This is a genomic window from Acinetobacter sp. ACNIH1, assembly GCF_002934695.1.
GTDB lineage: Bacteria > Pseudomonadota > Gammaproteobacteria > Pseudomonadales > Moraxellaceae > Acinetobacter > Acinetobacter variabilis.
This window is the reverse complement of record NZ_CP026420.1, coordinates 2,248,481-2,306,151: the sequence shown is the minus strand read 5'-3', so window position 1 is coordinate 2,306,151 and position 57,671 is coordinate 2,248,481. Positions and strand designations below refer to the sequence as shown.

The 57,671-nt window shown below is 44.5% G+C and carries 55 protein-coding genes (2 of these 55 running past the window's edge); 36 read left to right on the top strand and 19 right to left on the bottom strand.

What is annotated here, in order from left to right:
* The 5 genes from pcaF to C3F22_RS11240 all read left to right on the top strand — a co-directional run.
* Positions 1-1,098, top strand: the 3' portion of a protein-coding gene (gene pcaF / locus C3F22_RS11260) for a 3-oxoadipyl-CoA thiolase (RefSeq protein ID WP_005234228.1). It extends 105 nt beyond the left edge of the window; 1,098 of the gene's 1,203 nt are visible here — the last part of the coding sequence; the start codon falls outside the window, past its left edge; the stop codon is at positions 1,096-1,098.
* A gap of 60 nt (positions 1,099-1,158) precedes the next feature.
* Positions 1,159-2,451, top strand: a complete 1,293-nt coding sequence (gene paaK, locus C3F22_RS11255; protein ID WP_005234230.1) for a phenylacetate--CoA ligase PaaK — start codon at positions 1,159-1,161, stop codon at positions 2,449-2,451.
* A 60-nt stretch (positions 2,452-2,511) separates the two neighbouring features.
* Positions 2,512-3,453 (top strand): phenylacetic acid degradation operon negative regulatory protein PaaX, encoded by a 942-nt coding sequence (gene paaX, locus C3F22_RS11250; RefSeq protein WP_104426570.1) that lies wholly within the window; start codon positions 2,512-2,514, stop codon positions 3,451-3,453.
* Positions 3,454-3,494: 41 nt separating this feature from the next.
* Positions 3,495-4,094, top strand: a complete 600-nt coding sequence (locus C3F22_RS11245) for a gamma carbonic anhydrase family protein (protein WP_104426569.1) — start codon at positions 3,495-3,497, stop codon at positions 4,092-4,094.
* A 140-nt stretch (positions 4,095-4,234) separates the two neighbouring features.
* Positions 4,235-5,014 (top strand): class I SAM-dependent methyltransferase, encoded by a 780-nt coding sequence (locus C3F22_RS11240; protein WP_104426568.1) that lies wholly within the window; start codon positions 4,235-4,237, stop codon positions 5,012-5,014.
* A 52-nt stretch (positions 5,015-5,066) separates the two neighbouring features.
* Here the strand turns inward: C3F22_RS11240 and C3F22_RS11235 are convergent, their stop codons facing one another.
* Positions 5,067-5,876 carry a cytochrome C assembly family protein gene (locus C3F22_RS11235; RefSeq protein WP_004783358.1) on the bottom strand — a complete coding sequence of 270 codons (810 nt, stop codon included), beginning with the start codon at positions 5,874-5,876 and terminating at the stop codon, positions 5,067-5,069.
* Between the two features lie 138 nt (positions 5,877-6,014).
* Between C3F22_RS11235 and ffh the strand changes: the two genes are divergently transcribed.
* The 3 genes from ffh (at position 6,015) to C3F22_RS11220 (ending at position 8,895) form a co-directional block, all read left to right on the top strand.
* The gene (gene ffh / locus C3F22_RS11230; protein ID WP_104426567.1) at positions 6,015-7,421 is read left to right on the top strand and encodes a signal recognition particle protein; all 1,407 of its coding nucleotides are present in this window, start codon (positions 6,015-6,017) and stop codon (positions 7,419-7,421) included.
* A 159-nt stretch (positions 7,422-7,580) separates the two neighbouring features.
* The gene (locus C3F22_RS11225) at positions 7,581-8,156 is read left to right on the top strand and encodes an RBBP9/YdeN family alpha/beta hydrolase (protein WP_104426566.1); all 576 of its coding nucleotides are present in this window, start codon (positions 7,581-7,583) and stop codon (positions 8,154-8,156) included.
* A gap of 133 nt (positions 8,157-8,289) precedes the next feature.
* Positions 8,290-8,895, top strand: a complete 606-nt coding sequence (locus C3F22_RS11220) for an RBBP9/YdeN family alpha/beta hydrolase (protein WP_104426565.1) — start codon at positions 8,290-8,292, stop codon at positions 8,893-8,895.
* Here C3F22_RS11220 and C3F22_RS11215 read toward each other — a convergent pair.
* Positions 8,849-9,589 (bottom strand): type III pantothenate kinase, encoded by a 741-nt coding sequence (locus C3F22_RS11215; RefSeq protein WP_104426564.1) that lies wholly within the window; start codon positions 9,587-9,589, stop codon positions 8,849-8,851. The two genes, C3F22_RS11220 and C3F22_RS11215, sit on opposite strands and share 47 nt — an antisense overlap.
* A gap of 14 nt (positions 9,590-9,603) precedes the next feature.
* Positions 9,604-10,359 carry a biotin--[acetyl-CoA-carboxylase] ligase gene (locus C3F22_RS11210; protein ID WP_104426563.1) on the bottom strand — a complete coding sequence of 252 codons (756 nt, stop codon included), beginning with the start codon at positions 10,357-10,359 and terminating at the stop codon, positions 9,604-9,606.
* Between the two features lie 27 nt (positions 10,360-10,386).
* Between C3F22_RS11210 and C3F22_RS11205 the strand changes: the two genes are divergently transcribed.
* The 6 genes from C3F22_RS11205 to rlmF all read left to right on the top strand — a co-directional run bounded on the left by C3F22_RS11205 (position 10,387) and on the right by rlmF (position 19,888).
* Positions 10,387-11,190 carry a sulfite exporter TauE/SafE family protein gene (locus C3F22_RS11205; RefSeq protein WP_104426562.1) on the top strand — a complete coding sequence of 268 codons (804 nt, stop codon included), beginning with the start codon at positions 10,387-10,389 and terminating at the stop codon, positions 11,188-11,190.
* 194 nt (positions 11,191-11,384) lie between these two features.
* Entirely contained in the window at positions 11,385-12,080 is a 696-nt protein-coding gene (locus tag C3F22_RS11195) for a GntR family transcriptional regulator (protein WP_005234246.1), read from the top strand.
* A gap of 11 nt (positions 12,081-12,091) precedes the next feature.
* Positions 12,092-15,544, top strand: a complete 3,453-nt coding sequence (gene smc, locus C3F22_RS11190) for a chromosome segregation protein SMC (protein WP_104426561.1) — start codon at positions 12,092-12,094, stop codon at positions 15,542-15,544.
* 1 nt (position 15,545) lies between these two features.
* Complete coding sequence (locus C3F22_RS11185) at positions 15,546-16,553, top strand: cell division protein ZipA C-terminal FtsZ-binding domain-containing protein (RefSeq protein WP_104426560.1); 1,008 nt, start codon at positions 15,546-15,548, stop codon at positions 16,551-16,553.
* A gap of 96 nt (positions 16,554-16,649) precedes the next feature.
* On the top strand, positions 16,650-18,689 hold the full coding sequence (gene ligA, locus C3F22_RS11180) for an NAD-dependent DNA ligase LigA (RefSeq protein ID WP_104426559.1): 2,040 nt from the start codon (positions 16,650-16,652) through the stop codon (positions 18,687-18,689).
* Positions 18,690-18,913: 224 nt separating this feature from the next.
* On the top strand, positions 18,914-19,888 hold the full coding sequence (gene rlmF, locus C3F22_RS11175) for a 23S rRNA (adenine(1618)-N(6))-methyltransferase RlmF (RefSeq protein ID WP_104426558.1): 975 nt from the start codon (positions 18,914-18,916) through the stop codon (positions 19,886-19,888).
* Between the two features lie 121 nt (positions 19,889-20,009).
* Here rlmF and C3F22_RS11170 read toward each other — a convergent pair whose 3' ends face one another.
* A complete protein-coding gene (locus C3F22_RS11170) occupies positions 20,010-21,077 on the bottom strand; it encodes an SDR family oxidoreductase (protein WP_005234253.1) in 1,068 nt (355 codons plus the stop codon).
* A 338-nt stretch (positions 21,078-21,415) separates the two neighbouring features.
* Between C3F22_RS11170 and ftn the strand changes: the two genes are divergently transcribed.
* Positions 21,416-21,880, top strand: coding sequence for a heteropolymeric bacterioferritin subunit Ftn (gene ftn, locus C3F22_RS11165; RefSeq protein WP_004783337.1), 465 nt, complete (start codon positions 21,416-21,418; stop codon positions 21,878-21,880).
* A gap of 54 nt (positions 21,881-21,934) precedes the next feature.
* On the opposite strand, the gene C3F22_RS11160 is transcribed toward ftn, so the two are convergent.
* The 5 genes from C3F22_RS11160 to C3F22_RS11140 all read right to left on the bottom strand — a co-directional run bounded on the left by C3F22_RS11160 (position 21,935) and on the right by C3F22_RS11140 (position 27,240).
* Positions 21,935-22,354 carry an ExbD/TolR family protein gene (locus tag C3F22_RS11160; RefSeq protein ID WP_004783336.1) on the bottom strand — a complete coding sequence of 140 codons (420 nt, stop codon included), beginning with the start codon at positions 22,352-22,354 and terminating at the stop codon, positions 21,935-21,937.
* A gap of 20 nt (positions 22,355-22,374) precedes the next feature.
* Positions 22,375-22,800 carry an ExbD/TolR family protein gene (locus C3F22_RS11155; RefSeq protein ID WP_005234255.1) on the bottom strand — a complete coding sequence of 142 codons (426 nt, stop codon included), beginning with the start codon at positions 22,798-22,800 and terminating at the stop codon, positions 22,375-22,377.
* A gap of 15 nt (positions 22,801-22,815) precedes the next feature.
* The gene (locus tag C3F22_RS11150) at positions 22,816-23,700 is read right to left on the bottom strand and encodes a MotA/TolQ/ExbB proton channel family protein (RefSeq protein ID WP_005234256.1); all 885 of its coding nucleotides are present in this window, start codon (positions 23,698-23,700) and stop codon (positions 22,816-22,818) included.
* Positions 23,701-23,740: 40 nt separating this feature from the next.
* Positions 23,741-24,445, bottom strand: a complete 705-nt coding sequence (locus tag C3F22_RS11145) for an energy transducer TonB (RefSeq protein WP_005234257.1) — start codon at positions 24,443-24,445, stop codon at positions 23,741-23,743.
* A gap of 137 nt (positions 24,446-24,582) precedes the next feature.
* The gene (locus C3F22_RS11140) at positions 24,583-27,240 is read right to left on the bottom strand and encodes a TonB-dependent receptor (RefSeq protein WP_005234258.1); all 2,658 of its coding nucleotides are present in this window, start codon (positions 27,238-27,240) and stop codon (positions 24,583-24,585) included.
* Between the two features lie 725 nt (positions 27,241-27,965).
* On the opposite strand from C3F22_RS11140, the gene C3F22_RS11135 reads away from it, so the two are divergent.
* The 6 genes from C3F22_RS11135 to C3F22_RS11110 are packed head-to-tail and all read left to right on the top strand — an operon-like array spanning position 27,966 to position 37,421.
* Complete coding sequence (locus C3F22_RS11135; RefSeq protein ID WP_005234259.1) at positions 27,966-29,723, top strand: ABC transporter substrate-binding protein; 1,758 nt, start codon at positions 27,966-27,968, stop codon at positions 29,721-29,723.
* 22 nt (positions 29,724-29,745) lie between these two features.
* Positions 29,746-31,548 carry an ABC transporter substrate-binding protein gene (locus tag C3F22_RS11130; protein ID WP_005234260.1) on the top strand — a complete coding sequence of 601 codons (1,803 nt, stop codon included), beginning with the start codon at positions 29,746-29,748 and terminating at the stop codon, positions 31,546-31,548.
* Between the two features lie 19 nt (positions 31,549-31,567).
* On the top strand, positions 31,568-33,571 hold the full coding sequence (locus C3F22_RS11125; RefSeq protein WP_005234261.1) for a M3 family metallopeptidase: 2,004 nt from the start codon (positions 31,568-31,570) through the stop codon (positions 33,569-33,571).
* A gap of 17 nt (positions 33,572-33,588) precedes the next feature.
* Positions 33,589-34,527 (top strand): ABC transporter permease, encoded by a 939-nt coding sequence (locus tag C3F22_RS11120; protein WP_004783323.1) that lies wholly within the window; start codon positions 33,589-33,591, stop codon positions 34,525-34,527.
* Between the two features lie 7 nt (positions 34,528-34,534).
* Positions 34,535-35,683, top strand: a complete 1,149-nt coding sequence (locus C3F22_RS11115) for an ABC transporter permease (RefSeq protein WP_005234262.1) — start codon at positions 34,535-34,537, stop codon at positions 35,681-35,683.
* 10 nt (positions 35,684-35,693) lie between these two features.
* Positions 35,694-37,421, top strand: coding sequence for an ABC transporter ATP-binding protein (locus C3F22_RS11110; RefSeq protein ID WP_005234263.1), 1,728 nt, complete (start codon positions 35,694-35,696; stop codon positions 37,419-37,421).
* 43 nt (positions 37,422-37,464) lie between these two features.
* Here the strand turns inward: C3F22_RS11110 and C3F22_RS11105 are convergent, their stop codons facing one another.
* The 4 genes from C3F22_RS11105 to C3F22_RS11090 are packed head-to-tail and all read right to left on the bottom strand — an operon-like array spanning position 37,465 to position 40,507.
* Positions 37,465-37,986: a hypothetical protein gene (locus C3F22_RS11105; RefSeq protein ID WP_158651679.1), complete on the bottom strand. Its 522-nt coding sequence runs from the start codon at positions 37,984-37,986 to the stop codon at positions 37,465-37,467.
* A gap of 56 nt (positions 37,987-38,042) precedes the next feature.
* Positions 38,043-39,083, bottom strand: a complete 1,041-nt coding sequence (gene rluB / locus C3F22_RS11100; protein WP_005234268.1) for a 23S rRNA pseudouridine(2605) synthase RluB — start codon at positions 39,081-39,083, stop codon at positions 38,043-38,045.
* A 42-nt stretch (positions 39,084-39,125) separates the two neighbouring features.
* On the bottom strand, positions 39,126-39,716 hold the full coding sequence (gene scpB, locus C3F22_RS11095) for an SMC-Scp complex subunit ScpB (protein WP_005234269.1): 591 nt from the start codon (positions 39,714-39,716) through the stop codon (positions 39,126-39,128).
* The gene (locus C3F22_RS11090) at positions 39,713-40,507 is read right to left on the bottom strand and encodes a segregation and condensation protein A (RefSeq protein WP_034580827.1); all 795 of its coding nucleotides are present in this window, start codon (positions 40,505-40,507) and stop codon (positions 39,713-39,715) included. The genes scpB and C3F22_RS11090 overlap by 4 nt, the downstream gene beginning before the upstream one ends.
* 449 nt (positions 40,508-40,956) lie before the next feature.
* Here C3F22_RS11090 and C3F22_RS11085 point away from each other — a divergent pair, with 449 nt between their 5' ends.
* Entirely contained in the window at positions 40,957-41,520 is a 564-nt protein-coding gene (locus C3F22_RS11085; RefSeq protein WP_005234271.1) for a hypothetical protein, read from the top strand.
* Between the two features lie 26 nt (positions 41,521-41,546).
* Here the strand turns inward: C3F22_RS11085 and C3F22_RS11080 are convergent, their stop codons facing one another.
* From C3F22_RS11080 to C3F22_RS11070, 3 genes are all read right to left on the bottom strand, one after another.
* On the bottom strand, positions 41,547-41,819 hold the full coding sequence (locus tag C3F22_RS11080) for a hypothetical protein (protein WP_005234272.1): 273 nt from the start codon (positions 41,817-41,819) through the stop codon (positions 41,547-41,549).
* A gap of 36 nt (positions 41,820-41,855) precedes the next feature.
* On the bottom strand, positions 41,856-42,473 hold the full coding sequence (locus tag C3F22_RS11075; RefSeq protein WP_005234273.1) for an L-threonylcarbamoyladenylate synthase: 618 nt from the start codon (positions 42,471-42,473) through the stop codon (positions 41,856-41,858).
* 84 nt (positions 42,474-42,557) lie between these two features.
* On the bottom strand, positions 42,558-43,220 hold the full coding sequence (locus C3F22_RS11070) for an elongation factor P hydroxylase (RefSeq protein WP_005234275.1): 663 nt from the start codon (positions 43,218-43,220) through the stop codon (positions 42,558-42,560).
* A gap of 99 nt (positions 43,221-43,319) precedes the next feature.
* Between C3F22_RS11070 and C3F22_RS11065 the strand changes: the two genes are divergently transcribed.
* The 6 genes from C3F22_RS11065 to lysM all read left to right on the top strand — a co-directional run bounded on the left by C3F22_RS11065 (position 43,320) and on the right by lysM (position 47,116).
* Positions 43,320-43,877, top strand: a complete 558-nt coding sequence (locus C3F22_RS11065; RefSeq protein WP_004783305.1) for a YceD family protein — start codon at positions 43,320-43,322, stop codon at positions 43,875-43,877.
* A gap of 77 nt (positions 43,878-43,954) precedes the next feature.
* On the top strand, positions 43,955-44,137 hold the full coding sequence (gene rpmF / locus C3F22_RS11060; RefSeq protein WP_004783304.1) for a 50S ribosomal protein L32: 183 nt from the start codon (positions 43,955-43,957) through the stop codon (positions 44,135-44,137).
* Between the two features lie 246 nt (positions 44,138-44,383).
* The gene (gene fabD / locus C3F22_RS11055; protein WP_005234277.1) at positions 44,384-45,370 is read left to right on the top strand and encodes an ACP S-malonyltransferase; all 987 of its coding nucleotides are present in this window, start codon (positions 44,384-44,386) and stop codon (positions 45,368-45,370) included.
* Positions 45,367-46,101 (top strand): 3-oxoacyl-ACP reductase FabG, encoded by a 735-nt coding sequence (fabG, locus tag C3F22_RS11050; protein WP_004783301.1) that lies wholly within the window; start codon positions 45,367-45,369, stop codon positions 46,099-46,101. Before fabD ends, fabG begins: the two co-directional genes overlap by 4 nt.
* 86 nt (positions 46,102-46,187) lie before the next feature.
* Positions 46,188-46,424, top strand: coding sequence for an acyl carrier protein (acpP, locus tag C3F22_RS11045; RefSeq protein WP_004783299.1), 237 nt, complete (start codon positions 46,188-46,190; stop codon positions 46,422-46,424).
* A 182-nt stretch (positions 46,425-46,606) separates the two neighbouring features.
* Positions 46,607-47,116: a peptidoglycan-binding protein LysM gene (lysM, locus tag C3F22_RS11040; RefSeq protein WP_005234280.1), complete on the top strand. Its 510-nt coding sequence runs from the start codon at positions 46,607-46,609 to the stop codon at positions 47,114-47,116.
* A 124-nt stretch (positions 47,117-47,240) separates the two neighbouring features.
* On the opposite strand, the gene C3F22_RS11035 is transcribed toward lysM, so the two are convergent.
* Positions 47,241-47,708 carry an Lrp/AsnC ligand binding domain-containing protein gene (locus C3F22_RS11035; RefSeq protein WP_004783295.1) on the bottom strand — a complete coding sequence of 156 codons (468 nt, stop codon included), beginning with the start codon at positions 47,706-47,708 and terminating at the stop codon, positions 47,241-47,243.
* Between the two features lie 140 nt (positions 47,709-47,848).
* Between C3F22_RS11035 and C3F22_RS11030 the strand changes: the two genes are divergently transcribed.
* From C3F22_RS11030 to C3F22_RS11015, 4 genes are all read left to right on the top strand, one after another.
* Positions 47,849-49,108 (top strand): D-amino acid dehydrogenase, encoded by a 1,260-nt coding sequence (locus C3F22_RS11030; protein WP_005234282.1) that lies wholly within the window; start codon positions 47,849-47,851, stop codon positions 49,106-49,108.
* Between the two features lie 35 nt (positions 49,109-49,143).
* The gene (alr, locus tag C3F22_RS11025; RefSeq protein WP_005234284.1) at positions 49,144-50,274 is read left to right on the top strand and encodes an alanine racemase; all 1,131 of its coding nucleotides are present in this window, start codon (positions 49,144-49,146) and stop codon (positions 50,272-50,274) included.
* Between the two features lie 20 nt (positions 50,275-50,294).
* Positions 50,295-50,657: a RidA family protein gene (locus tag C3F22_RS11020; RefSeq protein ID WP_005234286.1), complete on the top strand. Its 363-nt coding sequence runs from the start codon at positions 50,295-50,297 to the stop codon at positions 50,655-50,657.
* A 152-nt stretch (positions 50,658-50,809) separates the two neighbouring features.
* The gene (locus C3F22_RS11015) at positions 50,810-52,249 is read left to right on the top strand and encodes an amino acid permease (RefSeq protein WP_104427018.1); all 1,440 of its coding nucleotides are present in this window, start codon (positions 50,810-50,812) and stop codon (positions 52,247-52,249) included.
* A 55-nt stretch (positions 52,250-52,304) separates the two neighbouring features.
* On the opposite strand, the gene C3F22_RS11010 is transcribed toward C3F22_RS11015, so the two are convergent.
* Both C3F22_RS11010 and C3F22_RS11005 read right to left on the bottom strand, forming a co-directional pair.
* Complete coding sequence (locus C3F22_RS11010; RefSeq protein ID WP_005234291.1) at positions 52,305-52,757, bottom strand: CopD family protein; 453 nt, start codon at positions 52,755-52,757, stop codon at positions 52,305-52,307.
* Positions 52,758-52,780: 23 nt separating this feature from the next.
* Positions 52,781-54,010, bottom strand: a complete 1,230-nt coding sequence (locus C3F22_RS11005; RefSeq protein WP_005234293.1) for a beta-ketoacyl synthase N-terminal-like domain-containing protein — start codon at positions 54,008-54,010, stop codon at positions 52,781-52,783.
* Positions 54,011-54,285: 275 nt separating this feature from the next.
* Here C3F22_RS11005 and C3F22_RS11000 point away from each other — a divergent pair, with 275 nt between their 5' ends.
* The 4 genes from C3F22_RS11000 to fusA all read left to right on the top strand — a co-directional run.
* Positions 54,286-55,788: an EcsC family protein gene (locus C3F22_RS11000; protein ID WP_005234295.1), complete on the top strand. Its 1,503-nt coding sequence runs from the start codon at positions 54,286-54,288 to the stop codon at positions 55,786-55,788.
* 155 nt (positions 55,789-55,943) lie between these two features.
* On the top strand, positions 55,944-56,318 hold the full coding sequence (gene rpsL / locus C3F22_RS10995) for a 30S ribosomal protein S12 (protein ID WP_004783283.1): 375 nt from the start codon (positions 55,944-55,946) through the stop codon (positions 56,316-56,318).
* Positions 56,319-56,498: 180 nt separating this feature from the next.
* Positions 56,499-56,969: a 30S ribosomal protein S7 gene (gene rpsG / locus C3F22_RS10990; RefSeq protein WP_004783282.1), complete on the top strand. Its 471-nt coding sequence runs from the start codon at positions 56,499-56,501 to the stop codon at positions 56,967-56,969.
* Positions 56,970-57,100: 131 nt separating this feature from the next.
* Positions 57,101-57,671, top strand: partial view of an elongation factor G gene (fusA, locus tag C3F22_RS10985; protein WP_005234297.1) — the 5' portion only. Its footprint extends 1,565 nt past the window's final position; the window shows 571 of its 2,136 coding nt (coding positions 1-571); its start codon is at positions 57,101-57,103; its stop codon lies off the right edge, out of view.

Here is a 57,671-nt window from a genome sequence, read left to right as displayed (position 1 = left end):
TATTTAAAACAGCAGCATCCTAATCTGCCGTGGGCAGAAGTTGATGAGGTAATTTTAGGCTGTGCCAATCAGGCCGGTGAAGATAATCGTAATGTCGCGCGTATGGCAGCACTTTTAGCGGGCCTGCCGGAAAGTGTGCCTGCCATTACTGTAAATCGTCTCTGTGCTTCCGGTCTGGATGCTGTCGGTCTGGCAGCACGTGCAATTAAATCGGGTGAAGCGCAATTTGTAGTGGCCGGTGGGGTAGAATCCATGAGCCGTGCGCCATTTGTACAATCCAAGCCAACCACAGCATTTAGCCGTACTCCGGAAATTTATGACACCACTATTGGCTGGCGTTTTATCAATCCAAAATTCAAGGCAGGTTTCGGCGTAGATAGCATGCCGGAAACGGCAGAAAACGTAGCTGAAAAATATCAGATTAATCGTGAAGATCAGGATCTGTTTGCTTATCGCAGCCAGCAAAAAACTGCACAGGCACAGCAGAATGGTATTTTTCAGGCAGAAATTCTGCCAGTAGAAATCAAAGGTGCTACTCAGGTGATTGTTGAAGATGAGCATCCACGTGCCGATACTACTTTAGAAAAATTGGCTTCTTTAAAAGCACCATTTCGCAAGGAAGGTGGTTCGGTAACTGCGGGTAATGCGTCTGGTGTCAATGACGGTGCAGCCTGTGTGCTACTGGGTAATAAATATTTCGCAGAACAATATGGGCTGAAACCGCTAGCACGGGTGGTAGGAATCGCCAGTGCAGGAGTAGAACCACGTTATATGGGTATCGGTCCAGTGCCCGCAGTGCAGAAAGTATTAAAACAGACAAACTTAAGTCTAGAACAGATGGATGTGATCGAACTAAATGAAGCCTTTGCCGCACAGGCGCTTGCAGTGCTACGTGAGCTAGGACTTCAGGATGACGATCCACGAGTCAATCCAAACGGTGGTGCTATTGCTCTTGGCCATCCGCTGGGTATGAGCGGCACCCGTCTGGTGATTACTGCCATGCATGAACTGAAACGCCGTAAAGGCAAATATGCACTCTGCACCATGTGTGTCGGTGTCGGTCAAGGTGTTGCACTGGTTTTAGAAAATATGGATTAAACACATCATTCAATCAATGAATTAAACCGTGGTCAGGAAGACTGCGTCAGGAGTAAGAATATGAATAACAATGCAATGGAAAAAATTGAAAAAGTATCGGTTGATGAGTTACGCAGTGTTCAGCTAAAGCGTATGAAAAAGATGTTGCAACATGCTTATCAGAATAGCCCGGTTTATAAAAAGAAATTCGATGATGCTGGCGTGCATCCAGACGATTTTAACTCTCTGGAAGACCTGGCCAAATTCCCGTTCACCACCAAGCAGGATCTTCGCGAAAACTATCCATTTGGCATGTTTGCTGTGCCTCAGGAGCAGATTGTCCGTGTACATGCTTCTTCAGGGACCACAGGTCAGCCGACTGTAGTCGGTTATACCCAGAATGACATTAACACTTGGTCAGATGTGGTGGCACGCTCGTTACGCGCAGCCGGACTCAGCAGTAAAGATACGATTCAGGTATCTTATGGATACGGCCTGTTTACTGGCGGGTTGGGTGCACATTATGGGGTAGAACGTCTGGGTGCCACCGTAATCCCGATGTCAGGTGGTCAGACCGACAAGCAGGCCCAGCTGATTCATGATTTCAAGCCAACGGCTTTAATGGTCACGCCATCTTACTGTCTGAATATTATTGAGTGTCTGGAGAAAAAATTCGGGACTGCCAAGGATTGTTCGATCAAGACCGGGATCTTTGGTGCAGAGCCATGGACCAATGAAATGCGCCGTGAAATCGAAGAACGTCTGGGTATTGATGCACTGGATATTTATGGCCTGTCTGAAGTGATGGGGCCGGGTGTAGCGATGGAATGTCTGGAATCTAAAGATGGTCCTACCATTTGGGAAGATCACTTCTATCCTGAAATTATCCATCCGGAAACTGGTGAAGTATTACCTGATGGTGAGCTGGGTGAACTGGTATTTACCACCATTACTAAAGAGGGTATGCCGGTGATTCGTTACCGTACCCGTGATCTGACACGCTTATTGCCTGGTACAGCACGTACCATGCGTCGTATGGACAAGATTGTAGGTCGCAGTGATGACATGATGATTATTCGTGGTGTGAATGTGTTCCCATCACAAATTGAAGAGCAAATCCTGCATATTCCGCAGCTTATTCCAAATTATCAGATTCAGATTTGTAAACAGGGTCATCTGGATACATTGCATATTCGTACCGAAATGCGTAAAGATAATGCTATAAATATGACACACCAATTGGCAAATCAGCTGAAAGTACAAATCAAGACCATGGTCGGGATTAGTGTCAGTGTGGAAGTTTTACCGGAAGGTAGCTTGCCACGTTCTGAAGGTAAGGCTCAGCGGGTGTTTGATATCCGAAAGTCCGCTTAAATACGTCTGGATGACAGGCTCAGGTCTGTCATCCGGCTTTGACAAGGTAAATTGAACGTAATGAATCCGAAATTAAAACAAGTAATTGATGATTTCATTCAGAATGAGACCCTCAGTGGAACCTCATTGGTAATGACGATTTTTGGTGACAGCATTTATCACCGTGGGGGAGTCATTAGTCTTGCCAGCCTGATTCAGCTGATGGATGTATTTGGCTTCAATGAGCGTTCTGTGCGTACCGCCGTATTCCGTCTGGTACAAAATGGCTGGCTGAGTTCAGAAAAGATTGGCCGCACCAGTTATTACCGGATTACCGAAAGCAGCCGTCAGCGTTTTATTACCGCAGACCAGAAAATTTATAGTTTCCAGCATAATGAATGGGATCAGAAATGGGATCTAGTTCTGCTCAGTTCAGTTGAACTAGAAAATAAACAAACGCTAAAAAAAGAACTGGAATGGTTAGGCTTTGCCAATATCGCGACCAATGTCATGGCCTATCCGGGGTGTGATCAGCAGAAACTGCAAAACCTGTTACTGAATAACAAGATGACCGATCAGGTCGTAGTGTTTCATGCTGAAACTTTACAGCTTTGGCAGGAATCTTATCCAACCATTAAACGCATGGTTGAGACTAACTGGCCAATCCCGGAACTGCATCAGCGTTATGAAAAATTTATTAGCGATTTCCGCGAGTTTTTCTATCTGGTGGAAAATGAAGAGGAACTGGATCCAGTACAAGCCTTTCAGATTCGTATCCTGCTGATCCATCAATATCGCCGTATTTTACTGAAAGACCCGAATCTGCCATTTGAACTGTTGCCAACAGACTGGTTGTCACTGATTGCGCGCAACCTGAGTACCAATCTATATCAGGCAGTATTTGCAGCAGGAGATGAGTTTTTCCTGGAGACTGCCCGGACAGCGGAAGGCCTTATGCCACCTGCACATCCACAATTTTATAAACGTTTTGGTGGCTTAAAGCTGCCGGAATTGACTTTTTAATATTTAAAAAATCATGAATGTAATAGTTCAAGGAGGAGTCTATGCCATGTTATGCGATTGATGGGGTTATTCCTGTCGTCAGCCCTAAAGCTTATCTTCATCCTACGGCTGTGCTGATCGGTGATGTGATCATTGAAGCCGGAGTTTATATTGGTCCGTTCGCTTCGTTGCGTGCCGATTTTGGCCGGATTTATATCCAGAAAAATGCCAATGTACAGGATTCCTGTACCATTCATGGATTTCCGGACAGTGTGACCTTGGTTGAAGAATATGGCCATGTTGGTCATGGTGCCATTCTGCATGGCTGCGTGGTACGAAAAAATGCCTTGATCGGTATGAACAGTGTAATTCTGGATGAGGCCGAAATCGGGGAGAATGTCATTGTTGGGGCCAACAGTACAGTTAAGGCTAAATTCAAAGTGCCAGCAAATAATCTGGTACTTGGCAGTCCGGCAAAAGTCATCCGTCCTTTAGAAGAAAAAGAAATTGCCTGGAAAAGCCATGGCACCGAGCAATATATCCAGCTCACTACACGTTGCTTGAATACCATGCAGGAAGTAGAAGCTTTAACCGAAAATTCCGCAGAGCGACGTAGTTATCAGAACTTTAAAGCGGATTATCAAATCAAGCAAAATAGTTAAACTAGCTGATTTTTAAAAAATTTAGATAATTAAAATACGCTAATTTTTTAGTTTTAAAATTATTGGAAATGAAACCAAATTACTATTGTCGCCTTTCCGGATCGAGTTAAGCTGTGAGAAAACAGGTCAGGAAAGTGCAGATGGAAAGTCGGGAATTTAAAGACAATTTCTCCCAGCAGTCCCAAGATTATGCCTTGTTTCGCCCGCATTATCCGGATGTTTTGGGAAAGATATTGGCAGAGTTGGCACCGAGTACGAAAGTAGCTTTAGATGTTGGCTGTGGCTCAGGACAGTTTTCAGAGGTTTTGGCACATTATTTTGATCAGGTGATTGCCATTGATGCGAGTAGCGAACAAATCGCACAGGCCCAACCTCATCCGAAAATTCAATATCATCAGGCCTTAGCCGAAGAAATCCCATGTGTTGACCAGAGTGTGGATCTGATTTCAGTTGCACAGGCTGCACATTGGCTGGATCTGGACAAGTTCTATGCGGAAGTTCGCCGTATTGCAAAACCCAATGCTATTCTGGCTCTTATTAGTTATGGGGTATTCAGTGTCGATGAAGAACATCTGAATCATTATTTCAGACATTTTTATGAAGTGACCATTGCGCCCTATTGGGCACCTGAACGCCGCCATGTCGATGAAGGATACAAAAATCTGCCATTCCCATTTCATGAAATTGCTGTACAGCCGCCGGTATTAAAAGTCGAGTGGAACTTTTACCAACTGATAGGCTATATGAGCACTTGGTCAGCCGTAAAAGCAGCCACTCAGGCACTCGGACATAATCCGCTGAATATACTGGCAGATGCCTTATTGCCAGAATGGGAAGATCCGGAATTGCCCCGGGTAGTGAGCTGGCCGCTATCGCTACGAGTGGGAAGGATAAATCCAGATCAAGAAAAGGATAATTAAATAAAAAGCCCAGTCTTAGCTGGGCTTTTTATAATATTAAAGATCAATCAGCTTATTTGTTTAACAGCATTTCCAGCACAAATTTGGAACCGATAAAACCGAGCGCCAGCAGACCAAACCCAAGCAGGGTAAAACGAACTGCTTTCTGGCCACGCCAGCCAAATTTCCAGTGTCCAATCAGTAATGCACCATAAACCAGCCAGGACACAATACTAAAGGCAGTCTTATGGGCCAGATGCTGGGCAAAGAAATTATCGATGGTAAAGAAGCCGAAACCCAATGCCAGTGTCAGTAAAATGAAACCGGTCATCAGCATATCGAACAATAAAGATTCCATATCTTGATAGGATGGCAACAGATTCACCCAAACCCGACGCTTCTGTTTTTTCTTCAGTTCACGGTCCTGAAACCGCAAAATCACGGCCTGAATCGTTGCCATCAATAACACAGCGTAAGCAGATAGGGACAAGATAATATGAATATCCAGACCCAGGGAATTCTGTGCAATGACTTTCGCTGGCTGGGTAAAGCTGAAACCGAGAATCAGGCCGGTCGCAGCGACGGGAATACCAATCAGGTTTAGCGCAATAATCGGCCGATAGGTACTATAAATGATGCTTAGCAGCAACATTAGCCCTGAAGTAAAGGAAAGTAAGGCAAATACATCATAATTCATCCCCATCGGGGTATACATGTCACCTGATAAAACCAAAGCATGGAGTACCAGTCCAACTAAAGCTGTTAAGCCGACAAACCATTGATTTGGAGTACGTTTAGTCATTAAATGAATGAACAGATACCAAAAAGAGGAGGTATAAGCGATTAATGCTAAGATCGTGTAAACCAAGGGTAGGCTAAGCATGTCAAACCTTTTTAAGGGTGATGAATATTCATTTATATAAATTCAGTGCGAACTACAGTATCCTATAGCATTCTATGCATAAATTTTCTATTTTAAGAAACAATTTTTTGCTACTGGCTATTTTAAGCGGATTTTGCAATGTTTGATACCTTAACAGAACGACTCACACAGAGTTTAAGAAATGTTACTGGCTCAGGGCAGCTAACCGAAGACAATATTAAAGATACGTTACGTGAAGTACGTATGGCACTTCTTGAAGCCGACGTTGCGTTACCTGTAACTCGTGAATTTATCGCGAAAGTTAAGGAAGAAGCATTAGGCCAGGAAGTGATGACTCAGTTATCTCCTGGGCAGGCTTTTGTCAAAATCGTTCATGACGAATTGACCAAAATGATGGGCGAGGCCAATGAGAGCCTCGACCTTGCAGCAAAACCACCGGTGGTGGTACTGCTTGCCGGTTTGCAGGGTGCGGGTAAAACCACGACTGCAGCCAAACTTGCACGCTTTCTGCAAGAACGTCAAAAGAAAAAAGTGGCTATGGTGTCTGCCGACGTTTATCGTCCGGCTGCGATCAAGCAGTTACAGACAGTGGCTGGCGAAGTTGGCGCGATTTTCCTTGAATCGAGTGCTACTGAAAAACCAATCAGTATCGTTAATCGTGCAATTGAACAGGCAAAAATCCAGTTTGCTGATGTGTTGATTGTCGATACCGCAGGTCGTCTGCATATCGATGACGACATGATGGAAGAGATTAAAGAGCTGCATGCAGCGATTAATCCGACTGAAACCCTGTTCGTGGTCGATGCCATGACTGGTCAGGATGCGGCGAATACAGCCAAAGCATTTAACGATGCGCTTCCTTTGACGGGTGTGATCCTGACTAAAACCGATGGGGATGCGCGCGGTGGTGCAGCACTGTCTGTTCGTGCGATTACTGGCAAGCCAATCAAGTTCCTCGGTATGGGCGAAAAACTGGATGCGCTGGAACCTTTCCATCCGGAACGTGTGGCACAGCGTATTCTGGGCATGGGTGACGTCCTTTCTTTGGTCGAAGAAGTTGAACGCAAAATCGACAAAGAAAAAGCCGAGAAAATGGCGAAGAAATTGCAGAAAGGCGGTAGCTTCAACTTTGAAGATATGCTGATGCAATTCGAGCAGATGAACAAGATGGGCGGCATGATGGGCTTCCTGGACAAACTTCCAGGTATGAGCAATTCTGGTATTCAAGATGCGATTGCGCAGGCGAATCCTGAAAAGCAAGTGAAGAAAATGGAAGCGATTATCCAGTCGATGACCATTAAGGAACGCCGTAACCCTGACCTGATGAATCCAAGCCGTAAAAAGCGTATTGCGGCAGGTTGCGGTATGGAAGTCTCAGAAGTCAACAAGCTGATCAAACAGCATGCGCAAATGGCGAAGATGATGAAGAAATTTGCCAATCCGTCTGGTATGGCAAAAATGATGAAATCACTGAGCGGTCTGCAAAAACAGTTTGGTGGCGGCGGTGGTATGGGTCCACTGTTCGGCGGCAACGACAAAAAATAACTGTTTTAAGTAAGAAAGGCGCGTATAGCGCCTTTTTTATTGTCTGTATTTTCTTTTATATCCAGTTTAAACAAAACAACATTTGCTTACCCAAATTTCCAGAAAAATCAGGCAGACTCGAAAAAATTTGAAATAAAATAATACAGAAGGATGTATCTAATGACTCAAGTGATTGTGGTGCATGGCTATACCGCAAGTCCTGAAGAAAACTGGTTTCCATGGATTCAGGAAAAAGCCCAGCAGGAACATGTCAGCTTGAAAGTACTCAGACTTGATCCATCGACTACGCCAAAACTGGAGGTTTGGGAACAGCAAATGCGTGAACAGATTGATGGGATTGACGAAAACAGCATTTTTATTGCGCATAGTCTGGGTTGTCTGGCTGCATTACATTATTTAAGTCGCGAATTAAAAAATCAGAGAATCAAACAACTGGTTTTAGTGGCCGGTTTTAATGGCAGACTGGGACGTCTGGAAGAAGTTAATTCGTTCATTGACGCGGCTGAAGTGGATTTTGATTTACTGAAACGTCAGATTGATGAACGTGTGGTGATTTATTCGGAAGGTGACGATCGGGTTCAGCCTGACTTTAGCCTGGCGCAGGCGGAAAGTCTAGATGCTATCGTGGTCTGTGCCGAGCATCAAGGACATTTTATTAATTCGCAGGGCTGTACTGAACTGCCGGAAGTCTGGAGAGTGATTCAGCCTTATCTGATCCAATCTTCCACTGAATAGAGAGGATGATGAACAGATTGGTTCAATAATGACAGGATGAAATTAAATAAGGAATATTGAATTTCATCCGCTAATAATTAAAAACTTAACTTTTGTCGGAGCATTTTGCTCTCCATATAATAAGTACAATGCTATGAAAAATATAACGAAGAAAGTCTATATCGTGCCTGATTATCAGGCGACCTCAAATGACCACTGGTATCCGTGGTTAAGCCGGCAGATCAAAGACGCAGGGTTCGAGGCCAAACGGATCATGCTGGCCAACCCTTTTCAACCTGATCTGGAAGAATGGCAGCACAACCTGAAACTGCAGATTCCGCATCTGGATGAGCATAGTTTCATTGTTGCGCATGGCTTGGGTGGCTTAAGTGCTCTAAAGTTTCTTGAAGAACACTATAGCCGTACACAATTGAAAATCGACGGGCTCATGCTGGTCGCAGCTTTTGATACACCACTGGTGGCTTGGTCGGAACTGAATAAAATGGTGCAGGCAGTAAAGTTAGATCTGAACAATCTATCACATGGTGCCAAACGCTTTGTAATGCTGCTTTCCAGCAATGACCCTTATGTACCTGCACCGATTTCACTGCGTTTGGGCCATAGCCTGAATGCACAGATTTTTGAAATCAAAAATGCAGGGCATTTTAACAAGCCGGATGGCTATGCAGATTTTTCAAAGTTACTCGAGCTCCTCAAACTGTGTCTGGCAAATGATCTGCAAAATGCTGCAGGCCTTTAAGTAATAAGTCTGGTTCAATCACGGGCTGAAACCGTTCGAGATGCTGGGCAAAGAGTGCAGCATCTCCACCAGTCAGGATCAGCTGTGCCGGAAAATCTTGCAGTACTTTTTCAATGATGCTGAGCAGACCGAATAAAATGCCATGATGCACGGCGTCAATGGTATTGCGCCCAGGACTGAGTTCCTCGAAAGCTGCATCTGGGATTTTAATGCCTTTGGTATTCTGGATCAGGGAATCGCGTTGTAAATACAGATTCGGCAGGATATAACCGCCGAGATGTTTTTGACCTTGGGCTAGATCAATGGTCAGGGCAGTCCCGCAGCTGATGACACAATAATTTTGGTCGGCTGACTTGGCAACGGCCAGCACCTGCAACCAGCGGTCAATCCCAAGCTGTGAAGGATCATCATAGCCACAGATCAAACCGGCATAGCGTGCCTGTACCGTGGCAAAAACTACAGGAATGTTCAGGCAGGTCAAAATCGATTGAATACGGACATTATTCGCTTTGTCCAGTACTGAAGAAATTCCGACCTGATGCAAGCCTAAACTCTTAAAGTGCTGAATCAAGCCAAGAAGTAAGTCGGCAGGGGATTGCAAATGCATTTCCGCGGCATGTTCAATGATCTGGTTCTGCTCCGTAATCCAGTATTTGAGCCGTGTATTGCCGATATCCAACCATAGTTTTTTCATTGAATGATGCCTGTTCAGCCGCCGTTTTTGAGACGGAGTTGCCCCTGATAAAATGTTTGTGTCCCTGCATCCGTTTCGATAATAACGGCACCATCATCCTGAATGCCGAGGAAAGTTCCGGAATATTGGCCTTGAATATCGGTAAATTCAACTGTTTGCTGGAAAAATGCGGTATATTGGTTAAACCGTGCCGGCAGATTCTGACTGCCATAATTAAACCATTCACCCGCTTGCTGAATAGCCAGATACAACTCGGCAATCAGATCCACGCGTGAAGCATGCTGTAGTCCCAATTCAGTCAGAGAAGTCACCTGCTGGTCTGGAACGCTTTCCGTGAGTGGACTGATATTGATCCCGACGCCGACCACCACCTGTTGGGTCGAAATCGGTTCAATCAGAATGCCGCCCCATTTCCCTTGCAGGCTGTACAGGTCATTGGGCCATTTTACCTGCAAGTCCAGTCCTTTTAGACTTGGCATTTGCAGGATATTTAATGCAATTTCCAGCGCCAGACGACCATCGATTGCTTTTTGTGTATGCAGCAATGTGCTTAAATAGATGTTCCCCTCAGGAGAAATCCACTGACGTTGACGCTGTCCACGTCCTTGGGTTTGCACGCGGCTACACACCAGTACCTGTTGTACCCCTTTGGTTGCTAGTTCCCGGACATCGTCATTGGTCGATGTGGTAATGGGCTTGATCAGCAGCACTTCAGGGAGTTGGCCTGCTTGACTTAAACGTTGCTGCAGTTCGCGAGTTTCTACATCCATTTGAATCTAAACGTGGTAAATGTCGTTATGGAGTTAATCATATATTTATTGATTGGTGCAATTGCAGGATTTGCCGCAGGCCTGTTTGGCGTTGGTGGTGGCCTGATTATCGTGCCAATCCTGTACATTGTTTTTACCCAGCTCCAGTACGATCCAAGCGTGATTATGCATATGGCAGTCGGAACTTCTCTGGCCACGATTATTGTGACCTCAATTAGTTCGGTGATGGCACATCATCAGAGAGGGGCTGTGTTATGGGAGGTAGTGCGTAATTTGGCACCCGGCCTGGTCATTGGCTCATTCTTAGGAGCTGGAATTGCAGATTATTTATCGGGCCAAGGTCTGCAATTGCTGATTGGCTTCTTTGCAGTCTGGATTGCATTCAGAATGTTTAGAGGCGCACATTATCAGGTTGATCCGAATCAGAAATTGCCTTCAGCCGCATTACAGCTGGCAGCGGGTGGCGGCATTGGCGTGGCATCGGCCATATTCGGGATCGGTGGCGGCAGTTTGACTGTGCCTTTCCTGAATCGTTGTGGTGTCGTCATCCAGAAAGCGGTAGCCACTTCTGCTGCCTGCGGTTTGCCGATCGCGGTGGCCGGTGCCTTAGGTTTCATCTGGTTTGGTCAGAAAGCTGAAGTCGAAGTGCCAAATACGATTGGTTATATTCATATTTATGCATTTATTGGTATTAGTGTGATGAGTTTTATTACTGCAAAATTTGGTGCAAAAGTGGCGCATTTATTATCACCAGTTCTATTAAAAAAATGTTTTGCGGCCTTACTGACTACAGTTGGTCTGTATTTTATCTATCAAGGCTTTACTGCCTGAACTACTCATTTTTTATCAGCTAAATTTTTTGAGGAGAATAGGTCACTATTCTCCTTTTTCTTTGACTGGGTTGGCTGTATAGACACAAGATTGTCTGACAATGTCAAAGTATTTTCTGCAAAAAAGCCGTTTAATAACTGAAAAGTCATCCAGAATGACTGCACTTGCATCAATAAAAATAAGACAGGAACAGTATGCAACAACAAGAAGCACACAGTTTGTCTGAACAGATTGCCAAGCATATCAGTGAACAGATTATCCGGGGTGAACTGGTTGAAGGCGAACGCATCCAGGAACTCAGAATTGCATCGGAGCTTGACGTCAGTCGGGGATCAGTCCGAGAAGCCTTGCTCTTGCTTGAACGTACCCAGTTGATTGAAATCTTCCCGCGTCGCGGCGCTATTGTCTCGGAAATGTCGGCCATGCAGGTTCGTGCCCTGTTTGACCTGACCTCTTTATTGCTGGGGCAGATGGTACATCGTATGGCAGAGACCTGGCGCAGTCATGAGGCAGAGCGCATTCAGCTATTATTAGAACAATTGGAAGCCGAAACCCGCCAAGGCCATACCGAAAAGTTTTATGATTTGATCTTTCAGGGAATGGCCCAGCAACAGGAGATGGTCGGTAATCTTTACCTGATGCGCTACTATCAGGAACTGCTGCCATCTTTACGCCGTAGCTATTTTCTGACCCTGAATATTTCAAGACGTGAGCTACAGGAATCTTTTGAATTATTTAAACTGGTGACGGAAGCGATTTTAATTCGTAAATCCCATCAGGCGACGTTATTTATGGAAGATTTTTGTCGACACTTGCGCAACCTTGTGTTGGAATCTCTGACACGGATGAAACAAATTGAACTCGCGTGGGCCAGACGCTCACGACGTTAAATCAGGACACTATGCGTTTAAGCAGTTTAAAACTTTCAGGCTTCAAATCTTTTGCAGACAGTACCACCTTACACTTCAAGGATAACCGGACTGCAGTGGTGGGACCCAATGGTTGTGGTAAATCAAATGTGATTGATGCCATACGCTGGGTAATGGGTGAGTCCAGTGCGCGCCAACTACGTGGTGGCAGCATGCAGGATGTGATTTTTACCGGAACAGCCAAGCGCAAACCGGTGGGCATCGCCAGTGTAGAACTGCGCTTTGATAATACCTATGGCAAGCTGGGCGGTGCGTATAATGCCTATAATGAGCTGGCAGTACGTCGTCAGGTTAACCGTGATGGCAAGTCTGAATATTTCCTGAATGGCACCAAATGCCGACGTCGTGATATTACCGATATTTTTCTGGGGACCGGTCTGGGGCCGCGTTCTTATGCGATTATTGAACAGGGCATGATTAACCGTCTGGTGGATGCCAAGCCGGAAGAAATGCGAGTCTTTATTGAAGAAGCTGCCGGTGTTTCCCGTTATCAGGCACGTCGCCGCGAGACCATGCTGCATCTGGATCACACGACGCAGAACCTGTCGCGTCTGGAAGATATTGCCTCAGAGTTAAAGTCTCAGCTTAAAACCTTAAAACGCCAGTCAGAAACTGCGATTCAATATAAGGAACTGGAAGGCCAGATCCGTACCATCAAGATCGAAATCCTGTCATTTCAGTGTGAGCAAAGCCAGCGTTTGCAAGAAGAGTATACTGTGCAGATGAATACACTGGGCGAGAATTTTAAGCTGGTACGTTCTGAATTGACCACTGTTGAGCATGATCTGGGAGCCACCAGTGAATTGTTTCAGCGCCTGATTCAACAGTCCACACCGCTACAAACTGAATGGCAACAGGCTGAGAAAAAGCTCAGCGAACTGGAAATGACCTTGCAGCAAAAGCAGTCCTTATTGCAGCAGAACTCGACCAGTCTGGTCAAGCTGGAAGAACAAAAAGCGCAAACCAAAGAACGTTTACAGCTGATTGAATTGCAACTGGACACCCTGCATCAACAACTCGAAGATCAGACTGCACAATTGCAGCAGCAGGAAGGTCAAAGTCAGGAACAAAACCAGGGTCTGACTGATCTGAAATCCCAGCAAGGCACAATTGCTGCCCAGTTTGCTCAAATTAAAACCCAGGTTGAGCAACAGCAACAACGTAAACAGCAAATGCTGGCGCAAAGTGAACAGCTGGCTAAAAATATTGTCCGGATTGAACAGCAAAAAGAAACCTTGCAACAGCAGGCAGCACAAATTCAGCAGCAGGCGCAGCAAGATGAGCTGGAACAGTATCAGGCTGATAGAGCTGAAACTGAACAGCAAATCACTGGCTTTGAGACTCAGCTCAAAACACTGAAAACTGAGCTTGAGCAGCTACAGGCAGAACGGGCAGGTCAGCAGCAATTGCTCATACAGATGAAATCAGAAATTCAGGTACTGCATTCAGAACGGAAAAACCTGAGCCAGTTACTGACCAAAGCCAATCCAAACGCCAAAGCGGATGCGGTGCAGTTAATGCAGGTGTTGAAGCTGAATCCACAGGCCAAAACTCATGCCAGCCTGATTGAAAAGTTCCTGGCGAAATGGCTTTCTGCACAAGTATTAGAAGAAAATGAGCATTTTCTGGAAAATAGTGCACGCCAGCTCAAAGCTCAGACGACCCAGGATAATATTCAGATCGCTGAACTCCCTTGTTTAGCAGACTGGATTGAAGCGCCTCAATATTCACTCTGGCAACAGGTGGCCGTAGCTGAGAACTTTAAACAGGCACTTGGTTTACAAACTCAGCTGAGAGCAGGTCAGTCGATCTTAAGTCTGGATGGCTATCATGTCGGCCCAGATTGGGTAATTGCCTTGGACTATGATGAAGACAGTCAGGCGGGACAAGGGGCACTGAGTCATCTTATTCGTCTGGATGAAATTGAGCAGCAACTGACTCAGCTTGAACCGAAATTCGCAGATTTAGAGCAACAGCTTCCTGAACTCACTGCTCAAGTAAAAGCTTTGCAAAGCCAGATTCAGAGCATCAATGAGCAGCAGAAGCAGGCACAAGAGCAGTTACAACAGCTTGATCTGAACATTGCCAAAGTCCAAAGTGCGACACAGGCCTTTGCGGTACAAAAACAGCAACTGCAGAACCAGTTACAGCAACTGGATGAGCAGCTGGAAGAAGATGCGATGCAGAAAGATGATCTGGAAATTGATCTGCATGCACTAAATCTGAAACTGGAACAGGCACTGCCCAATTACAAGACCTTGCAATTTCAGCTGGAAGAACTTAATGCTCAACTTGAAGACTCACAGCTAGCCACTCAGCAGGCGCAGCAGGAATTAGAAGTACTGCGCCGTCAAACAGTACAAAGCCAGCAGCAGGCTGAACTGCTAGAAAAAGACCAGCTGTTTTTAAAAGAACAATATCAGCAGATTATTGCGCAAATAGAGCAAGCTAAAAAGTTTGTTGATCCGGTACAGCTGGAATTGCCAGCTTTACAGAGCCAGTTTAATGAACAGGCGCTGATTACGGAAAAACTGCAAAAGACCTGGGCAGACTGGCAGATCGAGCTGAATCAGATCCAGAGCAAGCAGCAGCATCTGACTGAGCAGCGCCATACTTTCCAACAGCAAGATGAACAATTGCGTACTGAACTGGAAGCGAAACGTCTGGCCTGGCAGGCAGCAAAATCCGATTTACAGCATTATTCAGAACAACTGAAAGAATTGAATAGTGAAGTAATTTCAGGACTGAATATTGATGTAAAAGCACATCAGGCCAAACTGGAAAAAGCACAGGCTCAATTCGATAAACTGGGTGCAGTGAATCTGGCAGCTTCTGAAGAGTATGAAGAAGTTTCGAAACGCTATGACGAACTCAGCCATCAGATTCAGGACCTGGAAAATACCGTTGAACAGCTGCAGGCAGCAATGAAAAGTATTGATCAGGAAACCCGCAAGCTGTTTATGAATACCTTTGATCAGGTCAATGCCGAGCTACAAAACCTGTTCCCGAAAGTATTTGAGGGCGGTGAAGCGAGTTTAAGTCTTGAAGATGGATGGCAATCGGGTGTAAAACTGATGGCTCGCCCACCGGGCAAGCGCAACAGCTCACTGGCATTGCTTTCTGGTGGTGAAAAGGCTTTAACCGCATTAGCACTGGTCTTTGCAATTTTTCGCCTAAATCCGGCACCATTCTGTGTATTGGACGAAGTGGATGCACCGCTGGACGATGCCAATGTGGGACGTTTTTGTAATTTAGTCAAAGAGCTTTCTGAACAAGTGCAATTTATTTATATTACCCATAACAAACTTGCAATGATGATGGCGACTGATCTTTTAGGTGTAACCATGCCTGAACCGGGAACCTCAAAATTAGTGACAGTAAATTTGGAACAGGCAAAAGAATACGGCTTAGCTGCGGAGGTATAACATGGAAATCACCACAATTATCGGGATTGTTATTGCAATTGTGATTATGCTATTCGGCATAAGACTGATCTTGAAAAAACCTGCGGAGGCTGTACCGTCACTGGATGCGGATCTGCATATTGATCCTGACAGCCAGACTCCGGTTATTCCAAGGCATGTACGATCTCAACTGTCTAAAACAGAAAGTCCGGCAGCTGCACGTGTGGAACCGAGTCTGAATGAAGAAGTGGTAAACAATATTGCACCTGCGGAAGAACAACAAGAAGCAGCCAAAGTAGAGCCAACTTTGACTGAAACCGCCCAGCCCGAAACCAAAGCAGCAAGTTCACTCGATACACCGGTGGTTGCAGAGGAAGCAGAACCGGAAGTAACCAAAGCTGAAGAAACCACAACATCTGCTGAACAAGAAAATAAGCCTGAAACAGTAGAAGTAGCAGAAACAGAAAAAGAGCCTAAAGCAGCTGAATTTAGCCTAAATAGCAATATCGAGAAAGCTGAAATTTCTGACTTCAATGATGAAAGTAGTATTCTGGATGCACATCTACATGAGCAAAAAATTGTGGATGAAGAATGTTCGCTGGCTAATGCTGAAACGATTATTTCTTTGCATGTTTATCCACAGGGCCGTGCTCTTTCAGGTGAAAAAACCTTAAAAGTTTTACTGAAATATGGCCTGCGTTATGGTGAGCTGGCATGTTTCCATCGTTATAGTGAAGATGGCTCGAAACTGCTATTTTCAGTATTGCGTATGGCAGATACCGGTATGGAAGGTTTTGACTTAGAAACTCTGTCGACTGAAGAAGTCAAAGGTTTGGCATTCTTCCTGGCTTTACCGCATAGTGATGTACAGAATGCCTTCGATACCATGGACAGCATTTCACGTCTGATTGCGCGTGAAGTGGATGGTCTGGTTTATGATCAGAACCAGCAGGAAATGACCCCACAATTACGTGAATTCTGGCGTCATCAGGCGATTGATTATCGTGCTGGACAGACTGCAGAAGTTTAATATTCCAATATTGAATCTGCAGAATCCGATTTTTATAATAGCGAAAAGCTGAATATTGTATAGGGCGGATTTTCCGCCCTTTTTTATGGTGAAATTATGACCCAAGATGCCACTGTCATTGCGCAAATGCGTCAATTGATTCAACTGATTGCCAAGCATAATCATGCTTATTATGTGATGGATCAACCTACTATTGAAGACAGTGAATATGATCAGCTCTTTCATCAGCTCAAAGCTTTAGAAGAACAATATCCACATTTACAACAGCCAGACACACCGACAGTTAAAGTAGGCGGTCAGGCACTTTCCAAATTTCTGACCGTAACGCATGCGGTGCCAATGCTGTCTTTAGGCAACGTGTTTAATCAGGATGATCTGTTTGCTTTCGCACGCCGTATTGAAGAGCGTTTACCCAATCAAAAGATTGAATACGATGTTGAGCTGAAATTTGACGGTCTGGCAATTTCCCTCTGGTATGAACATGGCGTACTGGTTCGTGGTGTCACTCGCGGTGATGGGGAAACTGGCGAAGATATTACCCAGAATGTCAAAACCATTCGTAATCTGCCGAAATTTCTGTCTCCAGTGAATGGCGTGATTCCAGAATTACTGGAAGTGCGAGGCGAAGTGCTGATGCCGAAATCCGGCTTTGAACGTCTGAATGCGGCCAATGCAGCGAAAGGCGAAAAAACTTTTGCCAATCCACGTAACGCTGCGGCCGGCAGTTTACGCCAGCTTGATCCGAATATTGCAGCTTCTAGGCCTTTGGCTTTCTATGCTTATGGAATTGCCCAGTGTGTACCACATCATGGTCAAACCACAATGTCAGGCAGTCTGGAATGGCTACAGCAATTTGGCTTTGCTGTTGGTGAGCGGCATTTTATCTGCAGTAGCATCCAGGAAGTGCAAAAAGTTTACGAGCAGATCATTGAAGAACGTTCAAAGCTTAGTGTCGAAATCGATGGTATGGTCATTAAGGTCAATGACCTGAAACAGCAACAAAAACTGGGTTTCTTGAGCCGTGAACCACGTTGGGCAACCGCTTATAAATTCCCGGCAGTGGCGGCATTGACCACCGTTGAAAATATTGACTGGCAAGTGGGCCGTACCGGAACGTTGACCCCTGTGGCACGTTTAAATCCGGTTGCCGTGGGCGGTGTGACGGTTTCCAATGTGACCCTGCATAATATTGGTGAAATTCACCGTCTGGATGTAAGAATCGGGGATACCGTCAGTGTCTATCGTAGTGGTGACGTGATTCCTAAGGTTGAAAAAGTCTGGCCAGAATTTCGTCCTGCCGATGCGGTAGAAGTGTATTTACCTGAGAACTGTCCGGTGTGTGGTTCTCCAGTCGTCATGCCGGAAGGTGAAGCACTGGCACGTTGTTCAGGTGAACTGTATTGTGCGGCGCAGCGCATCGAAACCATCCGTCACTTTGTTTCACGTAAGGCTATGGATATCGAAGGTCTGGGCGATCGCTGGGTGGAGTCACTGTTACATCTCAATCTTTTAAGAGATGTCTCGGATATTTATCACTTGCATGAGCATCGTGAGCAATTACTGCAAATCGAAAAAATGGGTGAAAAGTCCGTTCAGAATCTCATTGATTCGATTGAGAACAGCAAGAAAACTACATTGGCAGCGTTTATTTATGCGCTCGGGATTCGTGGCGTAGGTGAAACGACAGCACGTATGCTGGCCAATACTTTCCAGACTCTCGACGCTTTACGTAGTGCTGATGTAGACGCTTTAAAGAAAACACCGGATGTTGGTGATATTACCGCAGAGTGGATTGTTGATTTCTTCCAGGCACCGCATAACCTGGAAGTATTGGATCGCTTGTTGGCTGCCGGTATTCATTGGGATGCGCCAATTGCACCAACGCGCCAACCACTGAATGGTGAAAGCTGGGTAGTGACTGGAACTTTAAGTTCTATGGGACGTGATGAAGCAACACAACTGTTGCAAGCTTTAGGTGCACGGGTCAGTGGCAGTGTATCGAGTAAAACCAAATGTGTGGTGGTGGGTGAAAAAGCGGGTTCTAAGCTCGATAAAGCAGAAAAACTCGGTGTGCCCGTGATCAATGAAGCGCAATTTATTGCTTTGATGAAAGAGTATGGGCAAATCGAAGAATAATCAGTTCTAAATAATGACTCAAATAAAAAAGACACCCAGGATGATGAATCTTAAGGTGTCTTTTTTATTGCTAATTCAAAACTATAGGTGAATGAGAGGGGAGGATAGACAAATACAAGGACGGGTTCGGCAATGTAAGTTGAATTCACGTACAATATCGATTCATTTGCAGGTATAGATCCTGCCTGATTGATTCTATTCTCCCGTTGATGATTGGCATACACATGGCGCAAGCAAAGAAATCTTTTCCGCAACAAAAATCGCAATTACATGCACGAAATCTGCATCGCAGTCGTTATGATTTTCCTGAGCTTATCAAGACTTGTCCGGAACTTGCGCCTTTTGTCAGCCCGAATCAATATAACGATCTTTCAGTCAACTTTTCTGATCCTCAAGCTGTGAAAATGCTCAATAAAGCATTGCTCAAGCATTTTTACGGCATTCAATATTGGGATATTCCTCAAGATTATCTTTGCCCACCGATTCCAGGTCGAGCCGACTATATTCACTATTTGGCGGACTTGTTAAGTGATAATAATAAAGGTCAGATTCCAACAGGACACGCCGTTCACGTATTAGATATTGGGGTAGGGGCGAACTGTATTTATCCGATTATTGGTCATCGTAGTTATGGTTGGAAGTTTGTCGGCTCAGACATTCATTCGGCATCGGTTAAAAGTGCTCAATTTATTGTGGAGGCAAATCCAAATCTCAGGAAGGGGATTCAGATTCGATTGCAAAAGACACCGAGCAATATTTTCAAAGGGGTGATTAAACCTTCAGATCGTTTTGATTTGACCCTGTGTAACCCACCATTTCATGCTTCGCAAGATGAAGCAAATGCCACAGCAACGCAAAAATTACGCAAACTTGGCAAACCGGTTGATCGGTCTAAAGTGGTGTTAAACTTTGGTGGACAAAAGAACGAGCTGTGGTGTGACGGTGGAGAAGAACGCTTTGTTTGCCAGATGGTACAAGAGAGCACACAGTTTGCTGAGCAATGTCTTTGGTTTAGTACACTGGTTTCTAAGAAAACCACATTGCCTATGCTGTTAAATACCTTGCGTAAGTGCGGTGCAGTGGATGTAAAAACCATTAAAATGACCCAGGGGCAAAAAGAGAGTCGTTTTGTAGCTTGGACTTTTCTAGATGTAAAGCAACAGCAAGCGTGGAAAAATGCGCGTTGGACTTCTGCTTAAGTAGATTTTTAAGCAGTCGTCATAAGCTTGCCGATAAATGACTTGATGCATAAGCTCAAACTAAATCTGACAGACACAATAAAAAGTCGGTCACTGTCAGATCAGGTTTGAGCGAGTACGGTTAAGGAATATATTTTTTTACCAGACCATCATCCAGTAATTGCTGGAAATGTTCGACCAGACTCTCTTTTACCGGACGGTATTCCAGACCGAGTTCATCCTTACTTTTTTGGGCATTAAAGAAAATTGGATAACCCATATTGAGTTCAACAAATTTACGGCTAAAGCCTGCCAGAGGACCAAAAATCTTGAAAGCCGTTTTTGGCAACTGGTTGCGCGGAAACGGGAATTTTGGACCAAATGCTTCACGCAGGATTTTCCCCATTTCTAGCAGGCTTAAAGTCTCACTACAGATAATATAACGGCCATGCGCTTCCGGATTAAAGGCGGCACGGATATGGGCTTCAGCAACATCCTGAACATCCACCACACCATTCCACATCGGTGGAACGCCGAGTAAAGTCATGCCATTGGCAAACTGTTGCAGAACTTCCACACTGCCTGATTGAGTATTAGGCGTTAAGGATTCCCCAAAGACCAGTGCCGGATTGATACAGATCAGGTCCCAGCGATCCTGCGCTTCCGCCATTTCCCAAGCTTTGCGTTCTGCCATGACTTTGGAATACGGATAAGGCTGATGGGTTTCTGAACTGGTGGTATTCCAGTGAGATTCATCAAAACTAGTGTGCTCGGTTTGCAAAATATCAATCGCATCCCCATACGTTGAGGCAATACTTGAGGTGACAATCACACGTTTGACAGATTCAGTTTTATTGACACTATTCAGCACATTTTGCGTACCCAGAATTGCTGGTTCAATAATGTCTTTAAGCGCATCCTTATAATTGGTGACCACAAAAGGCGAGGCCATATGAAAGACAATTTCACAACCTTCCATGGTCGCATCAAAAGAACCGGGCTTGAGCAAGTTGGCTTCAAACAGCTTTAAGGTTCCCGGACTGCTGTCTGCAATTTGTTCTAGGTGTGTATAACTCTGAGTTTTATTCAGATCGCGTACAGTGGCATGTACGGTATAACCCTGTTTTAAAAGTTTCTGGATGACCCAACTGGCGATATAGCCAGATGCGCCGGTGACCAGAACAGGTGCTGTGCTATGTTGTAATGTCATATTTAAACCGTTGTCGTTTTAACTTCTTTCATCGTAGGCACAATTATGCATGAACCAGGCCAAACAGGTGAGTCCAAAATAAAAATAAGCAACAAGATAAGTGCTTATTAATATTTACAAAAATTAACGTTTGAATATTCCAGCTTGCTGGATTGAATAAAAACGGAACGAAAAATGCAAGATATTGTTTTATAAATGGGATTTGGTCGAACAGAGAGCGTAAATGCAAGTGCTTCTCATTTTAATTATATAAAAATCAGACATTTACCATAATTTTGCTTTTGCAAATCGAAAATCTTTTCTCCATAATAGGATGATAAAAGCAGGGAGTAATTCAAATGCGCGGTAATCCAGAAGTCGTAGATTATTTAAATATGCTGATCGGTGGCGAACTGGCTGCTCGTGATCAATACCTGATTCACTCTCGTATGTATGAAGATTGGGGTCTGACGAAAATCTTTGAACGCATCGACCATGAAATGCAGGAAGAAGCACAGCATGCAGATGCCCTGATTCGTCGTGTCCTGTTCCTTGAAGGTACGCCAAATATGCAGCGTGATGACATCGAAGTTGGTGAAGATGTGGTGACCTGCCTGAAAGCTGACCTGAAGCTTGAGTATCATGTCCGTGAAAAGCTGGCTCAAGGGGTAAAACTTTGTGAAGAGAAGGGCGATTATGTGACCCGTGACATGCTGCGCCAGCAAATGTCAGATACGGAAGAGGACCATACTTACTGGTTAGAAAAACAGTTACGTTTGATTGAGCTGATTGGTCTGCAAAACTATATCCAGTCACAAATGTAAGATATTGAATAATAAAGAACCCAGCAGATGCTGGGTTTTTTTGATTCTGTACACTTAAGAATTGTTGTTGCTGACAATTCCGATTTTTTTTACTTCCAGACGCTGAGCCGCAGCCATCACCATCGCGATATGCTTGTATTCAGTTGCACGATCAGCCTTGATTTTAATCTGATCCTGATCGGCTTTTTGCGCCACGGTTTTAAATAAGGCTTCCAGCGCTTGAGCATTCGCTACCGGCTGATCATTCCAGAAGATCTGGCCCTGAGCATCAAGACGCAAATTCACAATCTCTGGCGGTTTTTCCTCAGTCGGTGGTGGTGTGCCATTTGGCAGGTTGATATTAATCGAATTATTCGGCAACGGAATAGTGATAATAAACATAATCAGCAAGACCAGCATGACATCAATCAATGGTGTCATGTTGACGTCCAGCATTACATCATCATCCTGATTTGAGCCAACATTCATTCCCATAACTGGATTCTCCCTCAATCTTAAGGTGAAGCGGGCGGGGTCGTGACAAATGCAATCTTGCCAATACCTGCTTGCTGAGTAGTACTGATGACCTGATCAATCGCTTCAAAAGCTGTTCTTTGATCACCGCGAATATGCACTTCAGGCTGAGGACGTTTCTGGGCTTCTGCCTGTAAACGGGTCAGTAAAATTGCCTTGTCCGGAATATAGGATTCATTCCAGAAGATATCGCCATTTTTATTGACTGCCAGCTGGATATTTTCCGGCTTGGTTTCATACGGGACATTACGTTCTTCAGGCAGATCGACCGGTACGGTATGAATTGCAACCGGTACTGTAATCAGAAAGATAATCAGCAGTACCAGCATCACATCAACCAGAGGCGTGGTATTAATGGTACCAATGACCTCATCATCGCTGTCGTTTGAATTGACCATCATTCCCATGGTTGACCCCCATTTTTATTTTGTGTCGCGGTGAACAGGATTGTTTGAGCTGATTTCGCCGCTCAGTAGTACAGCATGCAGGTCAGAACCGAAGGTACGAACTTCTTCCATCACCGCTTTATTACGTCGAGTTAACCAGTTGTAGCCAAGTACTGCAGGAACTGCCACTGCCAGACCGATTGCGGTCATGATCAGTGCTTCACCGACCGGACCAGCAACTTTATCGATTGACGCCTGACCAGAAATACCAATTGCAGTCAAGGCATGGTAAATGCCCCAAACGGTACCAAACAGACCTACGAAAGGTGCAGTAGAACCTACGGTTGCAAGGAAGGCCAAACCACCACTTAGATGGCTTTGAATCTTGTCGACTGCGCGTGAAATAGAAATCGTAACCCAGGTATTAAAGTCGATACGCTCTAGTAAAGTACCGCCATGGTTTTTGGTTGACTTGATGCCTTTTTCAGCAATAAAACGATATACGCTGGCTTCATCCAGATTTTGCGCTGCATTATCCAGTGAAGAAGATTCCCAGAACTGATGTTCTGCTTCTTTGGCCTGTTTGCGAATCTTGCCTTGTTGCAAACACTTGGTGATCATGATGTACCAGGTACCGATTGACATGATTACCAGAATGAACAGGGTCACTTTGGAAACCATATCGCCTTCTTTCCACATGGCTTCCAGACCATAAGGGTTGCTGGCAGGTTTTTCAGCTGCAGCAGGTGCTGGCGGTGTAGGTTCAGCGACAGTCGCAGGAGTTGTGGTTTCCGTTTCAGTGACGGTCGTTGCAGGTGTAGGGGATTCTTCAGCAAATACGGTTTGCAAAGGTAGTAAAGTACTTGCCGCAATGACACTTGCAGCAGTGATATTTTTTAAAGTGTGTCGTGCGTTTTTCATAATGAATCTCCTCATTTTGTTTTTTAATCTGTTGTCTGGATCAGTCCAAGATAAATTCGTAGGGAATGTCGTACCAAGATTCTTGTGGTTCACCATTTTTCATTGCAGGCTTGAAGGTACATAAGCTGAAAGCCTTGGACGCTGCACGGTCGAGTGAACGGCTGCCACTGGATTTTTTTACTTTGGCATCTTTCACTTTGCCGTCGGTATTCACAAAGACAGAGATCAGCACATTACCTTGCTCTTCATTCATTAATGCATCGCGCGGGTAATCTGGACGCTTACAACCCGCTTCACCTTGAGATACGCCACGTGTAACGCCAGTTGGTTGCGGTGGAGCAGCAGGCGCCGCTGCAACAACTGGGGCTGGTGCAGCCACCGGACTTGGGGATGGTACTGCTGCAGCTACAGGCGTTGGTTCTGCAACCGGTTGAGTGACGGTTGGTGTAGGCTGTGTTTTCTGTACCGGAACCACTTTTTCTACCGGTTTAACCTCAGGAACCTGTGCCACTTTTTCTACAATTTTAGGTGGCTCAGGTGGGGTTTCTTTAGGTGGCTCTGGTTCTGGTGGTTTAATATCCTGAATAATCATCAATTCAACCGGTTCTTCTGACGGTTTGATGATGTCTTTTGCCATACCTGCCATTAGCACCAGGCCCACCAGGATATGCAAGAAAATCACGACACCAATTCCAGTCAATTTTTTGGCGGAGCTTTTTTCTATATCTTCAAACGTTGTGCTCATCATGACTCCTGGAATTTAAGACAAATAAGAAATAACGGTTTATTTCAAAGATGAGGTAGCTGCATTATTTTTTGTTTGGCTGAAATGATATGAATACTGCAAATACAGCATGACGCTGTATTTGCAGAAAGCTTGTCTTAGAATTTGTAAGTACCACGGAGGTAATAAGTACGACCTGTAGGATCTGAGTAACGAGGGTCATAACCGTATTGGAAGTTATCCAGAACATCAGATGCAGCAGGCTCTTCATCAAAGATGTTGAGGATACCGCCAGTCAACTCCAGGTTTTTGAAGCCTTTATAAGTTGTTGCGAAGTTATAAAGTGTGTAGTCACCCACATCACGTTCGCCAGAGTAGTCTTCATAACCACGAGTGAACTGTTGTTCAAAGATCATTTTCCAGTCTTCATAAGACCAGTTCAGATTGGCAACATGTTTCCAGCGAACTACTGCCGGGTCTTCATATTTGCCTACCAGACTAGACCATTCACCGCCTGGTTCACTTTGGTAGTCCAGATTGATCACGTAAGTACCATCAATACCGAAACCGAAACGACCAGTAGATGTTTTAGGTGTCAGGTAGTTCAGGCTCAGGTCTACACCTGAAGTTTTTAAACCGCCAGAGTTCATCAGGGTAGTACGGATGTGCTGGATACGGCCTTCACTATCACGTATGAAACGGTCTGCATAAAGGTCTGGATTATCAAAGATTGATGATTCACCCACTGTACCTACCAGACCATCGATCTCGATATTGAAGTAGTCAGCAGTGAAAACCAGGTTTTTGATTGGTTCAAATACTAAACCAGCAGTGAATGATGTAGATTCTTCTGGTTGCAGGTCAGGTGAACCACCTTGGGTACGCTTAAACTGGGTATTACATTCAACCTGATATTTAGGTTCGACTGGCGTGCCACCTGGACATAACACAGGGTCATTGTATTTCGCACCTGTCCAGGTTTCACTGATTGGCGCGTTGATTTCGTACAAGCTTGGTGCACGGAAACCGGTGCTATAAGATGCACGGAACATGACTTCCTTCATTGGTTCCCAACGTAGACCAACTTTCGGGTTGAAGGTATCACCGAAGTCGCTATAGTCATCATAACGGGCAGCAATTTGAGCTTCCAGACTTGGCAAGATTGGGATCTGGAATTCAGTAAAGAATGCTGTGATGTCACGATCACCCTTACTGATTGGTTTGCTCGGGTCAATACCAGAACCTGGTACTTGAGCCACGATTTCAGAGTTTACTTTCGCTTCCCAGTCCTGAGTCGTGAAGCTACCACCGAAGGCAAAGCCAACATCACCTGCAGGTAATTCAAAAATTGGACGACTGATCGTAAAGTCTGCAGTTGTAGACTCTAAAGAGGCGATGTTAGTTTCGCCATTAATCACAAATGATTCCCAAGGGGTATCGCCTGGACGTGCTGGACCGAATGGATTGATACGACCTTCATTCAATGCAGTTTGCAGGTTGCTACGGTGTAAGTAACCACCTGTAAATTCATCAGTTGCTTCGCTTTTCGCGTATGACACGCCTGCGTTAATATCCCAGCCTAATGCCTCACCTTCAATACCTGCAAAGAAGCGGTGTGAGTCATTGGTTGACATACTTTGACGGTTACCTGCCTGAGAACGGAGGTAAAGTTGAAGTGGATCACCGCTTAACTCGCCATCTGTAATAGCCGGAGTAATACCATTACCTGGATAGTATTGGCTGCTTGATGGTAAAGTCACGGTACGGCCATAAACGTCTGGTGCAATTGAAGTGGATACTTCAGAACGTGTAAACACGTATTCACCAACCGCATTTAATGAATCATTAAGCTTGAATGTCCCTTTACCTAATGCAGATAGTGTTTCAACCTGTGGTTTGATCGCAATTAAAGCCTGCGTATTTAGATAACAGAAGCCGTCATCTGGAGAAGACCATGGAACATTATTACAGTCATCTGGGTATGGGTTACCTAAATAACCAGTGGTTGGATCATAGATGTTTGCCGGGAAGCCGCTTGCAGAGCCAGCATCAATACCTAATTCAGGAATTACACCACCACGGCGGCTGACTTTACGCTGTTGAGCATGGATCTGGTTAGATTTACGGTAGTCCAAGACGCCCATGACGTTAAAGCCATTTTCATCCAGGTCACCGAAACCACCGAAGATCGCAGCCTGTTGTTTTTCACCACCTGAATGTTCGGTTTCATGTAAGGCTCCGGTAACACCTAAGCCATTGTATTCAGATTTGGTGATGAAGTTGATTACCCCCGCAATCGCATCCGCACCATAAACTGCAGAAGCACCATCACGTAAAATCTCAATACGATCAATCATCGCCATAGGGATGATGTTTAAGTTCGTACTATCTGTACTAAATGCACTATAGGCAAGACGACGGCCATTTAAAAGCACAAGTGTTTTGTCTGAGCCTAGACCACGTAAGTTGGCTGTCGAACCTGAAGTATTACTTGCACCTACGTTTTGAGCAGTAGAGAAACCAGCCTGGTTCGCGCTGACTTTTACTAAAGCTTCTTCAACAGTACTTACCCCTTGGTTCGCAAGATCTTCACCTTTGATGACGGTGATTGGTGAAGAACTTTGTGCAGCAACCCCCTTGATTGATGAACCCGTCACTGTCACTTTCTGAACTTTAGTTGGCTGTTCAGCAGATGCAGCTTCTTCGGCATGGGCCAGCGGCAGACACATCATACTTAAGCTGAGTGCGCTTAACTTGAGTAGTCTTTTGCTGACGGTTGGAGCCCCCATAGATCCGACCAATTTATTTTTTTTCATCGTAAATTTCACCCTTTTGTTATGTGAAGTAGTGCTGGGTTGATCTAAGCAAGGCGAATGCCAACTTATAAAATTTTATATTTTTATATTTTTAATTTATTGAAAAATATTGATTTAATTGAATGAGGTTTGAATTTATCAAGCGATACTGAAGAAAAATTAAGAAGTCTGTGTATCGAATCTGAAGAAAGGAGGAAGTGAGACCCCTGTCAAAGCAATAAATAAATATTTAATGAATAAGAAAGTAGTCCAAAAATGAGAGGGAAATTGAATAAAGTTTAATCATGGTGCATAATTTTTACATAAAATATACAATATTTTTTAAAAATAAATTATTTAAAATACAGATACTTATGCTTATTTTTTGTTTACCTAAAGGTATACAATAGTGCAATAAGATGAAACAGGGTTGAGTTATTTTTGTGCGAAATAAACTTTAGTGAGAATTTTAAGGATAAAAATTTAATTAATGATTCATGGAAAATATTATGTTATTCATAATGTTTTAAATAATTAATAAAAATAAACTTTTTTCAGTTAAAAACAGGAAGAAATCCCTATTTTTTGCAAGGATGGCATGAAATTCGCTTTGTTCAGTTTATTCCATCTGTCCAGCTTTGACCCATCCATTGAAGCAAATATGGGATGATGTATTTAAAACTTCCTATAGCAATAAAACTTCAAGATAAAGAATAGGTACAAATTTGAAATCAGCACTTTTTAGCATGACGATTTTGGCCTTGGCTATGAGCTCGGGGCAAACTGCCTGGGCAAAATCATCTGCACATCCGGATAAAGTTTTAAACCTGGCTTTCGAAGCACCTGATGACGGTTTTGATATGGTCAAAACCTATAATTTTTATAGTGGTAGCGTTGCTGAGGCTATTTTTGAGCCTTTGTTGCGTTATGACTATCTGGCCCGGCCTGCAATTTTGGCTCCGAATACCGCCGAGTCTTTACCCGTCGTGGAACAGGATGGCAAAGTTTATACCTTTAAAATCAAGCCAGGAATTTATTTCAGTCCGGATCCGGCCTTTCAGGGCAAGAAGCGTGAACTGCTCGCCCGGGATTATATTTATTCCATGCAAAGGGTGATGGATCCAAAAAACCATTCGCCTTCTTTTTCCTTTATCGAAGGTAAAATTCTTGGCGTAGATCAAGTCATTCAGCAGGCCAAAAAATCGGGCAAATTTAACTATGATGCTCCGATTGCCGGTTTAAAAGCTCTAGATAAATATACCTTACAAATTACCCTGACCCGTTCAGATCTGAACTTTCCTTACATTCTAGCCTATGTTGCTTTTGCTGGTACTGCACGTGAAGTCATCGAATATTATGGCGATCGAGTAGGTCAGCATCCAGTCGGAACAGGGGCATACCAGTTACACAAATATGTACCGCGTAGCCGCATTGAGCTGACTGCCAACCCAAATTATCGCGGTTTTGTCTGGAACTTTAAGGGGGATGGTTCAGAGTGGGATCAGCGGATTGTTAAAGCCATGCAAGGCAAGCAGATGCCGCAAATTGGCAAGGTTAAGATCAGCATCATTGAAGAAGAACAGTCGCGCTGGCTGGCCTTAAAATCTGGACAATTAGACTATGACAAACTGACTGCAAGTGGTGCTGAACAGGCGCTGGAAAATAAGCAGCTAAAAAGTGAATATAAGAAAAAAGGCATCCTGCATTATCCAAATAAAGAGCCGGAAATCACCTATACCATCATGAATATGCGTGATCCGGTGATTGGTGGGGATTCACTGGAAAAAATTGCACTACGCCGTGCTATTGCCTTGTCCTATAACCAGAAAGAAGCCATCCAGCAGCTATATAAAGGGCATGCTGTTAAAGCTGAAATGATTCTTCCTGAAGGTGTGGGTGGATATAACCCGGATTATAGAAGCAGTATTGCCTACAACCCATTGCTTGCCAATAAACTGCTCGATCGTTTTGGCTACAAGAAAGGTGCCGACGGTTACCGTACCTTGCCTGATGGTAAACCATTGGTTCTGAAAATGAACTCGACCAGCTCAAGCTCTTCCGTTATTTCTGCGGAGCTATGGAAAAAGAACCTGGATGCAATTGGAGTAAAAGTTGAATTTAAAGTCAGTAACTTTGCCGACAATTTAAAAGAAGCCACCCAGTGCAAACACATGATGTGGGGTGGCGCCTGGATTGCAGATTATCCGGAAGGGGAAAATTTTGCCCAGTTGCTGTATGGCCCAAATGCCCAGCAAGGTAACCTGAGCTGCTATACCTCTAAAGCCTATGACGCGCTGTATCAAACTGCGATGAAACTGCCGCCTCAGCAACGCACTCCATATTATGAGCAGATGAACCGCCAGATGGAGGCCGATAATCCATGGATTTTGCACAATACCCGGGTACGCAACTGGCTGATTCATCCACAGGTACAGGGCTTTAAGGCACATCCGGTGACTAGAGCAGTTTGGCAATATCTGGATATTGAGCCTGTTAAAAAATAACTTGAGAAGATTAAGAACCAGTATGAATGTGAATACAAACGCTTTAAAAAAGCTGGCCAGTGGGGTCTTAGTGGCCAGTTTAATGATAGCAGGTGCTGCACCCACATGGGCTGCTAATCCCGCTAATCCGAATAAAGTCTTAAAAACGGTCTTTCCCGCAGCTGAAACCGGTTTCGACCCCGGTTATATCCATGATCGTTATTCTGCCAAGATTAACTCAGCGATTTTCGAAACCTTATATACCTATGATTATCTGGCCTCACCGGCGAAACTGGTGCCATTGACTGCAGTAGATATGCCTCAAGTCAGTGCAGACGGTTTGACTTATACCATTAAAGTTAAAAAGGGCATTTACTTTGCAGATGATCCAGTCTTTGGTGGTAAAAAACGTGAACTGACCGCCTATGACTATGCCTATTCTCTAAAGCGTCTCTTAGATCCAAAGCTTAATTCACCAAATAGCTGGTTGCTGGATGGCCGGATCAAAGGGCTGGAAGCTTGGACAGCCATGGCGAAAAAGAATGGCAAGGTCTATGAAAATCCATTTGAAGGCATTCAGACTCCAGACCGCTATACGCTGGTACTCAAGCTGAATAATCCGGATCAGAACTTTCCGATGTTGCTGGCCCACGGTCCGGCTGCCGCAGTCGCACGCGAAGTCATCGAAAAGTACAAAGACAAAGCTGGCTGGGTGATGAGTAAGCCGGTCGGTACAGGGCCTTATGTGCTTAACCGCTGGACACCGGGGTCACGCATTATCTTAAAGCCGAATCCGGCTTACCGTGGTTTTGTCTGGAACTATAAAGCTAACACTGCAGAAGACCAGGCGATTGTCAGTGCGATGCAGGGCAAAAAAATGCCTCAAATCGGCACCATTGATGTGCGTGTGATTGAAGAAGCACAATCACGGATGTTGTCATTTAAGAAAAATGAACTGGATCTGGTGGAAATAGACGGCGATCTGGTCGTACAGGCATTGGATGGTGACAAGTTAAAACCTGAGCTGGCCAAGCAAGGCATCAAGCTGTCGCGCATGTTGGAGCCATCGATTAACTACCATTACTGGAATATGCAAGACCCGGTAGTGGGTGGTTTTACACCAGAAAAAATAGCCTTACGTCGTGCGATGGCAATGGCTTTTTCTGTTGAAAATATGATTAGCGTACTCCTTAAAGGAGATGGTGCAAAACTGCACATGCCTATCCCGCCAGGAGTTGCAGGTTATTCACCTGCCTATAAAACCAGTACACCCTATTCGGTCAAGGCAGCCAACATGTTGCTGGATCGCTATAACTATAAGATCAGTGCGGATGGCTGGCGGAGAACTCCTGAAGGCAAACCTCTGGTGATTGAACTAATTACTGCCAATACCAGTCGTGGGCAGCAACAGGGCGAATTCTGGAAAAAGACCCTAGATAATATTCATATCAAATTGACCAGTAAGGCCATGCCATTTGCTGAAGGCATCAAGCTGGAAAAGCAATGTAAAACCATGTTTAAAAGCTCTGCATGGATTGCCGATTATCCGGATGCAGACAACTTCATGCAGCTGTTCTATGGCAAAAACGTCAATGTCACCAATAATGCCTGCTTTAAGCATGCGGAATATGACCGTTTATATGAACAGAGTCAAAGCATGCCACCGGGTCCTGAACGGGATCTGGTTTATCGCAAAATGACCCGTATTCTAGAGGTCAATATGCCAACCATGATGCTGTATAGCACCTATCGTAATGCATTAACGCAACCTCATATTATTGGACACAAGTCCCATCCGATTCTGTCTACAGAATGGATATATATCGATATTGATACTAAAAAGTAAGAAAAAGCTGGAGATGATGATGACATTAAAACACTTGAAATTTACCACACTCTGTCTGGCGATGATCGGGGGATCTCAGACCGTCATGGCAGAGACCCAAACCCAGCTTTTGCCTTCATTCAAGGCTGCAGAAATTCCGGCATTGTGTGATGCCAATCTGGATAAAATGCAAAAAGATATCCAGAAATTTGAAAGCCAGAAAATCAAAAATAAGGCTGAAGCCCGTCCTTATCTGGCAGCTTGGGATACATTGCAGGCATCGATTGGTGATTTTGTTTCACCTATCGGTTTATATAGCAATGTTGATCCTGATCCGGCCTTGCGTCAGGCGGCAGATGACTGTGAGCTGAAAATCAGTAAATATCTAACTTCCATGTATCAGAGTCCAAAACTGTATGCCCAGTTCAAGAAACTGAAAGCCACAGATCCGGTCGATGAGAAATTCCTGAAAGATATTCTGAATCAGTTTGAAAAAACCGGGGTGCAACTCAGCGCAGAGAAGCAGAAGCGTCTGAAGGAAATTATTGAAGAAAGTACCAAACTGGGGCAGGACTATTCCAAGAATGTACGTGATAACCCTGAAAAAGTTGAATTCACTGCTGCAGAACTAAAAGGTTTACCTACGAGCTATATCGCCGGTTTAAAGAAAAATGAAAAGGGAAATTATCTGCTCGGCTTCGACTATCCGGAATATCAGCCGTTTATGGAGCTGGCAGAGAGTGATGAAGCACGTAAACGTTATCAGACTGCGTATACCCGTCGCGGTACCGAGAAAAATCTCGAATATATGAAAAAGGCTATTGATCTGCGTTATGAACTGGCCCAGCTCTTTGATAAAGATAGCTATGCGTATGTTGCTTTAAAAGATCGTATGGCCAAAACCCCAGAAGCAGTCAATAGTTTTCTGGATGAGGTCTATGCCAAAGTTGCGCCATTAGAAAAGCAGGATGTTGAAGAATTACGTCAGTTCAAGGCAGAAACCTTAAAAATTCCTTTGGAAAAAGCAGAGATTGAGCGCTGGAGTCAGGGTTACTGGAGTGAAAAACTGCGTCAGGCCAAATATAAGGTGGACCAGGAAAAACTGCGTGATTATTTCCCGACTGAAGCGGCGCAAAAATGGTTATTTGCGGTTTCTTCCGAATTATATGGGATTGAATTCAAGCCAGTAAAAGTCAAAGCCTGGCACGATGAAGTCGAATATTATGCCGTGCATGATAAAGCCACCGGTGAGTTTATGGGCGGACTTTATGTCGATAAATACCCACGTGAAGGCAAATATGGCCATGCTGCAGTCTGGGGTGTTTATGGTGGCAGCCGTTTAAATCATCGCCGTCCGGTCTCTGTTTTGGTGACCAACTTCAACCGTAAAGGTCTGAACAGTAATGAGCTGGAAACCTTTGTGCATGAAATGGGTCATGCGCTGCATGGAATTTTATCGAAGACCCGTTATACCGAGCAGTCAGGTACATCGGTAGAGCGTGACTTTGTTGAAGCACCTTCACAAATGTATGAAGAGTGGGCGCGCCGTTTCGAGACTTTATCTAAAGTAGCGGATTACTGTGAACCAGCTTGTCCTCGTGTTGATGAAGCCATGACCGAACGCTTAAAGAACGTGAAAAATTATGGCCGCGGCCTGCATTATGCCCGTCAGACTTTATATGCTCAGTACGACATGGCCCTGCACGGTAAAGATGCGAAAAGCATTGATCCGTTAAAACTCTGGCAAGATATGGAAAGTAAAACTGCATTGGGTTCTGTTCCAGGTCAGCAATTCCCGGGTCAGTTCGGACACTTGATGGGTGGCTATCAGGCGGGTTATTACAGCTATATGTGGTCAGAAGTACTGGCACTCGACATGCTATCCGCTTATGGTGATCATCTGATGGATCCGAAAGTCGGCATGCATTATCGCGAGACCGTACTGGCACAAGGCGGACAAAAACCGGGCGATCAGATGGTTAAGGATTTTCTGGGCCGCGAACCGGACAGCAAAGCTTTCTTTAATGAAATTTCAGGACATTAAGTCAAGGAAGGAAAGCGATGCTGGCATATATTATTCGAAGGATTTGGCAAATGATCCCCACCATGCTGGGGGTGATTCTGCTGATATTCCTGTTATTTAACTGGGTCGGAGGAGATCCGGCCTATATCCTGGCCGGTAAAATGGCCAATGCTGAGCAGATTGAAAATATCCGCCAGCAGCTCGGGGTCGATCAGCCTTATTACGTACAACTCTGGATTTTTATCCAGCAGATTTTGACCTTTGATTATGGCGTGAGCTGGAGTACCGGTGAGTCGGTATCCCAGATTATTACCACGCGTTTGGGGCCATCACTGACCATTCTGATTCCACTCACGATTCTGCAAACAATCGTTTCAATCATTCTGGCACTCGGGGTAGCTTCAGTACGCGGTTCGTTGACTGACCGCATGATCATGATGTTGTGTACCATCGGTATGTCGATCAGTATTCTGGTATATATCATCGTGTTCCAGTATGTCTTGGCTTATGAACTGAGCTGGTTTCCGGTACAGGGCTGGAGCGATAACTTTACTGAAAACTTATTCAAATATGCACTATTACCAGTATTAATCATGCTGGTGGTGAGTATTGCACCGACCTTACGTCTGTACCGCAGTTTTGTTCTGGATGAAGTCAATCAGGATTATGTCCGCACCGCACGTGCCAAAGGTCTGGGCGAAAGCCGTATTCTGGGCGTGCATGTACTGCGCAATGCTTCGATTCCAATCATTACTGATGTCATGGCGGGACTTCCGGCTTTACTGATCGGTGCTTTCCTGATTGAACGTTTCTTCGGTATTCCTGGCATTGGCCGTGAAGTAATTATCGCAGTTGAGCGTTCTGACTTTCCGGTGATTAAAGCGATTACGGTCTATGTTGCGGCTGCGACCATGTTATTTAACCTGATTGCCGATCTGATCTATAAATGGGTCGATCCACGTGTACAGTTGAAGTAGGTGAATTATGCTGAGTGCGATATTTAAAAAAGAGCAACATGCTTCAGCAGTGCCTGAGTCTGCTTCAACCGGATTATGGCAGCTGGCGTTGCGTCGTCTGAAACGTGACCGCATTGCGATGTTCTCCCTATTTGTGGTGCTGTTTTATCTGCTGATGCTTCTGCTTTCCATGACCGGTATGATTGCCAAGGACTGGAATAAGGAAGTGGCGGTGAGTTATGCACCCCCAAGTTTTATCTATACACCGTCTGTACCTGGAGCTGCAGGTGAAGATCAAAATACTGAATCTGCCGTAGTGCCAGTTAATCTAGTTGATCCTTTAAAAGATGTGATTGCTGAACTGGAAGCAGAAATTGCTGCTGAACAGGGTGCAGGTGCGATTGATTATTATGGTGTAGTCGATCCACTGGCTGAAGATATGAAAGCCATTGATCAGGAATTAGGTGGTCAGTTACTGGATCAGAGTAGTGAGCTTAAACAGAGCCTGTTCTTTGGCGCAGATAAATGGGGTCAGGATGTACTACTGAAAACCATTAAAGGTGCAGAAACTTCGATCTTGGTTGGCCTGATTGCTGCGCTGGTTGCGGTGGTGATTGGTACGGTACTGGGGGCGATTGCTGGTTATTTCGGTGGCTGGGTCGATGATGTCCTGAACTGGTTCTACAATATCTTTACTTCTATTCCATACTTATTGCTTGTATTAGCGATTGCAGCAGTACTGCAACAAAAAGGGATCTTATCGATTATCCTGATTTTGGGTCTGACTGGCTGGACTGGGGTGTTCCGTTTGGTTCGTGCTGAATATATGAAGCATACTGCGCGTGAATATGTGCTGGCAGCGAAAGCCATTGGGGTAAGCAATATGCGCCGTATCTTCGTGCATATTTTCCCGAATGTCAGCCATATCGCTTTGGTTCAAATGTCTATTCTTGCAGTGGCCTTTATCAAGTCCGAAGTGATTCTGAGCTTCTTAGGCTTTGGCGTACCGATTGGGGTAGTGTCATGGGGTAGTATGCTGAATGAAGCGCAAAGCGAGCTGATTTTAGGAAAATGGTGGCAGTTAACTGCGGCATCGGTGGCGATGGCGGTACTGGTGACAGCTTTCTCAATGTTTACTGATGCATTACGTGATGCATTAGATCCAAAACTGAAATAGGAGCGCAGCGATGTCTGAAATGAATCCAAGCACAGCACCCGCGTTACTTCGCGTAGACAACCTGCGCGTCAGTTTTAAAGGTGAAAATAAACAGTACGTGGAAACGGTCAAAGGAATTTCATTTGAAATTCCGGCCAATACCACAGTGGCATTAGTCGGTGAATCCGGAAGTGGTAAATCTGTGACTTCATTGGCAGTGATGGGACTATTAGCACCTGAGAACTCGAAGGTCGCTGAAGACAGTCAGATCCTGTTTGAAGGTCGGGACCTATTGAAACTTAAGTCGAGTGAAATGCGTCAGATCTGTGGCAAAGAAATTGCCATGATCTTCCAGGAGCCGATGTCCTCATTGAATCCAGTGTTTACTGTAGGCATGCAGATCTCGGAAATTCTACGTCTGCATTTGGGCATGAATAAAAAGCAGGCCCGTCAAAGAACACTGGAACTTTTGCAGGAAGTCGGTATTCCTTCTCCGGAAACCAAAATTGATGCTTATCCGAGTCAGTTGTCTGGCGGACAGCAACAACGGGTCATGATTGCGATGGCAATTGCCTGTGAACCGAAACTCTTGATTGCTGATGAGCCAACGACAGCACTGGATGTGACCATTCAGAAACAGATTCTGGATCTGCTTGAATCCCTGCGCCAGCGCCGTCAAATGTCGATGTTATTCATCAGTCATGACCTGGCGGTCGTTGGTGAAATTGCGGATCAGGTCATTGTAATGCGTTATGGCGAGATTCGTGAGCAAGGTTCGGTGACAGAAGTCCTGAACAATCCTCAGGATATTTATACCCAAGCCTTGTTGCATTGCCGCCCACAGCTCTCGCACCGTCCTTTGCGTTTGCCGGTGATTAGCGACTTTATGAAACAGGATAGTCTGGCACATGACCTGCATGCGAACGCTCCGCTAAAACAGGAGCGTTCTCGTGGTTTAAAAGGTAATGAAGAGATCATTCTGGATGTACGCGATCTGAAAAAATCCTTCTATAGCCGTAAAGGCCTATTTGGCAAAGATGAATTTCAGGCCGTGAAAGGGGTGTCTTTTCAGCTGGCTAAAGGCAAAACCTTAGGACTGGTTGGTGAATCAGGTTCTGGTAAAACCACGATTGGTTTACTCTTGATGCGTCTACAGCAGGCCACAGGCGGCAAGGCGTTGTTTCAGGGCAAAGATATCTTGTCGATGACTGAAAAAGAGTTTACAGCCTATCAGCGTAAAATCCAGATCATTTTCCAGAATCCGTATGCTTCGCTGAATCCGCGTTTTACCGTGGGACAAATCCTGATGGAGCCGATGCAGATTCATCATATCGGTAAGGATGATGCAGAACGTAAACAGATGGCACTGGATCTGCTGGAACGGGTCAGCTTGCCGGCTCAAGCTTTCTATCGCTATCCGCATGAGTTCTCAGGTGGTCAGCGTCAGCGGATTGCAATTGCACGCTGTCTGACCTTAAAGCCTGAAATCCTGATCTGTGATGAATCCGTGTCCGCACTGGATGTATCGGTACAGGCACAGGTGCTGAACTTATTGCAGGATTTACAGGATGAGTTTGGTCTGAGTTATATCTTTATTTCGCATGATTTATCAGTAGTGAAATATATTTCTGATCAGATTATGGTGCTAAATCATGGTGATCTGGTGGAAATTGCCAACTCAGATGACCTGTATCAATCGCCACAGCATGAATATACCAAGCGTTTACTTGGTGCTATTCCGCAAGGGATTCCACAATAATATTTTAAGTTCCAAATATAATGCCCACATTGTTGGGCATTTTTTATGACTGAACGATGTTTTCAGGAAACAAGTGAGATAGCTGCATATGTATCAGATTCTGGTCGGCTGTACTGAACAGACTAAGGTTAAGATCATGATCCTGTGCGGCTGTATGGAAGCGGAGCAGCCCAGTCTGCTGCTGATCTGCAGGAGGAATCATGATATATTCAACCTTCTGAACTTCACTGAGTTTGCATATCTTGCTGTAAGGATGACCAAAGAGAGACCAAACAATATCATGCTCAGAAATGACCAATATCCGATTTGTTTTTATAATATGGACTACCAGTACCAATAACAGAGAGGAACCGATCAGTATACAGGTCCATGAATCCAGTATTTTTAGAGGCTGCATACTGAAATCACGAAGAAAATGAATATCGCTGAAAGGGATGGAGCTGCGCTGATGATCTGCTCTTTGCCAGATGCTGTAATGAACCAGCATAAAATGAACTAGCATTAGTATGTAGAAACCATAAAGCCGGGAAGCCTGAGGTGCCACCGGATGATAATATTGGGTCATTATTATTGTTCTTGCAAAAAAAAGAGCCACCGAAGTGACTCTATCTTATTTAAAGCCTAGAACTTTTTGAAGCCTTTGTTGACGCCATATAAACCGCGTGATGCATTACCTTCACGGTTTTCGCGGCGACCAAACTGGTTGTCTTCACGGTTGTCACGACGTGCAAACTGGGTACCATTCTGGTTTTCACGACGACCAAAGCCCTGATCATCGCGACGTTCACGGTTGTTGTATTGTGGCTGCTCATCGGTATCACGGCGTTGCTGACGCAGGTAACCACCACGGCGCGCAGCCATTGGTTTTTCCTGCATACGTTCGTTACGACGTTTCGCCATACCGAATAAGCCAGTACCTTGACGCGGTTTCAGTTCAACTGATTTGGTCAGGTTGTCGATATCCTGTTTATCCAGTTCAATCCAGCGACCTGTACGAAGTTCACGTGGCAGAATCACGGTACCGTAACGGGTACGTAACAAGCGGCTGACTTTCAGGCCTTGTGATTCAAAGATACGACGAACCTCACGGTTACGACCTTCTTTCACTACTACCTGATACCAACGGTTGATCCCGTCACCACCCAGTTCAGAGAATGATTCAAACTTCGCAGGACCATCATCTAGCACCACGCCTTTCAGCATGTTGTTTTTCAGTTGTGGAGTCACTTCACCCATGACACGAACCGCATATTCACGTTCAATTTCATTGGATGGGTGCATTAAACGATTCGCCAGTTCACCGTCATTTGTGAACAGTAACAGACCGGTCGAGTTAATATCCAGACGGCCGACCATGACCCAGCGATCGCCTTGAATTGATGGGAGGTTGTCAAATACTGTTGGACGCTGTTCAGGATCATTACGTGAACAGATTTCGCCTTCTGGCTTGTAATAAATCAGGACACGACGACGGATTTCGTCTTCAATCTGGAACTGCACTTTACGACCATCGATGCGAAGCTCATCACCTGGTTCGATTCGTTCACCCACTTGGGCAATCTGCCCATTCACACTTACACGACCTGCGGCAATGACTTCTTCCATATAACGGCGAGAACCCAAACCAACACGTGCAAGCACCTTTTGCAACTTTTCACTCATGACAGCATAACCTTAGAAATAATTATTCAACAGTTCACCTATTTATGACTTCGGTGCATTCGCATCGAGCGCCATAAAAGCTTCCTTGGCATCCTGCAGGGGAGGCAATTGGCCTAAAGAATTTAAGCCAAACGCATTTAAAAATTGTGGCGTTGTCACTAACAACGCAGGTCTTCCAGGGAGTTCACGAAAGCCGGATTCTTTAATCCAGTTCCAGTCAAACAGCGTACGCAAAATCTGACTGTTATTCGTGACACCACGAATTTGTTCAATATCAGCTCGGGTCACTGGCTGATGATAAGCAATCACCGCAAGCATCTCCAGTAATGAAGGTGACAGGCGTGTCGGTCGCTCAGGCCAGGTCTGTGCAATAATATTACGATATTTTACACGCACTTGAAAACGGTAACCTTGCACAGTTTCAACCAGTTCAATAGAACGGCCATGCATCAGCATGGAAAGCTGCTGTAAATACTGGCGCAGCTCCTGCTTGCTATAGCGATCCTGAAATGCTTCTTTCAGTCGAGCTAAGGAAACAGGGGAATCACTGGCAAAAATAATCGCTTCCAGCTGCATCAGAATTTCATGCAGATTATCTTCCGCAGACAAGGAGATATTATGTTCTGTGTTCATGCGTGTGCTCCTTGAATTGCGAGCGGTGCCTCAATGCCTGAGGCAATAATTTGAATTTTTTGCTGGCGGGTAAGTTCTAGTACGGCCATAAAGGTCACGACTACACCCATGCGTCCCTGACTTGGCTTGAGTAAATGATCAAAGGACAAGACTTCACCAGATTCCAGACGGCTTTCAATATAGGCAATCCGCTCTTCCAGTAAAACAGGCTCCTGTTGCACTTGATGAATGACCGGTTCAGGACGGTTAAAGACACAAAGCAAGGCATCACGCAGCAGATCGGCACTATGACCTTCATTCGGCTGGATAAACTCACCCAGGTGAACATTGGTCTGAAAGGTATCACGTTCCAGAATTGTCATCTGACCCAGACGTTCTGCAGCCTGCTTGATTCTTAAATAATTTTCCAGACGCTCAATTAGATCCTGTTTCGGATCCTGTTCAACCACAGCCACGCTTTTCGGTTTAGGCAGTAATAAACGGGATTTGAGATCGGCCAGTAAAGCAGCCATCACCATATAATCCGCAGTCAGCTCAATATTCAGGGATTTCATCGCATCCATATAGGACAGATATTGGGAGGCAATCGGCGCGATATCAACCTGCAACAGGTCAAAACCATTTTTCTGGATCAGGTAAATTAAAAAGTCGAGGGGGCCTTCAAAATGTTCTAACAGAATTTCAAACGCTGCCGGAGGAATATACAGATCCTCTGGAATCGTATTTTGCCATTCATCCAGAACCCGGATGTTTGGAGCAGATTCCATAGCGTTATGGGGCATTTGAGTCATTACAATTATAAGCCACGCGAATTTTCAAAGGCATGAAATGGCTTATTCCCCGAGCTCTTGTCAGGAGAAAAAGCACATAATTTGGTAGTTGGCATTGTACTGGAAAATTGTCGTTAAATAAAATAGATATGCATTCAAAAGCAAAAAAACCATATTTATTTTAGGAGAAATTTTATTTTTTTAATTGGGTAAAACGCACAAGTCTGATATTAAACAGCATATTAGCTAAAATTAAATGCAATATAGTCTGGGTGGCTTAAGAAACTGTAACTTCATATAGAAAATTTTTAAAAGATTCTCAGCACCTATTAAATAGTGACTGAGTGGAAGCTCATCAGGAAACATGTGATAAAAATAAGAAAAAACAGTTATCTATCGCCTAAAAAATAAACTAATATAGCCAAAAAAATATTGATAAATAATAATCATAGATCAGGTTAATTATAAAAATGCCAATCATACTTGTGTTAATCGGCGTCATCGGCTTAGGGGTATTCTGGGGCTATCCTCAATATCAGCTCATGCAGCTTGAAAATGAAATGCGTACCAATTTGAAGTCTGGCGGTTTTTCCGGCTTTGTTGAGCAGGCTAAACCAGTGATGCAGGCCATGAAACTGGATTTTAGCGTACTGGACCAGTACCCTCATATTCGTTTCTATATGCGTAATACGCTTTATACGGGTAAAGATTTACCCGATGGTGTTACTGCGATGGTCAAAACCATGAGCTGTAATTCCATTGATTCTTTTAGGACTATGGAATCCAAAGCCCGGACTGCGTTATTGAATGTGCTTGAAGAGGATCAAATCACTTTTCATGTTTCAGTCAAAAACAGGTTTGGTGCTGAACTTGCAACTCATCAGCAAAAACTGTCGGAATGTCCAAACTTCTTGCAGTTAAAACATTATAAAGAAGGTGATCCGTTACCCCCAATGCCAAGTTTGAATAATCAGGTTCCTTCGGTTGCACCAGCGGTCAGTACATCTACTCAGGATCGTGCAGCGAGCTATTAAATCTTGGCATGCGTGATCAGGTTATTTTAATTCTGCTCTCGCAATACATATTCGATGACACGTTGGCAGGTATCTGCCAGACAAACATTGTTCGTTGAATAAACTTGTAAAAGCTTTCTTGCCATCGCGATCTCAAGAAAGTATGAGTATTCAATATTGTTGATATTCAGATTTAATTCTGGCTTGGAATTTTTATCGATAGATATTGCCTTGGATTCGAGTGTCCAAGGCAGTTCGGCATAGATTAGATGATTGGCAGGAAATTCATCCAAGTTCAGCAGGAGATAAAACAGATTCACTTTATTTCCTCCTGAAACTGGATTAAGACCTCTTAATTATTCAAAAGCACTTACATCACCGACACCACGACGGATCACTTCAGGCTGATCTCCTGATAAATCCACAATAGAAGTCGTACTTAAAGTTCCTAGACCACTATCAATAAAGACATCAATCCGTTTGCCGAGTTGCATTTCAATGTCATAAGGATCATCAAGAGGATCGGTGTGGTCTGGAAGAATCAGGGTAGAGGTTAATAAAGGTTCGCCCAGCTCTTGAAGCAGCATCTGGCACACAGGATTGGTAGGGATACGCAAACCAATGGTTTTTTTCTTTGGATGCATTAAACGTTTAGGCACTTCGCTGGTTGCCGGAAGAATAAACGTGGTCACAGCAGGTGTATTATTTTTCAGCAAACGATAGACGGCATTGTCGACTTTAGCATAAGTCGCAAGATCGGATAAGTCACAGCAGATAATGGCATATTGGTGCTTAGGTCCTAGACCACGAATCTGCGCGATTCGCTCCATCGCATGTTTATTACCAATCTGGCAGCCAATTGCATAGGCTGCATCGGTCGGATAAACCACAACATCACCGGCACGAATACGTTCTACCGCCTGACTGATCAAACGAGCTTGCGGATTATCTGGGTGTACACGTAAATGCAGCATAAATATTCCTTCCAACCTGCCTTAAACTTATTATGAAATGCCTTTGTATAAAGTAACAATGACAAACAGGTAGATTTGTGTAATTTAATCAAGCATTTCACGTTGAAATTCATCAGATTGTAAACTTTTGCCCGCACGGATGCAGACACAGATACAATCAATGAAGCGTTTGGCATCACGTGGCAGTTTGGCTTCACCACTAAAATAGCGTTGCACCTGGGTATAGACATTATCTTTAAAGCTGGAACCATCGCCACCATCACCGGTTAAATTATCCAGAGACACACGGAACTTACGGCCAAATGCTTTGGAGAACATCCATTCAATCGCTTGTGGCTTGATTTCGACCTGCTCAAATAATGCCTGCTGTTCCTGGGTACGGCCATCTGGCGCATACCAGTAGCCCAGATCTGGCAGCAGACGGCGCTTGTCACCGGCAATAGTCCAGTGACTGATTTCATGCAGAGCACTATTAAAGAAGCCATGCGCAAACTGGATCTGGGCAGGGCTATCTTTTGTTGCCGGGAAATACTCCGGTTCAAAATCACCACGGACTAAAGTGACATTTAGGTGGGAAAACCAGTGATTAAAGTGTAAGATGAGCCAATCAACCTGTTCCGCTTCTGAGGATAAATTCGCCCACGGTAAGCGTTGCACTTGCTGTAGTGAGCTGTCAGAATCGGAGGTTGAAAGTGTGCTAACGAGTGATGAAACATTCACTTCTGTTTGCGGCTGCAACAGATGCATGACTGAAATTACCCAATTGGTCTGTCTAAAAATAAGTACAAAATTGTATCTTAATCTTTGACAGAGTTCTGATGAATTTGTAGAATTGCCGCCTTAATTATGTCAGCAAATACCTTTCCGGCACAGATTGAGCCGTTTAAATGGGCTGAACAGGGCTTTAAATGGTCAGGTCAACTGCCTTTATCTCGCTTTGTTCGTATTGCTCGTGAAGCTGTTGGATCAATTGATGATCAATTGATTAACATAGACTGTAAGCTATCAATGGATGCCTATCATCGCATTGCATGGTTGGATGGTCATGTTGAAACGAAAGTTCCAATGGAATGCCAGCGTTGTCTGGAGACCGTTGAAATCGAACTCGTTTCAGATTTTCATCTAGCTCTGGTGGATGATGAGTCACTGATAGAGCGCTTGGATGAGGATGCTGATTTCATCGTCTTAGGTGAAAGTGAAGCAACGACGAAAGGTTCATATGATGCACCTGCCACCGCTGACTTGCTCGCACTGATAGAAGATGAATTGTTATTGTTGATGCCGCTGTCTCCTAAGCATGACGTTTGTGAGCATAAGCATCAACCTGCCGCAGAAGAAGTTGTTGAAGAAAAACGGGATAATCCGTTTGAAGTTTTGGCAGCTTTGAAGGGTAAACTTAACTAATTTTTGTGTTATACTCATGCGTATAAGACAATCGAATTTGTTCTGATCCATTTTTTCGATATTTGTAAGGAGCCATCATGGCCGTTCAGCAAAACCGTAAAAGTCGCTCTCGCCGTGACATGCGCCGTTCACATGACGCTTTAACTGAGAATGCATTAACTGTAGACCAAACTACTGGTGAAACTCATCGTCGTCACCACGTATCTAAAGATGGTATCTACCGTGGTCGTCAATTATTCGCTAAAGCATCTGCTGAATAATTGATGATGTATTAAGCGTTAAAGCTTAGTAGAAAAAATGGGAGCGTTAAGCTCCCTTTTTTTATGCCTGATTTTATCTCCAGGTTTTGCGGTCGTCATGTGAAGTCGCGGTTTTTGTTGTATTTGGCAATTACCCAAGCCAAAATTACGTGTTAAATTGCGCTCCACAATGGGTAAGGTGATCTGATCGGCTAATTTTCAGGTCTAAGAAAAGATTCGCACCTCTTGAATGAAAGGATTTTATTTATGTCTGCTAAACAACTCGAACAAGCAGCTCAAGCAACTAAAACTGCATTTGTGTTCCCAGGTCAGGGTTCACAAAAAGTCGGCATGCTCGCTGAACTTGCAGAACAGTTTAGTGGTATCCGCGATACATTTGCTGAAGCATCTGAAGCGGTGGGTTTTGATCTGTGGCAGATTGCACAGACGGGTGAAGGTCTGGATCAAACCGAATTTACTCAACCGGTACTATTAACAGCATCAATCGCTTTATGGCGTGTATGGTTAGAGCTGGGTGGAGTAGCACCAAAATATATGGCGGGCCATTCACTCGGTGAATACAGCGCGTTAGTTGCAGCGGGTGCTTTAAGTCTGGGTGATGCAGTCAAGCTAGTGAACCTGCGTGGTAAGTTGATGCAAACTGCTGTACCTCAAGGCGTAGGTGCAATGGCGGCGATTCTGGGTCTAGATGATGCCAAAGTGATCGAGCTTTGTGCACAAGCAACAGCAGCAGGCGAAGGTTCAGTTGAAGCAGCCAACTATAATGCTCAGGGGCAAGTCGTAGTTGCTGGTAATAAAGAACGCGTAGAAGCCGTGATGGTACTGGCCAAAGAAAATGGCGGTAAAGCGATTGCACTGCCAGTTTCAGTTCCTTCACATTGTTCACTGATGAAACCTGCCGCTGAGCAGTTTGCAACAGCTTTGGAACAAACTGCCATTGAGATGCCACGCATACCTGTATTACAAAATGTAGGCGCAAAAGCAGCTGCGAACGTGACTGAACTTCGTCAGGCTTTGACTGAGCAGCTGTATGAGTCAGTACAATGGACTAAAACACTACAATTCCTTCAAGATGAAGGCGTTGAGTACATTGTAGAATGTGGCCCAGGTAATGTACTGGCCAATATGGCAAAACGTTTACCGAATATCGAAAAAGCACTTCCATTAGATACTCAATCTCGTCTGGAAGATGCGTTGAACACCGTATTGGTGGCAGAAGGGAAAATTGCATGACACAGGAACGTAAAGTTGCCTTGGTGACAGGTGCAAGCCGCGGCATTGGTGCTGCAATTGCACAACAATTAATTCAAGACGGTTATTTTGTCGTAGGTACTGCGACTTCTGAAGCGGGTGCAGAGAAACTTAACGCACAATTTGCTGAAAATGGTGCCGGTAAAGTTCTAGATGTACGTGATGGTGCTGCGATTGATGCACTGGTCAGCGATATTGAGCAAAACTATGGTCCTGTGCTGGTACTGGTGAATAATGCCGGTATTACCAAAGACAACCTGTTATTACGCATGTCGGAAGACGACTGGGATGATATTTTAAACATCCATCTGAAAGCCGTTTATCGTTTATCTAAACGTGTGCTGAAAGGTATGACCAAGGCACGTTTCGGCCGTATCATTAATATCAGTTCTGTGGTGGCGCATTTTGCTAACCCAGGTCAGGCGAACTATTCAGCTGCCAAAGCAGGTATTGAAGCATTTGGTCGCAGTCTGGCTAAAGAAATGGGTAGTCGTCAGATTACAGTCAATGCTGTTGCACCTGGCTTTATCGCAACTGAAATGACTGAACAGTTAAGTGAAGAAATTCGCAAAAAAATGAGTGATCAAGTGGCTTTAAACCGTTTAGGTGATCCACAAGATATCGCGAATGCCGTAAGTTTCCTGGCATCGGACAAAGCCAGTTACATTACAGGTACAGTCATTCACGTTAATGGTGGTTTATACATGAGCTAAACGGCACATGTATTAACTTTCCAAATTTTATAGATTCAATTAAACTAACGGCATTAAAAACGCCACAAGCAATGAGGAGAATTCCTGTGAGCGATATCGAACAACGCGTTAAACAAGCGGTTGCAGAACAACTTGGTATCAAAGTCGAAGAGATTAAAAACGAAGCATCTTTCATGGATGACTTAGGTGCTGACTCTCTAGACCTAGTTGAACTTGTTATGTCTTTCGAAAATGACTTCGACATCACTATTCCTGATGAAGATTCTAATGAAATCACAACTGTTCAATCTGCTATTGACTATGTTACTAAAAAACTTGGTTAATACTGATTTTCAGCTTTGCTGAACCTAAAGACCACCGCAAGGTGGTTTTTTTGTACCTATAGAATAGAGATAGGGTGATTTTACAATCGATAACCTTTTGCTTACCAATGACTAACTTTGTATCTGCTGCTTTCCTTGTACAAATAAGAATGATCTGATGAATAACAAGAATGGAGTCCACTATGGGTCTTTTTGATTTTGTAAAAGGCATTGGTAAAAAGAACACTGCAGCTGCGGAGCCACAACAAACACCGGCAGCAACTCAACAGGCACCTGCCGCTGCACCTAAAGCAGCATCGGCTGAACCTTCTGCACAGGAAATAGCGAACAAATTATTAGGCCATGTTAAAAGCCTAGGACTGCCAATTACAGGATTGTCGATCAGCTATAACTCAACCTCAGATCTGGCAACCGTACGCGGACAGGTACAAAGTCAGGCGGATCGTGAAAAGATTATTTTAGCAGTAGGAAATGTTGATCATGTTGCTAAAGTAGATGACCAGCTGACTGTAGCGAATCCGGAACCTCAAAGTAAGTTCTATACGGTTAAATCGGGTGATACCTTATCTAAAATTTCGAAAGAATTTTATGGTGATGCCAACCAGTACAACAAGATTTTCGAGGCAAATCGCCCTTTACTAAAAAATGCGGATGATATTTTCCCGGGTCAGGTACTACGTATTCCTGCCTAGTTTTAGATAATCATCAATATAAATAATAAAATTTTATTTTAAACTTATCTAATTCAGATAAACGGTTCACAACAAAGCCCCTTATGGGGTTTTGTTGTATCTACCACTTGAACCCTTGTCAGAATTAGATTCCTACATCCAGATATGAACTTTCCTTTACTTCTTCCATAACCACATAACTATGTGAGGAAGCAGAAGAGGGGAGCTTTTTTAATAAATCCCCAAGCAGACGCCGGTAAGCACTCATTTCCTTTAGGCGTGCTTTCACCAGATAATCAAAATCTCCCGAGATCAGATGACATTCCAGTACTTCAGGAATTTCACTTAAGTCACGCGCGACCTGTTCAAATACATCGCCCGATTTGGCAGAAAGTTTGATTTCCAGAAACACCAGCAGGTTCTTTTCCAGTTTTTCCGGATTGAGCCGGGCATGGTAACCCATGATGATTCCATCGCGTTCCAGTCGCTTGACCCGCTCGGAACAGGGTGTGGTGGAGAGGTTGACTCGGGAGGCGAGTTCACTGATTGCAATGCGCCCATCGCGCTGCAGGATATCTAAAATCATGCGATCAATGCGGTCTAATTTACGCATCTATTATTCCCTTAATTTTTAAAAATGACGCGAAAAATCTAGTGGATTTGCTGAATATATCAGTTTAAAACAGTGAAATTCACTATTGATCCAAAAATATACTGGTGAAATAAACTATAAATGTCATTGAGGGTAATGTCATGCGCGTAATTGTATTAGGTGGTGGTGTCATTGGTGTAACAAGTGCCTACTATCTTGCGCAGCAGGGAGCAGAAGTGACTGTCCTTGATCGTCAGGCAGGTCCAGCTGAAGAAACCAGTTTTGGCAATGCAGGCCAGATTTCTCCTGGTTATTCGACACCGTGGGCAGCACCTGGCATTCCATTTAAAGCAGTGAAGTGGATGTTTCAGCATCATGCACCATTGGCTATTAATGTTGATGGTAGTCTGTGGCAGCTACAGTGGATGGCCCAGATGCTGAAAAACTGTAATGCTCAGCATTATGCAGTGAATAAAGAACGTATGGTGCGGGTCGCTGAATATAGCCGTGACTGTTTACGTAATCTACGTCGTGATATCGGCATCTCTTATGAAAACCGTTCTAAAGGAACGTTGCAGATTTTCCGTAAGGAAGCACAGCTCGATGCAGTGCAACGTGATATCGAAGTGCTGAAAGAAACCGGCGTGGATTTTGAGTTGCTGGATCGTGAGCAGCTAGCCAAAGTTGAACCGGCACTGGCAGAAGCTAAAGATAAACTGGTGGGTGGTTTGCATCTGCCAAATGATGAAACCGGTGATTGCTACCTGTTTACCAATGCACTGGCCAATTACGCCAAAGGCATGGGCGTACAATTCAAGTTTAACCAGCATGTTGAAAAACTGCTATTTGAAGGCGACCAGATTAAAGGTGTACTGGTCAATGGTCAGGTGTTGACCGCAGATAGATATGTACTGGCTTTCGGCAGCTATTCCCGTGATTTTCTGAAGCCGTTACACCTGGATCTGCCGGTATATCCAGTCAAAGGTTATTCATTGACCATTCCAATTGTGGATCAGACTCATGCACCACAATCGACTGTGCTGGATGAAACTTACAAGATTGCATTGACTCGTTTTGATCAGCGTATCCGTGTCGGTGGTATGGCAGAGCTAACAGGCTTTAATTTGGGCCTGAATGAGGATCGCCGTGCAACCTTGGAAATGGTCACTCGTGACCTGTTCCCGGGTGGTGACATGGCGCAGGCCAGTTTCTGGACCGGCTTACGTCCAATGACTCCAGATAGCACACCAATTATTGGACCGACACGCTTTAACAATCTGTTCCTGAATACCGGACACGGTACGCTGGGCTGGACCATGGCATGTGGCTCAGGAAAGCTGATCAGTGATTTGGTACTGGGTCAAGCACCTGAAATTAGTACTGAAGGCTTGTCGCTGAATCGTTATCAGCAGGTTGCTTAAGCTTTTAAGGATTATCAGTTTCAGGGAAGAAATTTATGCCACGTCCAATACACGCGGTTATTCATCAACAGGCATTGCAACATAACCTGCAAGTTGCACATTCCTGCGCACCTCAAAGCCAGGTCTTTGCAGTAGTTAAAGCTGATGCCTATGGGCACGGCATAGAGCGGGTTTATGCCGCATTAAAAAGTGCTGATGGTTTTGCCTTTCTGGATCTTACTGAAGGAAAGCGTTTGCGTGCCTTGGGCTGTGACAAGCCCTTATTGTTGCTGGAAGGCATTTTTGGCTTTGAAGATTTATTCGACTGCGCCAAGTATGAGATGGGTTTTGCAATTCATGCCCAGCATCAACTGGAATGGTTAAAAACCTTTGTCCAATTACAGCCAGACGTACAGTTTGATGTCTTTTTAAAAATGAATAGCGGAATGAACCGGCTCGGTTTTTTACCTGAGCAGTATCCTTCCGCTTTTCAGGAATTAAAAAATATTCAGCAAGTACGCTCTATTAGTCATATGACACATTTTTCCGATGCGGATGGCATGCGACTTGGACAGGAAGGTATTGAACATCAACAACTGGTCTTTATCGAAACCATTCAAAATCTGCCGGGCAAAACCTCACTCAGCAATAGTGCCGCCATTCTGCGCCATCATCAGCATATACAGTCAGACATTGTACGTAGCGGCATCATGCTTTACGGCAGTTCACCTGACTATCCCGCCCATACGATTGATCACTGGAACTTAAAGCCGACCATGACTCTGCGTAGCGAACTGATCGCAATTCAGCAGGTTCGGGCAGGAGACAGCATCGGTTATGGCTCTACTTTTATAGTTGGGCAGGATATGCAGATTGGAATTGTGGCCTGTGGTTATGCGGATGGTTATCAGCGAATCACACAAACTGGAACACCGGTTTTGGTAGATGGGATTCGAACCCAAACGATTGGTCGCGTCAGTATGGATATGCTGGCGGTTGATCTGGATTCTGTCCCGGATGCACAGATTGGTAGCGAAGTTGTGCTGTGGGGACAATCCATTCACGGCACAGTATTACCGATTGATGAAGTAGCCGCGGGTTCGGGTACGGTTGGCTATGAGCTGATGTGTGCCATCACCCAACGTGTGCCCGTGCAGATTGAAAGTTTAAGATTAAACAAATATTAGAAATAAGAGAGGATAAAATTATGACGGAACATATAGATATTCAGCGTTTGAACAGCAATCAGGTGATGAGTGCTGTCACCATTCATAATCAAACCGTGTATTTGTCAGGGCAGGTGCCTGACAGCATCAGTCTGGATATTCATGGTCAAACACGTGAAGTGCTCATGAAGATTGATCAACTCCTTAAACTGGCAGGTACAGACAAAAGCCGTCTGTTATCTGCACAGCTCTTTGTTAAAAACCTGGAAGACTTTCAAACCGTCAATGCGCTCTGGATTGAATGGCTCGAGGGATGTGGTACACCAGCACGCGCAACCATTCAGGCGGATTTGGTGAATCCCGCCTGGTTAATTGAAATTGCAGTGATTGCAGCGCTCCCTTAAGTTGTTTCAGATTTTTATATCTCCCAACTTGATTTTGTAAGCATATCAGGCCTGATCATTTAATCCATTAAATGAAACTGCATCTGCAATCAGGATTTCAGGAAGAAATCCGATCAGATAAGCGAAGGCTTGATGTGAAAAAGGAACCGAATATGAATACAGTCTCTTCTAAAGATGATGCATCATCATCTCCCCATGAATTACAACGTAAGCTCTCTAACCGCCATTTGCAGTTAATTGCCATTGGTGGTGCCATTGGTACAGGCCTGTTCATGGGTTCTGGTAAAACGATTGCACTGGCAGGGCCTTCAATCTTGTTTATATATATGATTATTGGAGCCATGTTCTTTTTCCTGATGCGTGCATTAGGGGAAATCCTGTTATCCAATTTGCACTATAAATCCTTCATTGATATGGCGCATGACCTGATTGGTCCGGGGGCTGGCTATTATATTGGCTGGTCGTACTGGCTGGGCTGGATTCTGGTCGGTATTGCCGACTTAGCGGCAATTATCAATTATCTGAATTTCTGGCTGCCACCCGATATGGCTTTTACACCCATGGGGCAGGCCATGATCAGTGCGGGCTGTGTATTGCTGGTACTGGGAATTAACCTGCTGACCGTGAAGCTGTTTGGTGAAATCGAGTTCTGGTTCGCCCTGATTAAAATTCTGGCGATTCTGGGCCTGATTGTGATTGGCGGATATATGATCTTCAGCGACTTCCAGGCACCAAGTGGATCGGCTGCCAGCCTGACCAATGTCTGGGCCTATAATGGTATGTTCCCTAAGGGCACTATGGGCTTTCTTGCCGGCTTCCAGATTGCGATGTTTGCTTTCGTAGGTGTGGAACTGCTGGGTACGATGGCGGCTGAAACCAAGGATCCGGAAAAGAACTTGCCTAAAGCAGTGAATGCGATTCCTACACGAATCATCCTGTTCTATGTATTGTCTCTGCTGGTGATTATGTCTGTAACGCCGTGGGTAGAAATTCCTGCTGATCAAAGTCCTTTTGTGACTCTTTTCTTGCATGCCGGTATTCCCGTATCAGCCATTATCATGAATCTGGTGGTGCTGTCTTCTGTAATGTCTTCCATGAACAGTGGCGTGTTCTCTACCAGCCGGATGCTGTTTGGTCTGGCACGTGATGGTCAGGCACCCCAGGCTTTGGCTGAGCTTTCAAGTCGTGCAGTTCCGGCTAAAGGTCTGTTATTTTCCTGTGCCTTTATTATGGCGGGTGCAGCTTTCCAGTATTTTGTGCCGAACACGATGGAAGCCTTTACGCTGGCCAGCTCACTCTGTGTGATTCTGTTTATCAGTATCTGGGGGCTGATTATGGTGTGTTATATCCGTTACCGTAAACAGCAACCTGAAAAACATGCCACTTCGACCTTCAAGATGCCGGGCGGAATCTGGATGTCCTATCTGGTGTTGATCTTCTTGTTCTTTGCCTTAATTGTTTTAAGTCTGGAAGCAGATACCATGAAGGCACTGATGATTAGTCCGCTGTGGTTGGTGATTCTGTTTACTACCTATCATACTTTGTATAAACCACGTCTTCGTAAACATCAGCAAATTCTCTCCGGAGAATAAAGTGCAGACATAAAAAATCCCCGATCAATCGGGGATTTTTTAATTTTAGGGAATTTTAGAAAGTAGGTTTTACAACCACTAAAATCACCACAGCAAATAAAATCAGCGTTGGCATTTCATTAAAGAAGCGCCAGAACTTGTGTGACTTGTAATGGGCATTTTCCATCAGTTTCTTACGATAATAACCACATATCAAATGGTAAATGACTAGCAAGCCAACCAGGCCGACTTTCAGATAGAACCATAAGGCTTCATGGTAATGACGCGTTGCATCACCCCAATCGACTAGAAAGTGTGCTGTTATCAGCGTGGCGACCATGGCTGGCCACATAATCCCGCGATACAGCTTGCGTTCCATAATTTCAAAGCGTTGATGACTTACGACATCTTCACTCATGGCATGGTAGACATAAAGCCGTGGCAGATAGAACAAAGCAGCGAACCAGCAAACCACAGCAATAATATGTAATGCTTTTACCCACAAGAAAGCATCAGAAGGAGCATCCATCAAGTCACCCTAAAATGGGCGGCTTAGCCTTCCCATTTTTTGAAAACGAGACAAGCATTTACGCCGCCGAAACCGAAACTGTTACTCATCACAGTATTCAATTTTGCGTCACGTTTTTCAAGTACGATATCAAATGGTTTTGCGCCTTCATCCAGTTCAGTCACGTTGATGTTTGGTGCAATAAAGTCATTTTGCATCATCAGGATAGAGTAGATTGCTTCCTGTACACCTGCAGCACCTAAGCTGTGACCTGTCATAGATTTAGTTGAGCTGAGTGGAGGAACCTGACCTTCACCGAAGGCACGTGCCATGGCTTTAAGTTCAGTAACATCACCCGCTGGAGTAGAAGTACCATGTGTATTCACATAGTCAATTTTATCTACGCCATGCTGTTTAGCTTCTTCTAGAGCCATCAGGATACAACGTGTTGCACCTTCGCCAGATGGAGCAACCATGTCAGCACCATCAGAGTTAGCTGCATAAGCCACAACTTCAGCCAGAATATTCGCGCCACGTGCCTGAGCATGTTCCAGTGACTCAAGCACCACAAAACCGCCACCACCAGCAATCACGAAACCGTCACGGTCTGCTGAATATGGACGAGAAGCTGTTTCAGGTGTGTCGTTGTATTTAGAGCACAATGCACCCATCGCATCAAACAGCAGGCTTTGAGACCAGTGATCTTCTTCACCACCACCGGCAAGCATTAAATCCTGTTTGCCTAATTGAATCAGGTTGTAAGCATAACCAATGGCATCGGCAGAAGTTGCGCAGGCGCTGGTAATCGAGTGTGCAATCCCTTGTAATTTGAATGCCACACCGACGTTCGCAGTAATGGTATTTGACATGTTACGTGGGACGAAGAATGGGCCAACTTTACGCGCACCTTTTTCTTCCAGCAATTTTGTCATTTCTACTACAGATGCTGTCGAGTTGCCACCTGAACCACCCGCAATACCATAACGTGGATTATTCGCCAGATCTTCCTGTTTTAAGCCAGCGTGTTCAACAGCAGCCACAGCAGCATTGTAGGCATACATTGCACACACGCCCATAAAGCGTTTCAGCTTACGGTCAATACCATCAAAATCCTGTTCAGCAGCAGCGCTAACATGGCTCTTGAAATTCAGTTCAGCATAAGTCGGATTAAAACGTGTTCCTGAAATCCCGTTTTGTAAAGAGTGATTCACATCCTCTAATGTATTACCAATGCACGAGTTAATACCCATACCAGTGATGACAACACGTTTCATCTACAGATCCTTATAGTTTATCTCTGGGGCAGCGGGAGATATCTGGCGTTGATAAGACAGCAAAATATAGCGCTAACCCCTATTTCACAATGCAGAACATCATAGCAGAAAGATTTTTGAAATCTTATGGCAAATGTTATGCCGTGTGACAGTAGGTTGAATTTATAAAGTACTGTGTAGAGCTTTTACTAAATGAAACAGAATAAGGTTGAGATAAATGCTGACTACACCTAGTATTTATACCAAATACAAGCACGTGTATGCTGAGGTAAAAAATGGTAAATGCTAATAATAAACAATCTAATGGTCTGATTTCGAATGCCTTTGGAGTGGCGAAAAAGTTCAGTTCAACAGGTTTGGAACTGTTAAATCATGTTGCACCAGATTCTGTGACTAAAACCTTCAATACCGATCATGCTGTTGACGGCTCGGCAAAAGTCAAAAGCCCTTTTGCTTCAAAAAAATATGAAAATCCCAAAGACATGCTACGCGAACATCTTCCAAATGTTTCCCGTCAGCTGCTGGGCCGTCGTTTTAATACCGTGAATAATGTCGCGCATTTTGTTTCTCCCCAGCTGGCCGACAAAGTATCTGACTACTTTTATAATCACCTGAATCAGTTCAGCAACCAGATGAGTTCGGTTGATGCCATCCTGAATGAAGCAGGGGCGAAGGATCTGGAAGAACTAACTCAGGACACTACGCGTTCTCAACGCATTTCTCAGGCATTTGCTGAACAAAATAAATGGATGGCGACGGTACAAGGCGCTGTAAGTGGTGTCACTGGGGTATTGGGAACTGCGATTGATATTCCAGCTTCTTTACTGATGGCACTGCGTACTATCTATCAAGTGGGACGTTCTTATGGTTTTGACCTGAGCAAGGAAGACGATCAGGAAATTGTACAGCATATCTTTAGACAGATTGATCTCAGTCTGATTGCAGAAAAACAGGCGCTGTTGATGGGGCTTAAAGCGCTGAGCAGTACTTTGAAAACACATGACCTTTCCCAGTTGCAGACTATGCTTGGATCAAGCAATGATGTGGAAACACTGAAAAAATGGCTCAGCAATCAGGATGGTAGCATGAAGTGGGAATGGATGAACCATTTCCCGAAACTATCTTTATTAGAGCAGCTAACCAAATTGACTCCATTGGCGAGTGCAGGTATTGGTGCAGTCTATAGTCATCGCTTTGTGAATGATGTGAACCAGAAAGCACAAGAAGTATTCTCTCATGCCCGTCAGTATCTACAGCAGCATCAGGATCTAGGTTTGTCGCCATATGCTGCCTATGAAAAAGCCGTTGACCTGCTCCAGCAGGCGACCCCGAAGCTGATAGAAAATCTTGATCATTCAGCCGCTGATAAAGATAAGCCAATTCTGGATAAAGAAATCCCAATTGAAGGCAATCAAACTATCAAGCAAGTCAAACTGATTAAGAAAGAGCAGGAAAGCTTGAGCCCGGAAGAAGCTGAAGTGAAAAAAGATGAAAAGGTCAGTGAAGGTCTGGATGAATTGACCGATAAACTGGTTGAACACGCCGATGCTAAACAGGAACAAAAACCGGCTATTCCAAAAGATTCTTTTGATGCAGATGCAGCACTGGAAGAAGAGCTCGGCTTGCAGGAAAATGACACAGAAATGTTACAGGCAGCCGCTGAAGAAGAGACGGATACAAACAAGCCTGAAAACTCCGAGACTGCAGACAAACAAACGCAAGCTGAGGAAACTACGGAAGATGTTGCAAAAAATGCTGCCACGAAATCGAAAAAATAAGTGATTTTCGCCATAAAATAAACGCTTAAAGTCGAGATGCGATCGTATTTTGCCTGACTCCGGCATATTGACCGATTTTGCATCTTGACATACAATTGCATGCCCTCAAAAAGTAGTATTTTTTTGGGGCTTTTTATTAACGGGAGAATTGCCACATGGCAACAACAAATCAGTTGATCCGTAAGGGTCGTACGACTTTAGTTGAAAAATCTAAAGTTCCTGCGTTGAAGGCTTGTCCACAGCGCCGTGGTGTTTGTACACGTGTTTACACAACTACACCTAAAAAACCTAACTCAGCAATGCGTAAAGTTTGCCGTGTTCGCTTAACTTCAGGTTTCGAAGTTTCTAGCTACATCGGTGGTGAAGGCCATAACCTACAAGAGCACAGTGTTGTTCTTATCCGTGGTGGTCGTGTTAAAGACTTACCAGGTGTACGTTACCATACCGTTCGTGGTTCTTTAGACTGTGCTGGTGTTAAAGATCGTAACCAAGCTCGTTCTAAATACGGTACTAAACGTCCTAAGAAATAATCTTTTGAGATTAAGTTCTTATTTCGCTAGAACTGCAATCCTTTATCGTCTCGCTTGTCTGATTTCTGCATTTAATTTTGTGAAAATTCAAGCGACGTGTAGTAAGGCCAGCGAATGCACACGACACTTTGTGCTACTGCTGGATTAACCTGAAGTGTCATATTTATAGGTAGTTTTAAAATGCCAAGACGTCGCGTAGTCGCTGCTCGTGAAATCCTTCCGGATCCTAAGTTCAGCAGCCAAACAATCGCTAAATTCATGAACCACGTAATGCAAGATGGTAAAAAATCTATTGCTGAAAGTATCGTTTACGGTGCTTTAGACCGCGTTCAAGAAAAATCTAAAGTAGACCCAGTTGAATTTTTCGAGACTACTCTTGAAAAAGTTCGTCCTATGGTCGAAGTAAAAGCACGCCGTGTTGGTGGTGCTACATACCAGGTACCTATGGAAGTGCGCCCATCCCGTCGTACTGCCTTGGCTATGCGTTGGTTAGTAGATGCTGCTGCTAAGCGTTCTGAAAAAACTATGGCTTTACGTCTTGCTGGCGAGTTGCTTGATGCAGCTGAAGGTAAAGGCGCAGCGGTTAAAAAACGTGAAGATGTGCACCGTATGGCTGAAGCCAACAAAGCCTTCTCTCACTATCGCTTCTAAGCGGTTAAAACAGCCCCTATTCAGGAGGATGATGAGCCAGTTTTCGCTGTTTTGTCATCGAATCGCTTTAAGCTGCCCAGCAGCTTAAAGCGTCCTGTTTTAAACAACAAAATTTAGGAATGCAAGAAATCATGGCTCGTCAAACCCCAATTTCTCGTTATCGTAATATTGGTATTTCTGCGCACATCGATGCGGGTAAGACCACAACTACTGAACGTATCTTGTTCTACACAGGTGTATCTCACAAAATTGGTGAAGTACATGATGGTGCAGCAACAATGGACTGGATGGAGCAAGAGCAAGAACGTGGTATTACCATTACTTCTGCTGCTACCACTACATTCTGGTCAGGTATGTCTAAGCAGTTCCCAGAACACCGTATCAACGTAATTGATACCCCGGGACACGTTGACTTCACAATCGAAGTTGAGCGTTCTATGCGTGTTCTTGATGGTGCATGTATGGTTTACTGTGCTGTAGGTGGTGTACAACCTCAGTCTGAAACTGTATGGCGTCAAGCTAACAAATACCAAGTGCCTCGTTTAGCATTCGTGAACAAGATGGACCGTACTGGTGCAAACTTCTTCCGTGTTGTTGAACAAATGAAAACACGTCTTGGTGCGCACCCTGTACCTGTAGTAATCCCTGTTGGCGCTGAAGAAAACTTCCAAGGCGTTATCGATCTGATCGAAATGAAAGCGA

Bases quoted from the DNA above. Each gene is read 5' to 3' on its own strand.
- C3F22_RS11020 (WP_005234286.1), top strand. From the start codon at position 50,295: ATGACGGAACATATAGATATTCAGCGTTTGAACAGCAATCAGGTGATG.
- alr (WP_005234284.1), top strand. From the start codon at position 49,144: ATGCCACGTCCAATACACGCGGTTATTCATCAACAGGCATTGCAACAT.
- ligA (WP_104426559.1), top strand. From the start codon at position 16,650: ATGACCCAAGATGCCACTGTCATTGCGCAAATGCGTCAATTGATTCAA.
- C3F22_RS11150 (WP_005234256.1), bottom strand. From the start codon at position 23,700: ATGAAAAACGCACGACACACTTTAAAAAATATCACTGCTGCAAGTGTC.
- C3F22_RS11125 (WP_005234261.1), top strand. From the start codon at position 31,568: ATGACATTAAAACACTTGAAATTTACCACACTCTGTCTGGCGATGATC.
- C3F22_RS11195 (WP_005234246.1), top strand. From the start codon at position 11,385: ATGCAACAACAAGAAGCACACAGTTTGTCTGAACAGATTGCCAAGCAT.
- paaX (WP_104426570.1), top strand. From the start codon at position 2,512: ATGAATCCGAAATTAAAACAAGTAATTGATGATTTCATTCAGAATGAG.
- C3F22_RS11160 (WP_004783336.1), bottom strand. From the start codon at position 22,354: ATGGGAATGAATGTTGGCTCAAATCAGGATGATGATGTAATGCTGGAC.
- rluB (WP_005234268.1), bottom strand. From the start codon at position 39,083: ATGAGTGAAAAGTTGCAAAAGGTGCTTGCACGTGTTGGTTTGGGTTCT.
- C3F22_RS11240 (WP_104426568.1), top strand. From the start codon at position 4,235: ATGGAAAGTCGGGAATTTAAAGACAATTTCTCCCAGCAGTCCCAAGAT.
- C3F22_RS11135 (WP_005234259.1), top strand. From the start codon at position 27,966: ATGACGATTTTGGCCTTGGCTATGAGCTCGGGGCAAACTGCCTGGGCA.
- C3F22_RS11105 (WP_158651679.1), bottom strand. From the start codon at position 37,986: ATGACCCAATATTATCATCCGGTGGCACCTCAGGCTTCCCGGCTTTAT.
- fabD (WP_005234277.1), top strand. From the start codon at position 44,384: ATGTCTGCTAAACAACTCGAACAAGCAGCTCAAGCAACTAAAACTGCA.
- C3F22_RS11010 (WP_005234291.1), bottom strand. From the start codon at position 52,757: ATGGATGCTCCTTCTGATGCTTTCTTGTGGGTAAAAGCATTACATATT.
- fabG (WP_004783301.1), top strand. From the start codon at position 45,367: ATGACACAGGAACGTAAAGTTGCCTTGGTGACAGGTGCAAGCCGCGGC.
- C3F22_RS11210 (WP_104426563.1), bottom strand. From the start codon at position 10,359: ATGGATGTAGAAACTCGCGAACTGCAGCAACGTTTAAGTCAAGCAGGC.
- C3F22_RS11170 (WP_005234253.1), bottom strand. From the start codon at position 21,077: ATGACATTACAACATAGCACAGCACCTGTTCTGGTCACCGGCGCATCT.
- smc (WP_104426561.1), top strand. From the start codon at position 12,092: ATGCGTTTAAGCAGTTTAAAACTTTCAGGCTTCAAATCTTTTGCAGAC.
- C3F22_RS11140 (WP_005234258.1), bottom strand. From the start codon at position 27,240: ATGAAAAAAAATAAATTGGTCGGATCTATGGGGGCTCCAACCGTCAGC.
- C3F22_RS11235 (WP_004783358.1), bottom strand. From the start codon at position 5,876: ATGCTTAGCCTACCCTTGGTTTACACGATCTTAGCATTAATCGCTTAT.
- C3F22_RS11075 (WP_005234273.1), bottom strand. From the start codon at position 42,473: ATGCTGCATTTACGTGTACACCCAGATAATCCGCAAGCTCGTTTGATC.
- C3F22_RS11115 (WP_005234262.1), top strand. From the start codon at position 34,535: ATGCTGAGTGCGATATTTAAAAAAGAGCAACATGCTTCAGCAGTGCCT.
- C3F22_RS11220 (WP_104426565.1), top strand. From the start codon at position 8,290: ATGAAAAATATAACGAAGAAAGTCTATATCGTGCCTGATTATCAGGCG.
- rpsL (WP_004783283.1), top strand. From the start codon at position 55,944: ATGGCAACAACAAATCAGTTGATCCGTAAGGGTCGTACGACTTTAGTT.
- C3F22_RS11155 (WP_005234255.1), bottom strand. From the start codon at position 22,800: ATGGGAATGATGGTCAATTCAAACGACAGCGATGATGAGGTCATTGGT.
- C3F22_RS11005 (WP_005234293.1), bottom strand. From the start codon at position 54,010: ATGAAACGTGTTGTCATCACTGGTATGGGTATTAACTCGTGCATTGGT.
- rpmF (WP_004783304.1), top strand. From the start codon at position 43,955: ATGGCCGTTCAGCAAAACCGTAAAAGTCGCTCTCGCCGTGACATGCGC.
- C3F22_RS11185 (WP_104426560.1), top strand. From the start codon at position 15,546: ATGGAAATCACCACAATTATCGGGATTGTTATTGCAATTGTGATTATG.
- C3F22_RS11205 (WP_104426562.1), top strand. From the start codon at position 10,387: ATGGAGTTAATCATATATTTATTGATTGGTGCAATTGCAGGATTTGCC.
- C3F22_RS11215 (WP_104426564.1), bottom strand. From the start codon at position 9,589: ATGAAAAAACTATGGTTGGATATCGGCAATACACGGCTCAAATACTGG.
- rpsG (WP_004783282.1), top strand. From the start codon at position 56,499: ATGCCAAGACGTCGCGTAGTCGCTGCTCGTGAAATCCTTCCGGATCCT.
- C3F22_RS11130 (WP_005234260.1), top strand. From the start codon at position 29,746: ATGAATGTGAATACAAACGCTTTAAAAAAGCTGGCCAGTGGGGTCTTA.
- paaK (WP_005234230.1), top strand. From the start codon at position 1,159: ATGAATAACAATGCAATGGAAAAAATTGAAAAAGTATCGGTTGATGAG.
- scpB (WP_005234269.1), bottom strand. From the start codon at position 39,716: ATGAACACAGAACATAATATCTCCTTGTCTGCGGAAGATAATCTGCAT.
- C3F22_RS11030 (WP_005234282.1), top strand. From the start codon at position 47,849: ATGCGCGTAATTGTATTAGGTGGTGGTGTCATTGGTGTAACAAGTGCC.
- C3F22_RS11035 (WP_004783295.1), bottom strand. From the start codon at position 47,708: ATGCGTAAATTAGACCGCATTGATCGCATGATTTTAGATATCCTGCAG.
- C3F22_RS11065 (WP_004783305.1), top strand. From the start codon at position 43,320: ATGTCAGCAAATACCTTTCCGGCACAGATTGAGCCGTTTAAATGGGCT.
- lysM (WP_005234280.1), top strand. From the start codon at position 46,607: ATGGGTCTTTTTGATTTTGTAAAAGGCATTGGTAAAAAGAACACTGCA.
- C3F22_RS11085 (WP_005234271.1), top strand. From the start codon at position 40,957: ATGCCAATCATACTTGTGTTAATCGGCGTCATCGGCTTAGGGGTATTC.
- C3F22_RS11225 (WP_104426566.1), top strand. From the start codon at position 7,581: ATGACTCAAGTGATTGTGGTGCATGGCTATACCGCAAGTCCTGAAGAA.
- C3F22_RS11110 (WP_005234263.1), top strand. From the start codon at position 35,694: ATGTCTGAAATGAATCCAAGCACAGCACCCGCGTTACTTCGCGTAGAC.
- C3F22_RS11245 (WP_104426569.1), top strand. From the start codon at position 3,495: ATGCCATGTTATGCGATTGATGGGGTTATTCCTGTCGTCAGCCCTAAA.
- C3F22_RS11120 (WP_004783323.1), top strand. From the start codon at position 33,589: ATGCTGGCATATATTATTCGAAGGATTTGGCAAATGATCCCCACCATG.
- ffh (WP_104426567.1), top strand. From the start codon at position 6,015: ATGTTTGATACCTTAACAGAACGACTCACACAGAGTTTAAGAAATGTT.
- C3F22_RS11000 (WP_005234295.1), top strand. From the start codon at position 54,286: ATGGTAAATGCTAATAATAAACAATCTAATGGTCTGATTTCGAATGCC.
- ftn (WP_004783337.1), top strand. From the start codon at position 21,416: ATGCGCGGTAATCCAGAAGTCGTAGATTATTTAAATATGCTGATCGGT.
- C3F22_RS11090 (WP_034580827.1), bottom strand. From the start codon at position 40,507: ATGACTCAAATGCCCCATAACGCTATGGAATCTGCTCCAAACATCCGG.
- C3F22_RS11070 (WP_005234275.1), bottom strand. From the start codon at position 43,220: ATGCATCTGTTGCAGCCGCAAACAGAAGTGAATGTTTCATCACTCGTT.
- C3F22_RS11145 (WP_005234257.1), bottom strand. From the start codon at position 24,445: ATGAGCACAACGTTTGAAGATATAGAAAAAAGCTCCGCCAAAAAATTG.
- rlmF (WP_104426558.1), top strand. From the start codon at position 18,914: ATGGCGCAAGCAAAGAAATCTTTTCCGCAACAAAAATCGCAATTACAT.
- C3F22_RS11015 (WP_104427018.1), top strand. From the start codon at position 50,810: ATGAATACAGTCTCTTCTAAAGATGATGCATCATCATCTCCCCATGAA.